General features: G+C 68.0%; 48 protein-coding genes, 6 pseudogenes and 1 riboswitch (1 of these 55 running past the window's edge). Of the genes and pseudogenes, 29 read left to right on the top strand and 25 right to left on the bottom strand.

Annotated features, from left to right (window positions below):
• On the bottom strand, window positions 1-378 hold the 5' portion of the coding sequence (locus ACFYPA_RS00270; protein WP_359080336.1) for a helix-turn-helix domain-containing protein. It extends 228 nt beyond the left edge of the window; only the first 378 of its 606 coding nucleotides appear in the window; the start codon lies at window positions 376-378; its stop codon lies off the left edge, out of view.
• Window positions 379-492: 114 nt separating this feature from the next.
• Here ACFYPA_RS00270 and ACFYPA_RS00265 point away from each other — a divergent pair, with 114 nt between their 5' ends.
• Both ACFYPA_RS00265 and ACFYPA_RS00260 read left to right on the top strand, forming a co-directional pair.
• Window positions 493-1521, top strand: a complete 1029-nt coding sequence (locus ACFYPA_RS00265; RefSeq protein ID WP_359080338.1) for an aldo/keto reductase — start codon at window positions 493-495, stop codon at window positions 1519-1521.
• A gap of 172 nt (window positions 1522-1693) precedes the next feature.
• Entirely contained in the window at window positions 1694-3235 is a 1542-nt protein-coding gene (locus ACFYPA_RS00260) for an MFS transporter (protein ID WP_359080339.1), read from the top strand.
• Window positions 3236-3368: 133 nt separating this feature from the next.
• Here the strand turns inward: ACFYPA_RS00260 and ACFYPA_RS00255 are convergent, their stop codons facing one another.
• From ACFYPA_RS00255 to ACFYPA_RS00240, 4 genes are all read right to left on the bottom strand, one after another.
• Window positions 3369-4574 (bottom strand): MFS transporter, encoded by a 1206-nt coding sequence (locus ACFYPA_RS00255; RefSeq protein WP_359080500.1) that lies wholly within the window; start codon window positions 4572-4574, stop codon window positions 3369-3371.
• Between the two features lie 138 nt (window positions 4575-4712).
• A complete protein-coding gene (locus tag ACFYPA_RS00250; protein WP_359080341.1) occupies window positions 4713-5738 on the bottom strand; it encodes an alpha/beta hydrolase family protein in 1026 nt (341 codons plus the stop codon).
• 82 nt (window positions 5739-5820) lie between these two features.
• Window positions 5821-7437 (bottom strand): phosphodiester glycosidase family protein, encoded by a 1617-nt coding sequence (locus ACFYPA_RS00245; protein ID WP_359312281.1) that lies wholly within the window; start codon window positions 7435-7437, stop codon window positions 5821-5823.
• 341 nt (window positions 7438-7778) lie between these two features.
• Window positions 7779-8321: a hypothetical protein gene (locus ACFYPA_RS00240; RefSeq protein WP_359312283.1), complete on the bottom strand. Its 543-nt coding sequence runs from the start codon at window positions 8319-8321 to the stop codon at window positions 7779-7781.
• A 683-nt stretch (window positions 8322-9004) separates the two neighbouring features.
• Here ACFYPA_RS00240 and rph point away from each other — a divergent pair.
• Window positions 9005-11623 (top strand): rifamycin-inactivating phosphotransferase, encoded by a 2619-nt coding sequence (rph, locus tag ACFYPA_RS00235; protein WP_359312286.1) that lies wholly within the window; start codon window positions 9005-9007, stop codon window positions 11621-11623.
• A gap of 10 nt (window positions 11624-11633) precedes the next feature.
• Here the strand turns inward: rph and ACFYPA_RS00230 are convergent, their stop codons facing one another.
• Window positions 11634-12638, bottom strand: a complete 1005-nt coding sequence (locus tag ACFYPA_RS00230; RefSeq protein WP_359312289.1) for a MerR family transcriptional regulator — start codon at window positions 12636-12638, stop codon at window positions 11634-11636.
• A 3-nt stretch (window positions 12639-12641) separates the two neighbouring features.
• Complete coding sequence (locus ACFYPA_RS00225; RefSeq protein ID WP_359312292.1) at window positions 12642-13313, bottom strand: HEAT repeat domain-containing protein; 672 nt, start codon at window positions 13311-13313, stop codon at window positions 12642-12644.
• Window positions 13314-13427: 114 nt separating this feature from the next.
• On the opposite strand from ACFYPA_RS00225, the gene ACFYPA_RS00220 reads away from it, so the two are divergent.
• Together ACFYPA_RS00220 and ACFYPA_RS00215 are read left to right on the top strand one after the other, a co-directional pair.
• On the top strand, window positions 13428-13982 hold the full coding sequence (locus tag ACFYPA_RS00220) for a kinase (RefSeq protein WP_359312424.1): 555 nt from the start codon (window positions 13428-13430) through the stop codon (window positions 13980-13982).
• 319 nt (window positions 13983-14301) lie between these two features.
• Window positions 14302-14550, top strand: a complete 249-nt coding sequence (locus tag ACFYPA_RS00215) for a hypothetical protein (protein WP_359080353.1) — start codon at window positions 14302-14304, stop codon at window positions 14548-14550.
• 164 nt (window positions 14551-14714) lie between these two features.
• On the opposite strand, the gene ACFYPA_RS00210 is transcribed toward ACFYPA_RS00215, so the two are convergent.
• Both ACFYPA_RS00210 and ACFYPA_RS00205 read right to left on the bottom strand, forming a co-directional pair.
• Window positions 14715-17828, bottom strand: coding sequence for a tetratricopeptide repeat protein (locus ACFYPA_RS00210; protein ID WP_359312295.1), 3114 nt, complete (start codon window positions 17826-17828; stop codon window positions 14715-14717).
• A gap of 68 nt (window positions 17829-17896) precedes the next feature.
• Entirely contained in the window at window positions 17897-18229 is a 333-nt protein-coding gene (locus ACFYPA_RS00205; protein ID WP_359080358.1) for a trypco2 family protein, read from the bottom strand.
• A gap of 338 nt (window positions 18230-18567) precedes the next feature.
• Between ACFYPA_RS00205 and ACFYPA_RS00200 the strand changes: the two genes are divergently transcribed.
• A complete protein-coding gene (locus ACFYPA_RS00200; RefSeq protein ID WP_359080360.1) occupies window positions 18568-18723 on the top strand; it encodes a DUF6131 family protein in 156 nt (51 codons plus the stop codon).
• Between the two features lie 445 nt (window positions 18724-19168).
• Here ACFYPA_RS00200 and ACFYPA_RS00195 read toward each other — a convergent pair whose 3' ends face one another.
• On the bottom strand, window positions 19169-20185 hold the full coding sequence (locus tag ACFYPA_RS00195; protein ID WP_359312297.1) for a zinc-binding dehydrogenase: 1017 nt from the start codon (window positions 20183-20185) through the stop codon (window positions 19169-19171).
• A gap of 47 nt (window positions 20186-20232) precedes the next feature.
• Complete coding sequence (locus ACFYPA_RS00190; RefSeq protein ID WP_359080363.1) at window positions 20233-20622, bottom strand: MerR family transcriptional regulator; 390 nt, start codon at window positions 20620-20622, stop codon at window positions 20233-20235.
• A gap of 585 nt (window positions 20623-21207) precedes the next feature.
• Between ACFYPA_RS00190 and ACFYPA_RS00185 the strand changes: the two genes are divergently transcribed.
• Window positions 21208-21753 (top strand): ferredoxin, encoded by a 546-nt coding sequence (locus ACFYPA_RS00185; RefSeq protein WP_359080365.1) that lies wholly within the window; start codon window positions 21208-21210, stop codon window positions 21751-21753.
• Between the two features lie 350 nt (window positions 21754-22103).
• Here the strand turns inward: ACFYPA_RS00185 and ACFYPA_RS00180 are convergent, their stop codons facing one another.
• Window positions 22104-22634 carry a hypothetical protein gene (locus ACFYPA_RS00180; protein ID WP_359080366.1) on the bottom strand — a complete coding sequence of 177 codons (531 nt, stop codon included), beginning with the start codon at window positions 22632-22634 and terminating at the stop codon, window positions 22104-22106.
• 252 nt (window positions 22635-22886) lie between these two features.
• On the opposite strand from ACFYPA_RS00180, the gene ACFYPA_RS00175 reads away from it, so the two are divergent.
• Complete coding sequence (locus ACFYPA_RS00175) at window positions 22887-23519, top strand: DUF2461 family protein (protein WP_359080367.1); 633 nt, start codon at window positions 22887-22889, stop codon at window positions 23517-23519.
• 229 nt (window positions 23520-23748) lie between these two features.
• Here ACFYPA_RS00175 and ACFYPA_RS00170 read toward each other — a convergent pair whose 3' ends face one another.
• Window positions 23749-25188 carry a beta-propeller fold lactonase family protein gene (locus ACFYPA_RS00170; protein WP_359080369.1) on the bottom strand — a complete coding sequence of 480 codons (1440 nt, stop codon included), beginning with the start codon at window positions 25186-25188 and terminating at the stop codon, window positions 23749-23751.
• Window positions 25189-25941: 753 nt separating this feature from the next.
• Between ACFYPA_RS00170 and ACFYPA_RS00165 the strand changes: the two genes are divergently transcribed.
• Window positions 25942-26457, top strand: a complete 516-nt coding sequence (locus tag ACFYPA_RS00165; RefSeq protein WP_359080371.1) for a hypothetical protein — start codon at window positions 25942-25944, stop codon at window positions 26455-26457.
• A gap of 530 nt (window positions 26458-26987) precedes the next feature.
• Here ACFYPA_RS00165 and ACFYPA_RS00160 read toward each other — a convergent pair.
• Complete coding sequence (locus ACFYPA_RS00160) at window positions 26988-27749, bottom strand: ZIP family zinc transporter (RefSeq protein WP_359080373.1); 762 nt, start codon at window positions 27747-27749, stop codon at window positions 26988-26990.
• A 308-nt stretch (window positions 27750-28057) separates the two neighbouring features.
• Between ACFYPA_RS00160 and ACFYPA_RS00155 the strand changes: the two are divergent.
• Window positions 28058-28777: pseudogene (locus ACFYPA_RS00155) on the top strand (ISL3 family transposase); the annotation flags it as partial.
• A gap of 238 nt (window positions 28778-29015) precedes the next feature.
• On the top strand, window positions 29016-29648 hold the full coding sequence (locus ACFYPA_RS00150) for a transposase (protein ID WP_389129270.1): 633 nt from the start codon (window positions 29016-29018) through the stop codon (window positions 29646-29648).
• An 8-nt stretch (window positions 29649-29656) separates the two neighbouring features.
• Here ACFYPA_RS00150 and ACFYPA_RS00145 read toward each other — a convergent pair whose 3' ends face one another.
• The gene (locus ACFYPA_RS00145) at window positions 29657-30151 is read right to left on the bottom strand and encodes a hypothetical protein (RefSeq protein ID WP_359080375.1); all 495 of its coding nucleotides are present in this window, start codon (window positions 30149-30151) and stop codon (window positions 29657-29659) included.
• A 223-nt stretch (window positions 30152-30374) separates the two neighbouring features.
• Between ACFYPA_RS00145 and ACFYPA_RS00140 the strand changes: the two are divergent.
• Window positions 30375-30674, top strand: a pseudogene (locus tag ACFYPA_RS00140) (hypothetical protein); the annotation flags it as partial.
• A gap of 161 nt (window positions 30675-30835) precedes the next feature.
• On the opposite strand, the gene ACFYPA_RS00135 reads toward ACFYPA_RS00140, so the two are convergent.
• Complete coding sequence (locus ACFYPA_RS00135; RefSeq protein WP_359080504.1) at window positions 30836-31522, bottom strand: TetR family transcriptional regulator; 687 nt, start codon at window positions 31520-31522, stop codon at window positions 30836-30838.
• A gap of 148 nt (window positions 31523-31670) precedes the next feature.
• Here ACFYPA_RS00135 and ACFYPA_RS00130 point away from each other — a divergent pair, with 148 nt between their 5' ends.
• Complete coding sequence (locus tag ACFYPA_RS00130; RefSeq protein WP_359080378.1) at window positions 31671-32522, top strand: patatin-like phospholipase family protein; 852 nt, start codon at window positions 31671-31673, stop codon at window positions 32520-32522.
• Window positions 32523-32556: 34 nt separating this feature from the next.
• Complete coding sequence (locus ACFYPA_RS00125; RefSeq protein WP_359080380.1) at window positions 32557-33738, top strand: cytochrome P450; 1182 nt, start codon at window positions 32557-32559, stop codon at window positions 33736-33738.
• A 1036-nt stretch (window positions 33739-34774) separates the two neighbouring features.
• On the opposite strand, the gene ACFYPA_RS00120 is transcribed toward ACFYPA_RS00125, so the two are convergent.
• Window positions 34775-35068: a hypothetical protein gene (locus tag ACFYPA_RS00120; protein ID WP_359080382.1), complete on the bottom strand. Its 294-nt coding sequence runs from the start codon at window positions 35066-35068 to the stop codon at window positions 34775-34777.
• 681 nt (window positions 35069-35749) lie between these two features.
• Between ACFYPA_RS00120 and ACFYPA_RS00115 the strand changes: the two genes are divergently transcribed.
• Window positions 35750-36079: a hypothetical protein gene (locus ACFYPA_RS00115; protein WP_359080384.1), complete on the top strand. Its 330-nt coding sequence runs from the start codon at window positions 35750-35752 to the stop codon at window positions 36077-36079.
• A gap of 402 nt (window positions 36080-36481) precedes the next feature.
• On the opposite strand, the gene ACFYPA_RS00110 is transcribed toward ACFYPA_RS00115, so the two are convergent.
• Window positions 36482-36736, bottom strand: a complete 255-nt coding sequence (locus ACFYPA_RS00110; RefSeq protein ID WP_359080386.1) for a hypothetical protein — start codon at window positions 36734-36736, stop codon at window positions 36482-36484.
• Window positions 36737-37062: 326 nt separating this feature from the next.
• Here ACFYPA_RS00110 and ACFYPA_RS00105 point away from each other — a divergent pair, with 326 nt between their 5' ends.
• From ACFYPA_RS00105 to ACFYPA_RS00095, 3 genes are read left to right on the top strand one after another with little or no spacing between them, the layout of a single operon-like run.
• Window positions 37063-37866 carry an alpha/beta hydrolase gene (locus tag ACFYPA_RS00105; RefSeq protein ID WP_359080388.1) on the top strand — a complete coding sequence of 268 codons (804 nt, stop codon included), beginning with the start codon at window positions 37063-37065 and terminating at the stop codon, window positions 37864-37866.
• Window positions 37863-39155 (top strand): PP2C family protein-serine/threonine phosphatase, encoded by a 1293-nt coding sequence (locus ACFYPA_RS00100; protein ID WP_389128412.1) that lies wholly within the window; start codon window positions 37863-37865, stop codon window positions 39153-39155. Before ACFYPA_RS00105 ends, ACFYPA_RS00100 begins: the two co-directional genes overlap by 4 nt.
• Before the next feature lies 1 nt (window position 39156).
• A complete protein-coding gene (locus tag ACFYPA_RS00095) occupies window positions 39157-39510 on the top strand; it encodes an STAS domain-containing protein (protein WP_359080389.1) in 354 nt (117 codons plus the stop codon).
• A gap of 198 nt (window positions 39511-39708) precedes the next feature.
• Here the strand turns inward: ACFYPA_RS00095 and ACFYPA_RS00090 are convergent, their stop codons facing one another.
• Window positions 39709-39864: a hypothetical protein gene (locus ACFYPA_RS00090; RefSeq protein ID WP_359080391.1), complete on the bottom strand. Its 156-nt coding sequence runs from the start codon at window positions 39862-39864 to the stop codon at window positions 39709-39711.
• 524 nt (window positions 39865-40388) lie between these two features.
• Here ACFYPA_RS00090 and ACFYPA_RS00085 point away from each other — a divergent pair.
• Together ACFYPA_RS00085 and ACFYPA_RS00080 are read left to right on the top strand one after the other, a co-directional pair.
• Window positions 40389-40763, top strand: coding sequence for a hypothetical protein (locus tag ACFYPA_RS00085; protein ID WP_359080393.1), 375 nt, complete (start codon window positions 40389-40391; stop codon window positions 40761-40763).
• Between the two features lie 390 nt (window positions 40764-41153).
• Window positions 41154-41348: pseudogene (locus ACFYPA_RS00080) on the top strand (IS110 family transposase); the annotation flags it as partial.
• Window positions 41349-41397: 49 nt separating this feature from the next.
• Here the strand turns inward: ACFYPA_RS00080 and ACFYPA_RS00075 are convergent.
• Window positions 41398-41931, bottom strand: a pseudogene (locus ACFYPA_RS00075) (GNAT family N-acetyltransferase); the annotation flags it as partial.
• A 243-nt stretch (window positions 41932-42174) separates the two neighbouring features.
• Between ACFYPA_RS00075 and ACFYPA_RS00070 the strand changes: the two are divergent.
• From ACFYPA_RS00070 to ACFYPA_RS00060, 3 genes are all read left to right on the top strand, one after another.
• Complete coding sequence (locus ACFYPA_RS00070; protein ID WP_389128408.1) at window positions 42175-42672, top strand: hypothetical protein; 498 nt, start codon at window positions 42175-42177, stop codon at window positions 42670-42672.
• Window positions 42673-43185: 513 nt separating this feature from the next.
• Window positions 43186-43788: a DUF4328 domain-containing protein gene (locus ACFYPA_RS00065; protein WP_389128405.1), complete on the top strand. Its 603-nt coding sequence runs from the start codon at window positions 43186-43188 to the stop codon at window positions 43786-43788.
• Window positions 43789-44182: 394 nt separating this feature from the next.
• Window positions 44183-44572 (top strand): thiol-disulfide oxidoreductase DCC family protein, encoded by a 390-nt coding sequence (locus ACFYPA_RS00060; RefSeq protein WP_389128402.1) that lies wholly within the window; start codon window positions 44183-44185, stop codon window positions 44570-44572.
• A gap of 1207 nt (window positions 44573-45779) precedes the next feature.
• Here the strand turns inward: ACFYPA_RS00060 and istB are convergent.
• On the bottom strand, window positions 45780-46553 hold the full coding sequence (gene istB, locus ACFYPA_RS00055; RefSeq protein WP_376313896.1) for an IS21-like element helper ATPase IstB: 774 nt from the start codon (window positions 46551-46553) through the stop codon (window positions 45780-45782).
• A 55-nt stretch (window positions 46554-46608) separates the two neighbouring features.
• Here istB and ACFYPA_RS00050 point away from each other — a divergent pair, with 55 nt between their 5' ends.
• Complete coding sequence (locus tag ACFYPA_RS00050) at window positions 46609-46890, top strand: hypothetical protein (RefSeq protein ID WP_334458136.1); 282 nt, start codon at window positions 46609-46611, stop codon at window positions 46888-46890.
• A 33-nt stretch (window positions 46891-46923) separates the two neighbouring features.
• Here the strand turns inward: ACFYPA_RS00050 and istA are convergent, their stop codons facing one another.
• Window positions 46924-48399: an IS21 family transposase gene (istA, locus tag ACFYPA_RS00045; RefSeq protein WP_389128399.1), complete on the bottom strand. Its 1476-nt coding sequence runs from the start codon at window positions 48397-48399 to the stop codon at window positions 46924-46926.
• 364 nt (window positions 48400-48763) lie between these two features.
• Here istA and ACFYPA_RS00040 point away from each other — a divergent pair, with 364 nt between their 5' ends.
• On the top strand, window positions 48764-48901 hold the full coding sequence (locus ACFYPA_RS00040) for a hypothetical protein (protein ID WP_389128396.1): 138 nt from the start codon (window positions 48764-48766) through the stop codon (window positions 48899-48901).
• 108 nt (window positions 48902-49009) lie between these two features.
• On the opposite strand, the gene ACFYPA_RS00035 is transcribed toward ACFYPA_RS00040, so the two are convergent.
• A complete protein-coding gene (locus tag ACFYPA_RS00035; protein WP_389128393.1) occupies window positions 49010-49285 on the bottom strand; it encodes a hypothetical protein in 276 nt (91 codons plus the stop codon).
• Between the two features lie 199 nt (window positions 49286-49484).
• Window positions 49485-49570, top strand: a riboswitch (ZMP/ZTP riboswitch).
• 21 nt (window positions 49571-49591) lie between these two features.
• Between ACFYPA_RS00035 and ACFYPA_RS00030 the strand changes: the two genes are divergently transcribed.
• Window positions 49592-50458 carry a bifunctional 5,10-methylenetetrahydrofolate dehydrogenase/5,10-methenyltetrahydrofolate cyclohydrolase gene (locus ACFYPA_RS00030; protein ID WP_389128390.1) on the top strand — a complete coding sequence of 289 codons (867 nt, stop codon included), beginning with the start codon at window positions 49592-49594 and terminating at the stop codon, window positions 50456-50458.
• Between the two features lie 611 nt (window positions 50459-51069).
• Complete coding sequence (locus ACFYPA_RS00025; protein WP_389128387.1) at window positions 51070-51495, top strand: transposase family protein; 426 nt, start codon at window positions 51070-51072, stop codon at window positions 51493-51495.
• 562 nt (window positions 51496-52057) lie between these two features.
• On the opposite strand, the gene ACFYPA_RS00020 is transcribed toward ACFYPA_RS00025, so the two are convergent.
• The gene (locus tag ACFYPA_RS00020; protein ID WP_359080407.1) at window positions 52058-52441 is read right to left on the bottom strand and encodes a helix-turn-helix domain-containing protein; all 384 of its coding nucleotides are present in this window, start codon (window positions 52439-52441) and stop codon (window positions 52058-52060) included.
• Window positions 52442-52542: 101 nt separating this feature from the next.
• On the opposite strand from ACFYPA_RS00020, the gene ACFYPA_RS00015 reads away from it, so the two are divergent.
• Window positions 52543-52944, top strand: a complete 402-nt coding sequence (locus ACFYPA_RS00015; RefSeq protein ID WP_359312321.1) for a RidA family protein — start codon at window positions 52543-52545, stop codon at window positions 52942-52944.
• Between the two features lie 993 nt (window positions 52945-53937).
• Here the strand turns inward: ACFYPA_RS00015 and ACFYPA_RS00010 are convergent.
• A pseudogene (locus tag ACFYPA_RS00010) lies at window positions 53938-55132 on the bottom strand (PP2C family protein-serine/threonine phosphatase).
• A gap of 196 nt (window positions 55133-55328) precedes the next feature.
• Between ACFYPA_RS00010 and ACFYPA_RS00005 the strand changes: the two are divergent.
• Window positions 55329-55627, top strand: a pseudogene (locus tag ACFYPA_RS00005) (transposase); the annotation flags it as partial.
• Window positions 55628-55721: the final 94 nt, after the last annotated feature.

The following is a 55721-nucleotide window of genomic DNA, read 5'->3' as shown; positions in this document are numbered from 1 at the left end:
CAGGCTCTCGTAGGCGGGGTCGCCGGAGTGCAGAGCGGTCTTGAGGCCGCGTTTGGTCGCGACGAACTGCGCGAACCGCTGAAACCACAGAGTGAGCGCCTCGACCGGCTCGTGCTCCTCCGCGAGAGCGGGGGCCGCCTCGGCGCAGGCGTCGACCTCGTGGCGGAAGACGGCGGTGATGAGGTCGGAGCGCTGCGGGAAATGGCGGTAGAGGGTGCCCGCACCCACCCCGGCCCTCGCGGTGATCCGCCGCACAGGGGCGTCCACGCCGTCCGACGCGAAGACCTCGGCGGCTGCGGTCAGCAGGGCGTCCAGGTTGCGTTGGACGTCGGCTCGCACGCGGCGCGCGACCGGCTCCCCGGTGGGGCGATCAGACATGGAATGGTTTCCCTTTGCGCTCCGGAACGATGTTCCGTATTGTCATTGCTGAACGGTGTTCCGGTTTCATTCTAGCCGGACCCGCGACCGGCAGCCCATGCAGGGAGAAGACTCATGCAGTACCGCACACTGGGCCGGACCGGCATCAAGGTCAGCCCCTACTGTCTGGGCGCCATGATGTTCGGCGCCCTCGGCAACCCGGACCACGACGACTGCACGCGGATCGTCCACACCGCGCTGGACGCGGGCATCAACTTCGTCGACACCGCCGACGTCTACGGACGCGGTGAGTCCGAGGAGATCCTGGCCAAGGCGCTGAAGGGCCGCCGCGACAGCGTCGTCCTGGCGACCAAGGGGCACCTCTCGATGGGGGACGACCCCAACCAGCAGGGGGGTTCGCGGCGTTGGGTCATCCGGGCCGTGGAGGACTCGCTGCGACGCCTGGAAACCGACTACATCGACCTTTACCAGATGCACCGTCCCGACCCCGAAACGGACGTGGAGGAGACGCTCTCCGCGCTCACCGACCTCATGCGGGCGGGCAAGATCCGGGCCATCGGCTCCTCGACCACGCCCGCCGCCGACATCGTCGAGGCCCAGTGGGTCGCCGACCGGCGCGGCCTGCAGCGTTTCCGCACCGAGCAGCCGCCCTATTCGATCCTCGACCGCGGAATCGAACGCGATGTGCTGCCGGTGTGCGAGCAGTACGGCATGGGCGTCCTGGTCTGGAGTCCGCTGGCCCAGGGGATGCTCACCGGCCGTTACCGCAAGGGCGCGGCCCCGGACAGCCACCGGTCCCGCTTCGGCTTCAAGCACCTCAGCGACGAGCATCGGCTCGACGCCGTCGAGCAGATCGTCGCCCTCGCGGACGAGGCGGGCATCAGGATGTCGCACCTGGCGGTGGCCTTCGCGATCGCCCATCCCGGCGTCACTTCCGCGATCATCGGCCCGCGCACCATGGACCACCTCCAGGACCTCCTGGAGGGCATCGGCACCACGCTCGACGACGAGATCCTCGACCGGATCGACGCCATCGTGGCCCCCGGGACGGGTGTCGGCGCCCTCGACATGGCCTACGACCCGCCCGCCCTCACCGAGACCGCCCGCCGCCGTCGGCCCACCAGCACCCGCCACGCGGCCTGACCCCGCGCAGCGCGGAGCCTGCGGAAGCCGGCTCCGGAGGCAGCGCGGTTCTCTCCTCTTCACCCCGGAGCCTCGACCCGCGACTTCGGCTCCCGACTTCAGCCCCCAACCCCAGCCTCGAACTGCAGCCCCGCATCTCGTTCCCGAATTGAGTTCCGAAGTGGGTACCCCCATGTCCGAAACACTCATCTCCGCCGGCAGAGCCGACACCGGCCCCGACCCCAAGCGCTGGAAGGCGCTGATCTTCATAGCCCTGGCGCAGCTGATGGTCGTGCTCGACGCGACCATCGTGAACATCGCGCTGCCCTCGGCCCAGCAGGACCTCGGCATCTCGGACGGCAACCGGCAGTGGGTCATCACCGCCTACGCCCTGGCCTTCGGCGGCCTGCTGCTCTTCGGCGGCCGCATCGCCGACCTGTGGGGCCGGAAGCGGGCCTTCCTCGTCGGCCTGACCGGCTTCGCCACCGCCTCCGTGCTGGGCGGTGCCGCCCAGGGCGAGGCCATGATGCTCGGCGCCCGTGCGCTGCAGGGAGCGTTCGGCGCGCTGCTCGCTCCCGCCGCGCTCTCGCTGCTCGCGGTGACGTTCACCGAGGCCAGGGAGCGCGCCAAGGCGTTCGGTATCTACGGTGCGATCGCCGGTGGCGGCGGCGCCGTGGGCTTCATCCTCGGCGGCACCCTCACCGAGTACCTGAACTGGCGCTGGACCTTCTTCGTCAACGTTCCCTTCGCGATCGTCGCGGCCCTGGGTGCGTATTTCGTGATCCGGGAGCCGGCGGGTGGACGTAACCGCTCACCGCTCGACATTCCCGGCGTCGTGCTCTCGAGCCTCGGCCTGGTCTCCCTGGTCTACGGCTTCACGCACGCCGAGTCCGCAGGCTGGTCCGACGCATGGACGATCGGCATGTTCGTCGCCTCCGCGGTGCTGCTCGGCGCGTTCCTGGTCACGGAGGCGAACGTCAAGGCTCCGCTGCTGCCGCTGCGCGTGCCGGCCGACCGCAATCGCGGCGGTGTCTACCTCTCGCTCGGTCTCGCGGTCATCGCGATGTTCGGCACCTTCCTGTTCCTCACCTACTACCTGCAGGTCGTCCAGGGCTACTCGCCGATCAGAACCGGCCTGGCCTTCCTTCCCATGGTCGCCGGCATGATCACGGGCTCCACCCAGATCGGTGCCCGTCTGATGACGCGGGTGCCCCCGCGACTGCTCATGGGCCCGGGCTTCCTGGCGGCCGCGGCCGGAATGCTGTTCCTGACCCGGATGGACATCGGCAGCTCGTACGCCGGCGTGGTGCTGCCCGGGCTGCTGCTGCTCGGCCTGGGCATGGGCACGGCGTTCATGCCCGCGATGTCGCTCGCCACGCACGGCGTCGAGCCGCGTGACGCGGGTGTCGCCTCCGCGATGGTCAACACCTCGCAGCAGGTCGGCGGCGCCATCGGCACCGCGCTCCTGAACACCGTCGCGGCCTCGGCCACGACCGCCTACCTCACCGCGCATGCGGCAGGTGCGACGACTCCGGCAGCACAGAAGCTGCTCCGGGCACAGGCCATGGTGGACGGATACTCCAGCGCCACCTGGTGGGCGGTCGGCATCCTGGTGCTTGCCGCGGGCATCGCGCTGACCATGATCAAGGCCGGTCATCAGGGCGGCCCCACGGCCGCCTCGCGCGCCCCGGAGGATGCTCCGCAGGAGACCCGGATCCCCGTCGTCGCGCACTGAACCGCCGGACGTCCCCTGCAACCGGTAGGCCGCGGTCCGCATGCTGACCGCGGCCTACCGGCGCGTCGATCGCCGCCCCCGGTTTCGTACGAAACCGGCACAGGGGCAGCAGGTTCGGCCCGCCGGAACCCGGCTACGCCTGCGCCGGCGGTCTGAGCGCGGAGTAGGTTCCGGCGCCTGCCGCCAGCAGCATGACGCAACCAGTGAAGATCAGCCCGGCCTCGCGCAGACCCAGCCACGTGGCCAGAGCGCCGACCCCGACGACCGGTACCGAGATGCCCGTGTACGCGACGACGAAGAACGCCGAAATGGTGCCGCCCCGGTGCGCGGCCGGAGCGGCGTCACTGACCAGGGTGAGCGCCGCCCGAAAGGACAGGCCCTGGCCGGTTCCCCCGCACAGGGCGCCGAGGACGAGCAGCGGCAGGGACTCCGCGATCAGCGACGATGCCACCAACAGCAGACCGACGACGAGACAGCCGCACCCGAGCGGCAGCGCGAGGCGACTGCCGATGCGCCGGGTCATCGACTGTCCGGCAGTCGATGCCAGGAAGACGGAGAATACGACGGCTCCGGTCACCGCGAGATTGTCCACGCCGAGTGTCTGCGTGGCGAAGCTCGGTGCGACAGCTGTGAACAGCCCGAGCAGCGCGAAGCCGGCGAACGCTGCCAGCGAGGCGCGTGCGAACACACCCTTCACCTCCGCGGGCACCGCCACACCCTGAGGCTCCGGCCGAGGCCATCGCCGCGGGTGCGTCACCGTCTCCGGCAGACGCCAGGTGATCCCGCACGCCACGGTCACCAGGCCCAGGTGAACCCAGAACGGCAGCATCAGCGGCCACGGGGTGTACTCGGCGAGGAAGCCGGACAGCAGCGGCCCGCAGCCCAGCCCTCCCATGTTCGCGGCCGTGGCGGCGAACCCGGCGCGCGCCTTCTGCCCCGGGCGGGCGAGTTCCAGGACCGCAGCGGTCGCCGCTCCACTCAGCAGACCGGCCGCACCACCGGACAGCAGACGGCCGGCGAAGAGCAGCGGCAGCCCGCCCTCCAGCAGGAAGCATCCCGCGCTCGCCGCCGACAGCGCCATGGCGCAGAGCAGCACGGGCCTGCGACCGACCTTGTCCGAGTAGTTGCCGGCCACCATCAACACGGTGATCACCGCCAGCGCGTACACGGCGAACACGACGGTGACCATCAGCTCGGAAAAGCCGATCTGCTGCTGATAGAGCCCGTACAGGGGAGTGGGCAGCGTGGTGCCGGCCATCCCGATGGCGAACACCACAGCCGCGGCCAGGTAGCCGGGCCGCCGGCCACCGCCTGCTTTCACCGCACCCTCGTGAACCATCACCCGCGTCACCCTACGATCGGCCGCCCTCCCGGACCGCGCATGCGCGAGGCACTGCCGGGGCGAGTCGTGGCCGGCGGCGAGGACGGGCACGGACGCGCCCGCCCGCCCCGCGTCCTCACCGGGGCGCGTCGGTGCTCAGCGGCCGGTCCGCAGGGCGTCGAGCAGCATCGGCAGCGAGGAGTGCAACTCGCGCTCCCAGTACGCCCAGCGATGAGTGCCCGGTCCGTAGAAGTGGGTGACCAGGTGTCGTGCGCCCCGGCGTTCGAGTTCGCTCGCGAGGGCGTGGTTCTGCCGGTTGAAGTCGGCCTCGAGGGCGTTGGTGCTGCCGGGCGGGTCGAAGGGGCCGGCCGTGCCGTCCCCGCAGGACAGGTAGACCGGGATCGACTTGAGACGCTTGGCCAGGTGGTACGGGTCGTGGGCCTCCCAGACATCGCGTTGCGCGACCGGGTCGCCCCAGACCCTGAGCGGGTCGTTTCCCTGACCGGCGAAGTAGCCCATGATGCGGTTCACCGACTCGTCGTTGAGCAGTGGGTGCACGGAGCCGGAGTACGAGGCGGCGGCCTTGAACATCCCGGGGTGCCGGGCGGCGTACAGCATGGCGCCCTGGCCGCCCATCGAGAGGCCCGCCACGACGCGATTGCTGCTCGCACCCCAGCCGTGTTCCAGCAGGAGACGCAACTCCTTGGTGTGGAAGGTCTCCCACGCCGGGTCAGTGCTTTGGCCGTAGTTCCACCAGTCGCTGTACCAGCCGTTCCAGCCGGCCTCCGGCATGACCACGAGGACGTCGCGCAGGCTCTCGGTCCGCGCCACATCGGTCATGCTGGTCCACGACGTGTAGTCCCCGCAGCAGCCGTGCAGCAGCCAGAGGGTCGGCCAGCGCCGACTCCGGTCACCCGGATCCCAGCCGTCCGGCGTGAGCAGACGCACGTTCACCGTCCGGCCGCCGAGAGCCGGTGAGCGGACCGACAGGTCGACCTGACGGTCGGCGACCTGGGTGACCCCGACGACCTCGGCACCCCGAGACGAGCTGGGCCCGCCTCCTGCCCCGGCAGGTGACACGGTTGAGGCGGCGGCCGGCGTCGGCGGGTTCGACACCAGCGTGAACAGCAGCGCGCCCACAATCAAGAGGAGGCGGGCTCTTCGGGTCGGGACGGCGGTCATGGCGACTCCTGGCGGTGGGCGGCGAGCAGTGGGCAGTTGGGGGAGGGCGGTCGGGGGCCGGGGCCTTCTCGGCCCGGCCGGGTCAGCTCCGGTCGGGCAGTATCAGCAGTGCGTCGCCGACGGGGCGCTCACCCGCCGCATCGGAGGGGTCGTTGATGACGGCTCCGTCGACCACCATGGTCGTCGACCCACCGCCGTCGAGATTGACCGCGTCGCGCAGGCCGAGCGCCCTGGCCACGGCGGCGCTCTCGGGGATGCTCAGGCCGAGCGCGTCGGTGCTGCGTCCGTCGGCCGTGACCAGTACGGTCCTGCCGGCCGCGTCCACCCCGGCCAACGTGCGTGGATTGCGCTTGTGCATCCAGCCGTAGTAGAAGCTCGGGTTGCCGGGCTGCACCATCCCATCGGTGGCGGGCGTGATGTGCATGCGCCCGTCGCGTACCAGTTCGGGGCCGCCGTTGAGCATGCTGGTCGTCGGTGACGCCGCGACTTTCCGGCCCTTGCCGTCCCGCAGTGTCGTCTCCACGCGCAGGGGCCGGCCGGCCTGCGCCAGGGCGGTCAGCTCGGCGACGCGGCTGCCGGTCGCCTGCACGGTGCTGCCGCCGACCGGCAGCGGCCCACCGCGTGGTGACCGTAGGTCCACAACCCGGCCGGCAGCGTTCAGTACGGCCTCGATGCCCTCACCGCGCGGGGTCTGCAGGCCGTAGTCCGGCGTGAAGGCGACGAGTTCGTCATGGTCGGAGCAGGTCACGTCGTGCAGGGGCAGCGAGGTCGGAGTGTCGTCGGCAGTACCTCCGCAGTTCCTGATCAGGCCCGGAACACGGTCGACGCCGTCCAGGACCTGCGAGGCGCCACGGCCGACGACACGCCCCTCCCAGGTGAGCCGGGCGACCGTGCTGCGGCGGCCGGAGTCGCGTATCACCAGGCCGGGGCGCCCGTTGACCGGCTCGCTCAGCAGCCGGCCGTCGTAGACACCCACACCGGCAGGATCACCCGGTGCGCCGGCCTTCGAGTCGAGTACGAAGAACCCGGCGTTGATCCCCGCGGTCGCGCCGGCCGAGGCCGCCAGCTGACTGGTCTTCTCGCGGTTCTCCAGATCGGGACCGTAGGACGCACGGAGCTCGCCGCCGAACCGGGCCGGGTCAATGGTGAGCACGTCGATACGCCACGGTCCACGGTCCGCGGGGTCGCCGTCCCAGCCGGTGTACACGGCGGACCCGGCGTACCCCGCCTTCCTCAGCAGGGTGAGCTCGGCCGTCGCGGCGGACTGCGAGTCGAACCGCCCGACCCGGACCCGCCACCCGAGCGACCCGCCGGCATAGTCGGCGACGGCCGGCGTCATGACGTGCTCGGCCCGGGCGTCGAAGCCGACCCGTTCGGCATCGGCGGTCAGCTCGTCGGCGCTCGCCCGGTCCTTGAGCGCAGTCGGTGGCGCGTCGGGGTCCGGTGAGGTGGCGCCGCCCGGAATGGCGATCTCGACCGTCCATGCCAGCGCCGGAGCGTCGGCGCCGCGAACGATCCGCGTGAGGGTGACACCGGGCTGCAGCGTCCGCGTGCTGCGCGTCTCGGTCAAGTCGACGGCGCCCAGCGGCAGGGCGCGCACCGGCACCGGACGGGGCGCGGAGGAAGCAGGCGCAGGCGACGCGCCCACCGTGGCCAGGAGGGCCAAGCCTGTAGCCGCACCGAGGAACTTGCTGTTCATGTACCCCCCTGGGAAAGATCCGCCCAGCAAAGGTGCGTGCGACAGCGGCCACCAGTCAAGACGTGTTCACGTCAAAGGCGGTGTCGTTCGCCCCCTGGTCTTCCACAGGGGCTTCGTGCAGGCTGGGCTCGCTGACGGAGGATGCCGCCTGCCGACCTGCGGGGGTGAACGACTGTCAGGCGTACGAGTACGACGGCGTGAGCGATGAATCGGCGGCCCGCCCGGTCGACAGACCGTCTCCCGCGATCCGGCGTCTCCCGGGATCCGGCGAAGGGTGCACGGCCCCTGCCTCGTAATTGCCGGAGCAGGGACCACGCATCATTCGGGGAGGACCGACTCCGTCAGGAGCCGACCCGCTCGTACCGGAGAGACGTATAGCCCTGGTCGTCGGAGTAGATCTGGCCGATGGTCGCCGCCCCGACAGCATCGATCCGCCGGGCCTGCAGCCGGATCGTCGTGGCCTTGTCCACCTTGATCAGCTCGCTGATCGGTGCGGTCTGGTTGCCGCCCGCCTCGGAGTTGCCCGCGTTCGAGTCGATGATCTGGTTGACCAGTCGCTCACTGTCCGGCACAGCGGTGCCGGAGGTGACGTTCCACAGCCGAGCGGTGATGTAGGTGTTGATCGGGGGGAGCCCTTGGAGGCGTCCGCGGACATCCGCGTCGAGTTCGTAGGTGCCGTGCCTGGGAAGGGTGACCTCCAGGGGGGTGTCGGTCCAGGCACCGGCCGGCAGGTCGACCTGGGTGCGCAGGTGCTCGATTCCGGTGGCCGCCGATGGGGTGGGTGAACCCGCACGGGTGTCGCTCTGCGCCACGCCCGCGCCGGCTGCGCCAACGAGCAGTGCGGTCGCCGCGATGGCGCTGAAGCTGGTACGCCTGGTCAGCATGCTTTCTCCTGAACGTAGGTGGGTGAGAGGTTCCTCCACAAAGTTCGGAAGGCGCATATGACAGATAAAGCCGCTGAAGGAGTGACAGCAGATCCAGGGTGCCCCTTCGCGCGGCCACCGACAGCGGTGAGGGTGCCCTCGCGCCTTGAGCATCGGACGCGGGGAAGGTAAGGCCCGGGCAAGGGGTGTGGGTCGAGGGCTGCCTTGGCTGACGTGTCGTCTCCAGCGTGGACGCCGCCGCGCGTCACCGCTTCGCGCGACATCTGTCATCCCCGCGCCCGGCACAGCTACGACGCGGGCATGGGTACGGCACAAGGCGTAGGCAAGGAGATCGCTCTCCTTGCCTCTCCTAACGTATAGCGCACTGGGGGGCTTGCGGCAAGGCCCCGGTAGTGACGCAGAATCATCGGCCGAAGCCACAACCTGCGGAAATGAGGGCACGACGTGCGTGAGGCGGCGACGTATGGGGGAGACGGTGACGCCGCGGAAGTGGTGGGTGCGGCAGGGCGCTCGCGAGCCCTCCGGGCGATGTCGTGGGGAGAGCGCGCTGCCCGGGACGGCGGAGAGGGGAAACCGGTGACGCGTACGCGGCCGGCTGGAGGATCGACACAACTGGAGCCGCCGGTGACAGACGGCCCGGCAGGTGCAGTGCGACGGAAGACGACCGCCTCGGAGGCATCACGATGAACGAGCAGTATGTGCGGAACCTCCAAGAGGTTGATGAGACACAGGTAGCAGTCGTCGGTGGCAAGGGCGCTCACCTCGGCGATTTGTCGCGGATCGAAGGCATCCGGGTTCCGGTCGGCTTCTGTGTGACCACGGACGCCTTCCGCCGGGTCATGGAGCAAGCACCGTCGGTCGGTGACCGGATCGATCAGCTTTCGGGTCTGCACCCGGACGACCGGCAGACGATCCGCACGCTCAGTGCGCAGATCCGCCGGATCATCGAAGAGGTCACCATCCCGGGCGATCTCACGACGGAGATCACGCACGCACTCACCACACTCGGCGAGCACGCCGCCTACGCGGTCCGGTCCAGCGCGACGGCGGAGGATCTGCCGACGGCCTCCTTCGCCGGCCAGCAGGACACGTACCTGAACGTCGTGGGACCGGCGGCGATCCTCCGGCACGTCAGTCGGTGCTGGGCCTCACTGTTCACCGAGCGCGCGGTGACGTACCGTCAGCGAAACGGCATCGACCACCGTACGGTGCAGATGGCGGTGGTGGTGCAGCAGATGGTCTTCCCACACGCGGCCGGCATCCTGTTCACGGCCGACCCCGTCACGGGTAACCGCAAGGTTGCCACGGTGGACGCCGGCTTCGGCCTCGGTGAAGCGCTGGTCTCAGGACTGGTGAACCCGGATGTCTTCAAGGTGCGGGACGGCGTAGTCGTCGCCAGGACGATCGCTGCCAAACAGCTTGCCGTGCACGCCCTCCCGGGCGGCGGCACACAGGAGGTGGCGATCGATGCGCAGCGGCAGGACCAGCCCGCGCTGACCGATGCGCAGATCGTGCGGCTCGTGCGGCTCGGGCGACGGATCGAAGCACATTTCGGCCGCCCGCAGGACATCGAATGGTGCCTGGTCGATGACGGCTTCCAGATCGTTCAGAGCCGGCCGATCACCACGCTGTTTCCCATCCCCGTCCCCGAGACGGATGACCTGCAGAATCGCATCTACGTCTCCGTCGGGCATCAGCAGATGATGACCGACCCCATGAAGCCCCTCGGGTTCTCCATGTGGCAGTTGACGGCCATGGTGGCGATGCACGAAGCCGGAGGCAGGCTTTTCGTCGACGTCACCCAGCGCCTGGCCTCGCCCGCGAGCCGCGCCGGCCTGCTGGACCTCATGGGGAAGGGTGATCCGCTGGTCAGGGACGCTCTGGAGACCGCCCTCGACCGCGACGACTTCGTCGCCTCGCTCCCGGACACGGACACGGGTCCAGGCAAACCGCCGGCCGGCGGCGCGTCCGCCCCGATCCGGACCGATCCCGCCGTCGTCACCGAGCTGATCGAGCGCAGCCAGGCATCCGTCGCCGCTCTGGAGCGCGGCATCCGGACGAAGACCGGACCGGAGCTGTTCGACTTCCTGCTGGACGCCTTCGAGGAACACAGGCGGGCGCTCGGCGACCCGGCGAGCATGCAGGCGATCATGGCGGGGATGGAGGCCACGTGGTGGCTCAACGACAAGCTGCTGGAGTGGCTGGGCGAGAAGAACGCGGCCGACACGCTCACGCTGTCCGCCCCCGACAACGTCACGTCGGAGATGGGACTGGATCTGCTCGCCGTCGCGGACACGATCCGCCCGTATCCGGAGCTGATCGCATTCCTCCAAGGTGTCGAGTACGCCCGGGATGAAGCCTTCCTGGACGAGCTGTCGAAACTGACGGGCGGGACCGAAGCCCGCCGCGCCATCGAGACCTACCTCCACCGGTACGGCATGCGCTGCGTGGGCGAGATCGACATCACGAGGCCGCGTTGGGGCGAGCGCCCCAGCACACTCGTTCCCGCGATTCTCGACAACATCAGGAACTTCGAGCCGGGCGCTGCCGAGCGTCGCTTCGAACAAGGCCGGCAGAAGGCGCGGAAGAAGGAACAGGAAGTGCTGTCACGTCTGCGGGCCCTGCCGGACGGGGAACGCAAGGCCGACGAGACCAAGCGGATGATCGACCGGGTGAGAACCTTCATCGGATACCGGGAGTACCCGAAGTACGCCATCGTCAGCCGCTACTTCGTCTACAAGCGGGCCCTGATGGGCGAGGCCGAGCGCCTCGTCCGGGCCGGCGTACTCCCCGAGAAGGAGGACGTCTTCTACCTCACGTTCCAGGAGTTCCACGACGCCACACGTTCCCACCAGGTGGATGACCGGCTCATCCAGGAGCGCAAGGACGCGTTCAGGTCGTACCAAGCGCTCACACCGCCCCGGGTGCTCACATCGGACGGCGAGGCCGTCACCGGCGCGTACCGGCGCGACGACGTACCGGCCGGCGCCCTGACCGGTCTTCCGGTCTCCACCGGGACCGTCGAGGGACGGGCCCGCGTGATCCTAGACATGGCGGAGGCCGACCTCGAAGCGGGCGACATCCTCGTCACGTCCTTCACGGACCCGAGCTGGTCACCGTTGTTCGTCGGGATCGCAGGCCTGGTCACAGAGGTGGGCGGCATGATGACCCATGGTGCGGTGATCGCCCGGGAGTACGGCCTGCCTACGGTAGTGGGCGTGGAGCGCGCCACCCGGCTGATCCGGGACGGGCAGCGGATTCGTGTGCACGGAACGGACGGGTACGTCGAACTCCTGTCCTGACCGACCCGCATCACCGCGCGTCGCGTAGCTGGAGAAGGTACGCCGCGGTCACTGCGACAGCGCGGTCCTCGTCCTGCGACAGCTCGACGAGGGCACGCGCCGCCGCCGCCCCGGGGACGGCGGCCAGCGCCTGCGTCAGTCGTCCCCGGGCAGGCGCTGTGGTGGCCTCGGCGGCGAGGCGGGCGACGAGCCCGGTGGCGATCCGATCCGCCCTCGCGGTGTCGCTCGCCAGCACGCTCAGCACGTCCGCGGCATCGGTGTCGTTCCGTCCTTCGACGATCATTTCGATGAGGGTCGGGACCGCGTCGGCCTCCGCGCGTGTCCCGAGGGCCAGAGCCGCGTACCCGCGGACCACGAGGTCGGGGCTCGTCAAGGCCTGACGCAGTTCCGCGGCCGCCTCGTCACCGGGCATCTCGGCGAGCGACCGAACGGCACGTTCCCGTACGGCGGCCACCGTCGAATCGAGACCTCGCGCGAGCAGCGCAGGGCCGCCGTCGCCCGATCGCGCCAAAGCCCACCGAAGGGCTCCGCCGACGTTCGGGTCGGTCTCGCTCAGTGCCGCCTCCACGAGGGCCTCCACCGGCACCGGAACGTCGTCGACCGAGGCGAGGGCCGCGCGTTGGCGGGCGTCAGCATTCTTCGAGCCCAGCGCCTGGAGGAGCGCGACGACGTGGAGGACGTCCTCCCAGCGGGCAGGCTCCGCCGCGTCGATCCGGCGCAGCCGCGTGAGCAGCTCCGTCTCGGCCGCGATGCGTTCGTGCGTCTGGCGGACGAGGTCGCCGACGAGGGTCGACGGAGTGAAGCCGGGATCGTCGAGAGCGCGTCCGATCTCACGCAGCGACAGGCCCAGCGACCGCAAACTCTCGATGTGGAAGATGCGCCGGATGTCCTGCGCGGAATACTCCCGATAGCCGGACCCCGTACGACCGCACGGCCGCACCAGACCGAGCGACTCGTAATGCCGGAGCATGCGGGCGCTGACTCCGGACCTTCTCGCCACCTCACCGATCAACACGCTCTATCGTCCCTCCTGACCGGGCCCGCCGAGGGCCACGACGCGCTTCGCCTCCTCGATCGCGCACTCGAACGCGGTGTCCGGGTCGTGCAGCAGGCGCTGCGTGGCGAGCGCGTGTACGCGCGCACGCGGATCGCGACCCGCCGCCGCAGCATGCAGGGCCGGCCCGCCGGCCTCACCCAGTGCGACCAGCGCGCGGCTGAGACTCACCTGCGTGTCCCGCTCACCGCGTCCGAGTTGCGTCGCCAGCGTCCCGGCCAGGACGGACTCCTCACCTTCCGGCACGAGCACGACCGCCGCCCGCCAGGCGGCCCGCGCCACCTCGGGGTCGGCGTCGGACAGCACGGCGCGTGTGATGGCCGGCCAAGCCCGCCGGTCCCCGATCTTGGACAGGGAGTGCAGTGCCTGACTCCGAGCCTGCGCATGCTCCGAGCGGACTTCGCGGACCAGCCGGGGGAGCGTCATGGACACCGGATGGCGGGTGAGTGCCCAGGTCAGCATGTCGCGAACGAAGAAGTCGGGCTCCACTCCGCAGCACTCGACGAGCCTGTCGACGAAGCGCGGATCGGGCGTCGAACCGACTGCCAGAGCAGCCTGCAGCCGCACGGATGAACGGCCGTCCTCCAGCCCCTGCAGCGCCCGCGTCGTATCCGCGCTCTGTCCCGTGATCGTCATCTCGACCACCTCCTTGGCAAGCAGTGAAGGGCCTGTCACTGTGTCAAGGTCAAACAGAGCCGGTTGGGGCCACTGATCACATACGCTCCCGAGCGGCGCGAAGCCCCCGGTAAAATGACGCGGATGATGGTGGGAACCGAGGGGACTCGGCTTGTTTTCCTGCGTGGGAACAGCGCTTCGGGCAAGTCGGCGATCGCTGCCGGGGTACGGGAACGGTTCGGCCGCGGCCTGGCCCTGGTCGCCCAGGACAACCTCCGTCGGATCGTCCTTCGCGAACACGACCGCCCCGGCGGCGTGAACATCGGTCTGATCGACACCGTCGCGCGCTACAGCCTCGATGCCGGGTATCACGTCGTCCTCGAAGGCATCCTGTACGCGGACCGCTATGGGCAGATGCTCCAGGAGTTGCGCGCCGACCATCGTGGTCGTACCCACTGCTACTACTTGGACGTGCCCTTCGAAGAAACCGTGGCCAGACATGCGACGAAGCCCATCGCAGGCGAGGTCGGCGAGAGCCAGTTGCGCGAGTGGTACCGGCCGCTGGACCTTCTGCAGGGCGGCATCGAGACCGTCATCGACGCGGACAGCACCCTGGCGCACACAGTCGACCGGATCATGCACGACACCGACCTCGCCACGCTTTCCGCGGCGGCACGCACACATCGGTGAGGAGCCAATCCACGTTTCCCTTTGGCCGGCACCTCATGAGCGCACCGCGAGAAGGAACCGCAGCTGCGGGCCCAACCGCCCCGCTCTACGGTGCACCGGACCCGGACAGACTGCTCATGCCGCCCTCACCGATGCCCGGCCACGACGGGTGGCCGCGGCGCCACCGACCGCCCTCCCTCGTACCGCTCCCGGGGCACGCCATCCGCCAGGAGGCGTACCGGCCCGCAGCAACTGTCCGAATTCCGGGACTTGTTCCGCGACCTCTGACATAAAATCCAGAGGTCGGGCACGAACCGCGCAGGTCTCACGAGGAGGACATGTGCAACGGATCGTCAGGTGGAACGCGGGACTGTCCGGCAACAGGTGGGAGTTGCCCGGCGATCTCTGGAACGACCTCGACTACGGGCACGTCGGCTACTTCGACCTGACCGCCGAGAATCTGGGCAAGGTCTCCCCGGAACTGCGAACAGCCCTGACGAACGACGGTCGGGTCGGGCGGATCACCGATCACAGCTTTGTCGTTGAGGGTGCCCACCGGATCTTCACCTTTGTGGTCTCGTTCGACTGACCGTGCCGCTACGGCACGGCCTGCGGGCAGGGAAACACATGGCTCAGCCGACTCCGCGACGAGCGCGGCAGCGAGGTCGGTGCACCAACTCCCGCTGCTGACAGAAGTCAGACAGGGGCGCCGCCCGAGCGGCATGCCCCCACCTCTGTGAGTGGCGGCCACGGCTACACCTCGCTGTGTGGGCCATCGCGTTTTCCTAGTGCGGCCGCCTCGGCCTCGGCCGCCGTTGCCTCGGCGTGGCGTCCGAGTGTCGCCAGGTGGCCCGCCTGCTTACGCAAGGCCTTGGCGAGGACAGGAACGTAGATACCGGGCTGGTCGGCAGCCAGGCGGCGCCTGATGGTGACGGCTTCGGTGATGGCCGACACTGCCTCCTCATAGCGACCCAGGGCGGATAACCGGGTCGAAAGGTTGCTCAGGCAGGTAGCGAGGTGAGGCTCGTGCACCGCGGGCCTGGCGGCGGTGAGGCGGCGCCGGATCGCCACCGCCTCGACGATCGCCGCGAGGGCCTCTTCGCGGCGATCCATCCTGCCCCGGCGGACGGCCAGGTTGTTGAGGCTGAAGGCCAGGGCGGGGAGAGTGGCGTCCGGCACCCTGTCGGCGAGCCGCCGGCGGATCTCCACGGCCTCCTCCGAGGCGACCAGAGCCTCCTCGTGGCAGGCCGCAGCCACCAGGCGCGTCGACAGATTGGTGAGGTTGACGGAAAGGGCGAACCAGTGCAGCTCCGGCTCGACGGCGACGAGCTCGCGGCGGATCGCGACCGCCTCGCGCATCGCGTCCAGCGCCGGCGCCGTCCGTCCAACCCCTCCGAGCCGGAGCGAGAGGTTGTTGAGGCTCTTGGCGAGATCGTTGCGGTAGAGGTCGGGCCGTTCAGCGGCCAGTTCGGCGCGGATCTCCACGGCTTCCTGAATCGCGGCCAGTGACTCCTCCTGCTGCCCCAGTGCGGCCATGCGCAGGCTCAGTCCATTGACGCTCTCCGCAAGGTGCGCCCGGTCCCCGAGCGCGGGCGGGGCCCCCCGCGCGCACAGCTCCCGCCAGATGGCCACCGCTTCCCGACTGGCCTCCAGTCCCTCCTCGTACCTGCGCAGCGCCCCGAGCCGGTACGAGGCGCGGTCCAGGGCGCGGGCGTACGAAACCGGCCGGTCGCGGCCGTCGGCGTGGTCGCGGTGGTGCTGTACCAGCCGGAGCAGCAGCTGGGCGGCGACCCCGGCGAGGTTGTGGCTGTGCGGCGGCAGACGGTCGACCAGATCCTCCAGGAGGGTGCCGGAGGTGGCAGGGTCGTCCGAAACGCGCCGCAGGGCCTCGACCAGCGGCTCTGGATTCTCGGTGCGGATGACGACCTCGACGGCCGGCACGGCGAGCAGGTCTGGGTGCGCGGTGCACAGAGCGGTCAGATCGGGACCGAGCCGGTGGCACAGGTCGGGCTGGAGGGCCGCCCGGGACAGGACGGTGAGCAGTCGTCTGATCTGGGCCGGGCCGGACCCGGGCAGCAGAACCTCCGACAGGCGCGGTTGGCCGTGCAGGTGCCGCCCGAGGAAGCGCTCGGCGAGCCGGTCGGGATGGAGCCCGTCCCACACGCGGGCGTCGTCCGGCGGATACAGGGCGCGGATCCAGGCGCGCACGGCCCCGCGGCGGTCGAGGGGCTGGTCGGACAGGTTCGGCACCCTCGCCAGGAGCGCGTCCGCCTCTGGCCCGTCGTCAGCCCCGCACAGGAAAGCGGCGGCCAGAGCGTCGACGAGGGTGCCCATGGAGAGCTGCGGATGGAGGTGACGGGCGGTCGCGGCGGCCTTCCAGTAGCGGCGCTCGTGGACCAGCAACCGGTCTTCGACGGTGCCGGCACCGTTCAGAACCGCCATGTCCGCGTAGCCGTCTGCGTCCGGCCCGCCGGGGCTCATCTTGGTGGCCGCGTCGAGAAGGTCCGCCAGCACAGTCATGTGCAGGGTGAGGGCGCTCGCCAGACCGATCCCGTCCAGCGCCGGCACGGACAAGCTCGCGGCAAGCGCGGGCCAGGGGTAGTGCTGCCAGCGCTGCACACCCCGTAACTCGGCGGCGAACCCGTTCGCCGCCTCGCGGTAGGCAGCCTCCCGGTCGCCGGATTCGGGCTCGAGCGGAGTCAGCGCAGTCACCGACGCTCCGTCGAGCAGATCCTCGGCCTCGAAGGTGTCGCCGCGCAGATCGTCCCACCAGTCCTCGGAGGTCCGGGCCAGCAGGATCAGCTTGATTCGGACCGCTCCATCGGTTCTGGCCAACAGCCTCAGCAATGCGGTCAGTTGACCGGGACGTGTCTCGGCATAGTCGACGATCACCAGAGTGGGGACCGCGGCCGACGCGAGTACGGCCAAGTCCGCGGCCGAGGCGTCGGCGCGTAGCCACAGCGTGGCCCACCGGGGCACGCCCTGATCGAGTCCGGTGGCGAGTTGATGGGCGAGACGTGTCTTGCCCTGTCCGGCCGGACCGTGCACCAGCCAGACACCGAACCCCGGCGTGTCGCACCAGGCGCGCATCCGGCTCAGCAAATCCCCCCTGCCCCGGAACGGCACCACGGCCCGCCGGGCCCGCAGCAGCACGGCCGGGGAGGTCAGGACCTCCGTTGCGGGACGGGCTCCGTTGCTGTCGGCCAGACACTGCCACTCGACCGGCCCGAGCGGTTCCCCGCCGCCCGGCACAGCTCCGTACTCGGCCAAGGCCGCTCGAAAGGCCGGGTCGTGGTGGAGGACGTAGGCGGGTACGACACCGAGGCCGGCGTGTCCGAATCCGGCGAGGTCGGCGGCGACGACTCCGGTGAGCAAGCCGCCGCTGAAGACTGCGGCGCCGGACAATCCGCCCCAGGGGGAAGTACCGTCGGCCGTCGGCGCGGGCACCTCGCGCAACGTGACGACATACCGATTGTCGGCCCGGCCGGTCAGCGGATTGAGGGTGCCGGTCGCTTGCCACACCTCGCGGGGACCGTCAGGACGCTGGATGACCCAGGGCGTCCCGGCGAGCTCGCAGGGCGTACCCGGCCGGTCGGTCACCAGCCGCCCCCAGCCGGGCGCGACGCCCTCCGGCGGCACCCAGGCCGGATCGGTGACGGACAGCAGAGCCGCATCGTCCCGGCCCCCCGAAGCGCCGCGCCAGACCACGGCTGCTCGGCAGCTTGCCCCGTCGCCCGGCCTGAACACCTCGGTCTCCGTAGCGCCCTGGACGACGTGCGCCGACGCCAGCACCAGTCGGGGCGCGATCACGTACCCCGAGCCCCGCCCGCCCGAGCCCTCCACGGCCACCACTCGCTGACGGTGCATCGGCCCCCCCTGGCTAACGCTGAGCAGGCGGTACGGAGCGACTCCCGAGCCGGCCCTCGATCTGCGGATCAGTCCGGGATGCGGTCTGCCGTGTTCCCGGGACCGGCGGGCCACTCGGTGCCACCGCTGACGAGCAGGTCACCGCCGGTGGCCTTGCGCGGTGTCAGCGTGAACGACACGCGATGCGTGCGGCCCCGGGAGACCCCCGCCTCGGCCTCCGCTCCGACCGCCCAGAGCCGGAAGCCCGCTTTCGCCTTCGCGTCCGCCCGGATCTCCACTTCGAACTCCATCTCCACGGGCCCGACCGCGAAGACGAGCCCGGGGTGGCTGCCGCCCACCCCGGCTGCCTCGATCAGTTCGTCGCGTACTGCGGCGACCGCCTCCACCAAGGGAATGTCCACCGGACCCCGTTCCTCTCGCCCCGCCCCGGACTTCGCCGACACCACGGTAGAGCCGTTCTGCGCTTGGCGCAGACGAATCGGGCACTCGCGAGCGGACGTGGTTGCCGCCGCTGCCTCGATCATCACGGGCAGCAGAGGCCACCAAGGACATGAGCTCTCGACCACAATGGGGTGGGAGGAAGACACGTCGTGCGTGCGCTAGCAATACCTCAAACACGGTGCGCTGCGGCAAGCAGTCGGTTTACGGATGATTTTCCTCCAAGGAGCGGTAAGAGCGGTGTAAGATTAATCCAGCGGGAACCGCCATCGGCACTACTCCTGCGAGATCGGAGGGCGTCATGATCGTCCTCGGAGTCATCCTCTTGGTCATCGGCCTCGTGGCTGGCATCGGCATTCTCTGGACCATTGGAATTGTTCTGCTGGTAATCGGCGTCGTCCTCTGGATCCTCGGATCTGTGGGACATGCGGTGGGTGGGCGACGGCACTACTGGTAACGCTCCCGCGATTCAGAGGCGCAGAGGCAGGGAGGCGCCCCCTCCGTGCCCATGGCGAGTGCGGATGTGGTCGATCGCGCCGAGATCAGACGGACCTCACCAGCGGAACGATGCCTCAGGTGCAGGAGCCGTGAGCGTAATTACCCGCTGGAGATCTACTTGTGGGGCCATCGATCGGTGACGCACCTTTGAACTGGGATTCATTCCAAGCGGAGTGTTAGCGCTCGCTGGTCGCCTCCTTGAGCCAACAGAAATCGCCTTGCCGTCATTCGGATTGACGGATTCTTCCGCATTGGGAGCGCACATGGAGAAGGCCATTTCTTCCGTCATGCGGGCGGTCAGTCGTCGGCCGTTGCGAGGGCGATCGGGCGGTTATGACAGCACTGTACGAGTCGCAGCCCGATAGGGAGAGCGGAGCATGGTGACGCGGCGCGGGTAGGCGCTCCTAACGCCACGGATCGAGTGCATGCTTACCGCTCGTCTGGCCGGCTTCGAGTTGCCGCAGAACCAATGCCCCGTCAGCCAGGGGGTGAACCTGAGGGGCACCGGGCGGGTACACGCCGTGGGCGATGAGCGCATCGATCTCGACGAGCAGCGCTTGATAGACAGACGGCACCGCGACCGCCAACGCCCCGATATGCAAGCCTTTGACTTGAACCTGGTGAGTGAAGATCAGGTCGCGCGTGGTGAGTGTGGCGTCGCCTGACGCAGCGCCGAAAACGACGATCCGCCCGGTAAAGGCTTTGGTGACTGACAGGCTGGCCTTGAACGTTGCCTGACCCACCGATTCCAGGGTCAGGTCGACCCCGCCGGTCAGGCGCGTGATTTCCGCGGCGAGATCAGGACGCCGACTGTCCAGCACCTCGTCGGCGCCGAGCGCTCTGACGGTGTCGTGCTTCGCCGGTGACGCCGTGGCGATCACGCGCGCTCCGTAGTGGAGGGCCAGGCGGACGGCAGCCTGCCCCACGCCCCCGGCGGCGGCATGGATGAGGACTACCTCACCCGTCTTGATTTCGCCCAGTGGCCTCAGTGCCGCCAGGGCGGTGGCCCAGTTCAACACGAGGCCGAGTGCCGCGGCGTCGCTCCAGCCGGCAGGCACGGGAAGCACGCCCGCGGCCGGCATCGTCATGTACTGCGCGAAGGCCCCCGGGCCTGCTCCGACGACGCGGGTGCCGAGGGGCAGCGGACTCTCGATGTCCGGGCCGACATCCACGAGCTCGCCGGCGGCCTCGAAGCCGGCAACATACGGGGCTTGCGGGCCTCCTCCGTACGTTCCGTGGGTCTGTGTGACGTCGGCGAAGTTGACCCCGGCAGCGCCCACGCGGATCAAGTACTCGCCGGGCCCCGGGGTCGGGCGGCGCAGATCGGTTGTGAGGGTCAGGTTCTTCGGCCCCCGGTGTGACCGCTGCACCAGGGCTCGCATCGTGGGCTCAGCGGTGCTTTGCTGCTCGTTGATCTCCATGCACCGAAGGTATGAACCTGACACTTGTGTGAAGGTCAAGGGGGCGGTCAGAGATCAGCACGGCGGGACTCCCGCAGGTAGGCATCGAGTGCTGCCTGCTGATCGTTGAGAAGCGCGATACGTGCAGCGAGCCGATCGCGGAACCCCTGCACTTCGTGCAGGAATTCCTCGCACACCGCATCTGTGCTGACATCGGATCCGTCGGTGAGACGGGGCAGGAGTTCACGGATCAGTCGCACCGGCAGCCCGGACTCCAGCAGCGAACGGATGACGAGCACCCGGTCGATCGTGGTCCGGCAGTAGTCGCGGAAGCCATTGCTCAATCGGCCAGGGACGATCAATCCCTCGTCCTCGTAGTGTCGTAACGATCTCGCACTCACACCGCTGGCCCTGGAAGCTTCGCTGATCTGCATACCGAAGACAACGCTCAGAAGCATGGCGATCTTCCGCCACTCAGCCGTGCGACGCGTTGTTGGCTCTGCCCAGTGTCTGATGTGCTCTGATGCGGCGCTGACTCTACGATCCGAGCAGCCAGCGCCAGGTGGACGCTCAACCGCTGCTGAAGCTCGGCCCTGGCGCAGATCTTGGGGAGCCGTCGCGGAGCGTGACACCTCACCACGCGGCTCGACCGCGCCTTGGAAGGGGTGGGACTCGCCCTGGCGGGGCGGGCCGGCGGCCGGCGGCCCAGCTCGGCTTCGGTGCCGGGCGGATGACCTTGTTACGCCATGCTCCGGGACCTCGACGCCGTAACAGCCGGCCTCGCCCTCGACTGGAGCTCCGGCAGCATCGAGGGCGCCGTCAACCGCATCTAGAAGAAGAGGCAGCTCTACGGCCGAGCCGGATTCGAACTACTCCGCAAAATGATCTTGCTCCAGTAGTTCCTCGCGCCAATGCAGCTCTGCTGCTGGTCGGCACCTTCGAGGTCAGAGCTCGGTCGTCCAGACCCGCCACGGTACTCACTCGGTGCCAGCCACAGCTCAGGCTGCGACTTTCAGCTCTTCGGGCAAAAGTACGCTGCCTTCATGACGCTCTACTTCGACGCGGCGGCGGCCCTGTTCCATGTGTACCCGAGCTGCAACGGTCGCTGGGAGGACCGCCTGTGGCTCAACGTCCCGGGGCCGGTGTACGGCGCCGAGACGGATAACTGCGCGACAGGTCGACTCGAAGCCCCGCGTCACATCCACTACGGCGGTCAGTACTTCACCGAGTACGTATACCGCCAGCCGCGCACACCGGGCGAGGTGAGGGACGTACTCAGTGCCATCGAGGCGGATCCCATGGACGGCTATGCCTGGGACGGAGACCAGCGGTGGACACCGGAGTTGGTCCGGGAGTGGTGGCGGGACCGGGAGCGGATCCTGGAGTACCTGAGAGACCAGGTGCAGGAGTGGGAGCGGTACGACCGGTGGATCCCGAACCAACGAGCAGTGGAGGGTGCCCTGGACTTCGCGGCATACATCGCCGGCGGCGCTGACTCCGGAAGCCTGGAGACGGACCTGCGGATCTACATCTACTGGCTGCAGGAACGCCGCTCTCCCACCCCGGCCGACCAACTGCCCGAGCTCTAGACCGATATACCCCGACTTACCTGAGACAGGACAGCAGCACGACACCCTCACATGACTCCGTAGCCACCACAGGTCGGACGACGGGACCCGAGACCACGGCAACGAGAGGTGAGGCAGAGCCGTGGTCATCCGCCCAATCGAACGCAAACACCACGCTGCATGGCTGTCCCCAGAATCTGTGCCGGAACCTGAAACTCATCGACAAACGCTGCCGTTGAAAGAGAACGAAGCCACACGGCGAACAACGTGGGCGCACCCCAACCGACGCCCACCACTCATTACGCAAACACCGGTGCGGTACTAAGGGGCAGTCGGCCGCCCGTCGCGGCTCCGCTGCCGGCGATCGGGCTTCAATCGGTGATGTACCAATTGCCCTTTTGGTACTCCAAGGTGCTGCTGCCGAGCTCGCTCTCGGAGAACGTGACGGAGGCCCTGATCGCGTCGGTCGGGATCTCGACCTGGGCGGGGGTCACCGCATCGACGCGCTTCGGGTCCACCGTGGCGGTTCGCAGGGCCTTCTTCTGCGCAGGCGAGATCATCTGGAACGTGACGACGAACGTCGACGTGCACGGGCCGAACCCCTGGTCCTCTGCCTGCTTCGCGGCCGGCCCCGCCACTTCGCATACGGTGTTGATGTCCTCACGACCCACAGCATGGAGGTACTGCTCGTACCGTTGGATCGCGCCCTCCTTCGTTCGGGGTGCGGACTTGCCGCCGGTCGGCTCAGCCGACGGCGTCTCGGTCCGAGGCGACGCCGATGGTTCTTCGGGCCGCACCGATGGGGACGCCTGCGAGGGCTTCGCGGCCGTGGACGTGTTCTCTTGCGATTTCTCCGGACCGCACCCGCACGCTCCCAGCACTACACACGTCGATACCGCCACGCTGACCAGCGTCCGAACTCGCATCCAGGCCCCTCAATAACATTCGGCGACATAGGAGCTGACGCAGGGCTTGGGGGAACAGTTCCCGAGCTCGTCCGGACGCGGCGCAAGCCGATTTCGAAGCGCCGGGCCTCAGTGGGCGAACGCCTCGGGTCAGGTGCAGTGGCACATCGCTCCCTGCACCTTCGTCGGCTTGTCACTCGCCCGACTCACGTTGGGCTCGCGGATCGTGGGGTGCGCTATTCTCCGCGCATGCGTGAACAGTTCACCGGCTGGCCGGAACAGGCCATGGACGTGCTGTGGCAACTCCAGGGCGAACCGACGCACGCGACTCGCGAGCGCTACCGCGCAGAACGTGAACGTCTGATCCGGCAGCCGATGATCGCCCTGCTCAACGAGGTCGCAGATGCGGACTCCCGGTACGAGGACTTCTCGGTCTGGCACTACCGCACCAACTCCTGGTGGTGGCAGCATCAGAGCGCGGTGATCCGGCTCGGCCGCAAGATCGAGATCAGTCTCCTGTTCTCGCTGGACGGCTTGCGGGTCCAGGGCGCCTGGTGGTACCCCGATCCCGGCCAGGTGGATATGTTCCGCAGAGCCGTGGCCTCCGAGAGGAGCGGCCACGAACTGTCCGCGATCGTCGAGGACGTGCGGAAGAAGGGCTATGACATCTCCGGGGACGTGATGAGACGCCCGCCGCGCGGCTATCCGGCGGACCACCCCCGTACGAACCTGCTGCGCCACCGTTCGCTGATCGCCGCTCGCCCCCTCGGCTGCGAGGATTGGCTGCACACCCCCGAGGCGGTCGACCGGGTTCTCTCGGCCGCCTCCGACCTGGACACTCTGCTGATGTGGCTGGTCCGCCACGTCAAGCCTGTCGCCTGATGTCATCTCGAACCGGGGCGTTCAGTCACCATTGCCGGTAAGCGGACCTGGAGAACGACGCCGATCGTGCGGCGATCCGCCGCCTGGCTGCCGAGGGGCTTGACGTCGGGTCGAGCGGCTGCTGGGTTCGGTGGAAGGCGCCTCGAAGTACATGTCCCTTCCCGCCAGGGCGCCATCCGGCCGCAATTTTCCCTCCTGAGCTTGCGCATACGTCCGTTCGGTCTCGGCGTCAGCAGATGGCCAGCAGGATGGAGATCACCGTGCAGGACGCCGACGAGGCGTCGTTGGCAGGGTTGGGGTCGAGCGGGGACGACGTCGTACGCGCGGCCTTGACCGTGACCTGGCCGAGGCTGAGCAGCTTCAGCGGGACCCTGAAACTCGCGGTGGCGGCGGCGTCGCCGGCGAGTTCCGCGAAGGTGCAGACGATGGTGTTGCCCGTCGTCGTGCAGCCGGGCGAGAGCCCGGTTGCCGTGGTGCCGGCGGGCAGGGTCGCGGTGACCTTGACCGAAGTGGCTGTAGCCGGGCCGGCGTTGCGCGCCGTCAGTGTGTAGCCGATGGAGGCCGGGAGCAGCACGTTGGCCTTGGCCTTCAGACCGACGGCGAGGTCGGCCTGCGCGGGACGTACGACCCCTGATGTGACACCGAGGAGCGTGGTACCGAGACCGATACTGGAGGTCACCGAGTTGTCGGCCATGTCGATCAACGACACGTTGCCGCTGTCGCTGTTGGTGACATAGAGGTGGTCACCGCCCGGCGGTAGCGAGATCTCCCACGGGTGGGTTCCGACGCCGACGGTGTCGGACACCGTGTTTGTCGCTGTGTCGATGACCGACACGCTGTTGCTGAAGTAGTTGGCGACGTACGCACGCGAGCCGTCGGGGGTCACCATCACCCCGTGCGGGCTGTAGCCGACGCCGATGGCTGCGGTCACCGTGTTGGTGGCCGTGGCGATCACGTACACGCTGTCGTTGCCCGCGCTGGTGACGTAGGCGTGTGAGCCGTCCGGGGTGAACGCGACCGCGAGCGCGCTGCCGCCGACGCCGATGGTGGCCGCGACGGTGTCGGTCGCGGTGTCGATCACCGACACGGTACTGCCGGAGTTGGTGACGTAGACGCGCGACCCGTCGGGTGACACGGCTAGACCGCGGGGGTTTCCGCTGACGGAGATGGTGGACGACACCGTGTCGGTGGCCGTGTCGATCACCGACACACTGGCGCTGCCGGAGTTGGCGACGTAGACGCGGGACCCGTCCGGGGTCACCCCCAACTCCTCCTGGTAGGTACCGGCGTCGACGGTTGCGGTCACCGCGTTGGTGGTGGTGTCGATCACGGAGAGCGTGTCGGTGCTGTAGTTGGTGACGTACGCGCGGGTGCCGTCCGGGGCGAGGGCGACGGAGCGGGGGTTGCCGCCGACATCGATGCTAGCGGCCGCCGTGTTGGTGGCGGTGTCGACAACGGTCACGGTGCCGTTGCCGTAACCGGCGATGAAGGCATACGTCCCCGGCGGTACCGCCACCGCCGGCCCCGATGGCACCGCGACCACCGCGACGGCCGCCAGCGCCAGTGACGACAGCACGCTGATCGCGCGCCGCTTCCACCGTCCTCCGGTCGGCACCGCTCTGATGGGTCTGCCGTCGGCGATCCGCTCGTGCTCACATCGCTGATGCATGGAAATCGTTTCCCCCTGATGCGCCGGACGCCGTCGAGACACGAACGGACCCCGGTCGATAACGAGTTGACTATCCCTGACTGAGGCGAGGTGTCGGTCGGGCGCGGTGATGCCTCACGCGAAACGGAAATCCGGCGTGGTCGCCCCTCACGTCACGTTCTCGCGGCCTTCGCGCTCGACGAGGGGCGATGTCTGTTCACTGAGCAGGCTACGTAACGCGGTGTGGCGCGTACAGACGGGTGCAGGGTGTGGTGGATGCGCGCGGGGAGCGCACGCGGGGTGTGCGCCGGAGCGCGTCAGGCCGCAGGTGAATTCGGTTAGCGGTGACGGGATGCGGTTGAGCGTGCGTTCAGCCAGCCACGGGCCCGGGCGCATGGTCAGGGCGGCGGTCCGGCCGACGATGTAGCGGCTGCGCGGCCTGCGGGCCGTTGTGGCCGTCGGCGGTCAGCCCGTACGGTGCCGGTGGCCATCAGCACCCAGCGGGTGCACATCGCTGCTCAGATGGCCCGGGGCAGGGGTACGTAGCGTGGTCGACGTGCTGGCGCGCGTCCGCTCAGCGTGCCTGAGCCGCCGAAGAACGGGAAGGGCGTCGCACGTCGGCCCTCGTCCGGCATTGCTGGGAGTGGGGGCATTGCGCGTTCCTGCGTTCCGGTGAATTGCGGGCATCGGGCGATCCGTACTGCTTCCGAAGACCGTTACCCGGGGGGTGCGAGTGCGCCCGGGCAGACGAGAAGCAAGGGTGTGAGGCAGCCGATGGCTGACATGGATCGCAGGAGCATTCTGCAGTTGACTTCCGCGGCGACTATCGCCGGGGGACTGGTGGTCGGAGCGGGTGGCGCCGCCCACGCGGCGCGCAAGGCTGCCCGCCAGATCAGCATGAAGGGGACGCGCACGGGCGCCAACATTCCGGACGTGCTCACGGTCGGCCTCCCGTACTTCGTCCGGTACGACCTGACGGACGCCGAGGGGCGCAACGTGGGGACAGAGAACGCGCACTGTCTGCCCGTCACTGTGGATCCGGACGGCGCGTTCGTCATGGCGACACTGGTTCTGAGCCTCGAGGACGGCATGATCACAGCTGCCACCGCCTTCCAGCGGCCGCTTCCTGCCGTGACTGAGCTGCTGGCCAACTCGCGTCAGTGGTCGCATGTTTTCGCGATCACTGGAGGCACCGGGAGCTATGAGGGTGCGGAGGGTTCGGTCACGATCGAGCATCTCACTCGCGACGAGGACGCGCTGACTGTCGCCGTGACCGACGCGTCCCTGTAACCGACCGACCGACTGCTGGACGCAGCTTGCGACCTCGGCTGGCCTGCGACCGTACGGGTGGGCTCCCCGGCCTACCGAGTCCATCCGTACCTCGCAGAGTCAAGCGCTGGGAACCGGAAGGACGCCCGTATCAAGAGCAGTGCCCCGCAGCTCCCTGACTGGGTACGTGCCTCGAAGTGGACCGGCGCCAACGGCCTCTGTCGGACGGCGGCATTTGTGCACCGCCGAGCTCAGATCATGCATGGTTGCCGGGTCTCGCACCGCGAAACCACGGGCCTCCAGACGGTCGGCCGTCAGCTGTGTTCGCGGGGGAGCGTGTGCATCCTGAACGTCCCGCGGGCGATGTCCGTGCTGCGCATCCTGGAGACCGAAGTCGCCGGCTCCGCTCCAGAGCCGGCCCGGGCCCCCTGGGGGATGCACCGCCTGCAGTGCCATCCTGCGTCGGCACCGAGTGGGCAAGCCTCGGACGCGACCCGTGCATCACTTACCACGCAGCTCCCCGGCACGTTCCAGGCGCTTGACCGCAGCTATCAAGCGTGGGAGAGGGCGAAGGAGACCAGGAAGCCGCTCACTGTGATGAGTCCGATAGCCAGGTGAGTGTCCTCGAACGCCTCGGGAATCATCGTGTCGGCGATCATGGCGAGGATCGCTCCCGCCGCTAGTGCGGTCACCGCGGCGATCACGGACGGAGAGAAGGAACCGACCACCGTGTATCCAAGGACGGCCGACACCGTGCTGGCTGCTGCGATCGCCGCCCAGACACCGAAGACATACCCCTTGGTGCGGCCCGCCTTCTTCATTCCCGCCGAACTGGACAGCCCCTCGGGCACGTTGCTGATGAACACCGCAGCCACCGTCACGAGGCTGACCGTACCGCCGTCGAGAAGACCGACGCCGATCACCGCGGACTCCGGCACCCCATCGAGCAGGGCACCGAGCGCGAGTGCCATCCCGGACCCGCCCTGCTCTGCCTCCGAGGGCTGCGCCTCTCCCCGCTGATGACCGGAGCGCTTGCGATGCCGGGCGCCCCGGCGGGCCAGCCACACATTGCCCCCTGTGTACGCCAGGGCGCCGATGAGGGTGCCGACGGCCGCAGGAGCAAGTCCCGCCTGCTCGTACGCTTTCCCGACCAGTTCGAAGGACACCGCTGAGATCAGCACCCCGGCCCCGAAGGCCATCACGGTCGCGATCACCTTGCGCGGCACCCGTAGCCCGTACCCCAGCGCAGCACCGAGCAGCAGTGCCGATCCCGCCGCCAGTCCCCACAGCCCAGCTTCTACCACTTCAGCCATGCCGCCCCGCCTACCCGCTATGTATGTGGATCAACGGGGTGGCCGGCGGGTGTGTGGACGGCGCTGAGCCTCGTACCGCAGGGAAGGAGAGAGCGACACAGGCACCGGGACCTGGTCATACCTGTTCTGCTTGTACTCATTGATCAGCGGGAGGCCCTGGCAAGAACCCCAGTGCCTCCCGAACTCGGGTTCTGGTCCACCTTCTGTGGTGTGCATACTCCCTGTGACTGTTGATCTTGCCGGTAGATCTCGCGAGATCGTCTGGAAACTGCCGGTGCCGACAACGTTCGGGCTGATGGTTCTGGGCTGTGCGCGAGGAACTGCTCCGGCTGGAAGAGCTGCTCTTCCTGGCGGATCCGGGGATCAGGGTGGAGTCGGTGCTGGACGATGGCGAGGTGATTCGGGTCGGTGTCAGATGCCGGACGGCTGGGGCTCGGTGCCCGGGTTGTGGGAGCTGGTCGGGGCGGGTGCACGGCTCCTACCTGCGGTTTCCAGCTGACCTCCCCGTGGCCGGACGGCGGGTGGTGCTGCGGCTTCGTGTCCGGCGCTTCACGTGCGAAGACGTCTCCTGCGGTCGGCGGACGTTCGTCGAGCAGGTTGAGGGCCTGACCCGGCGGTACAGCCAACGGACCGAACGAATGCGATCGGTGCTGGCCGAGGTCGGCCTCGCCCTAGCCGGTCGTGCCGGTGCCCGGCTGTCGGAGGTCTTCGGAGCGAGGGTCAGCCGGAATACGGTCCTGAGGTTGGTCGACGCTCTTCCCGAGCCCCAGCCACAGGTGCCGCGGGTGGTCGGCGTCGACGAGTACGCGGTGCGAAAGGGCCGCGTCTACGGGACTGTGCTGGTCGACGTCGAGACGCGCAGGCCAATTGACCTGCTGCCGGATCGTGAGGCGGGCACTGTGGCGGCCTGGCTGGCCGAACGCCCGGGGATCGAGGTCGTCTGCCGTGACCGTGCTCCATTCTTCGCCGAGGGGGCCAGGATCGGGGCGCCCACTGCGGTCCAGGTCGCCGACCGGTTCCACCTGTGGCGCAACCTCGGCGAAGCGACTGAGCGGTGTGTCTCCCGCCACCGCCCGTGCCTCCGTGCGACCTTCGTGGAGTCGGTGCCGGAGAAGGCGCCGGCCCCGGCCGAGAGCAGGTCACCATGGCCGACCGGGCACCGTTTCGCCGATCGCACCCGGGCCAAGCACGCCACCGTCCACGCGCTGCTGGTTGCCGGCTACAGCCGACGCTCGATCCAGCGCCAGCTCGGCATGACCTACCGAACTGTCCAACGGCTGGCCGACGCCGCCAGGCCGGAAGACTTGTTCCAGGGGCAGTGGCAGAACCGCCCGACCAAGCTCGACGACTTCAAGCCCTATCTGCACGAGCGATGGGCCGAAGGTTGTACGAACGCCTGGACTCTGGGAGGAGATCAAGGCTCACGGCTACACCGGCGGCTACGGAGCCGTCCGCGCCTACCTCCAGCCGTTCCGCACAACCCCGACCGCACCAGCAGCCCGCCCGCCGTCCCCACGCACGGTCACCAGCTGGATACTGACGCACCCCGATACCCTGCCGGAGAGCGAGCGCCTGAAGCTCAAAGCCGTCCTCGCCAGCTGCCCCGAACTGGATGCCCTCACAGGGCATGTCCGCGCGTTCGGGAAGATGCTCACCCAGCTCCAGGGCGACCAGCTCCCGCAATGGATCAAGGCGGTCCGCGCCGACGACCTGCCCAGCGTCCACTCCTTCGTCAACGGCCTCGAACGCGATCTCGCCGCCGTCACCGCCGGCCTCACACTGCCATGGAGCTCCGGCGTCGTCGAAGGTCACGTCAACCGGATCAAAATGATCAAGCGCCAGATGTACGGCCGGGCCGGTTTCGGCCTCTTGCGGAAGCGAGTCCTGCTGGCGTCCTGACGGGACAGTCACGAGCTCTGGAGTCGCTCCGCAGCCTGAGCAGGGGTGTCGTAGTAGCCAGGCCGTGCCAGCAGGACCGAGCTGAAGTGGTAGCCCTGTTCCTCCTGCGGCTCATCGTCGGCTGCGAACGGACGCCAGAAACTCAGCAGCAAGTCCGGGGCGGTGAATGAAGCATCGTCGTCAGGATCTTCTTCAATCGAGGTGAACTCGCCCATGCGCTGGACAACCTCGCGGGCCGGAAGCGCGAACACGTCCACACCCTGAAACAGCACTCGGTCCGTCTGGGACGACGGCATTCCCAACTCGATGGCTTCAAGCATGTCTCGCATGCAGTGGATGCTGATCATCAGCCCGCTGGGACGGAAGACGTGCTGCCCCGGCCGATCAGACTCCGAGACCGCAGAGAGATCGCGGAGCGAGTCCAGCGCCGTGTTGGCCGCGTTCCGAGTCATGCCGATCCGCAATGGGCCAACGCCGGTCGGTGGGGCGAGGTCGAAGTCCATGTGGGCATGATCCCAAACAGGTCTGTCAACGAGTCACGAAGGGCCATCCAGTCCCGGCAGGTCACAGAGCGTGAGAGCTCCACAAAAGTTGGACCAGAACCCGAACTCGTCAACATCACCCGACCGTGAGTTCTGGGCACCTCCCAAACCAACTGCTCGACCATGACGCTTTGCCGGACTCGACCAGGATTTCGGGCTTCAGGCCGGCGACGTACCATCCCAAACCGGTCGGCACTTCACTCCGCGGGTCGACCCCTACGGCCAGATTCCGGTCCGCACCAACCGCTACTCGGTCCCGATCCGGCTGATCGGCAAACGCGTGCGCGTCGACCTGCACGCTTCCCATCTGGTGATTTATGACCAGAACGCGGGGGCGGCCCGTCACGAGAGGCTGATCGCGAAGGGCGCCGTCCACTTGGATCTGGATCACTATTTGGAAGTCCCGCTCGGGATTGCGCAGTACGACCTCGGCACGATGTCCAAGCCCGGCTCCGGCAACCCCTTCGAGGGCCAACTGCTCTGACGAGCGGCTGGCCATCCCACGTTCGTGGACACGACAGTGCCGTCGCTCCTCATCGAGATCCGTGAGTCAGGTGATCACCAACTGTCTCCGGAACCGGTCGCCAAACGCTGTTCCTAGAGATCAACGAAGCCAGCCGGCAGACCCGCGCGGCGGGGCCCCCTTCACACGTCCTTCGAGCCCTGCGTGGGTTCCCGGTGCGGTCCCAGTTCCCTGAGGACGTCGCCGAGTTGGTCGGTGCTGAGGGCGGGGCCCGGCAGGGGGGCGGGGGCCGGGCGCAGGCCGTCCAGGAGCAAGGTGAGGGGGCGGTGCCAGGCGTCCGCGCTGGTCGCGGCCGTCAGGGCTGGGACAGCGCGGCCCAGAGCAGCCAGCGCGAACAGGACGTCCTCGGTGGTGACGTCAGCGCGGATCGCACCCTCGTTGCGCCCGCGCTCCAGCAGGAGTCCGATCGTTTCCCGGTTGTGCGCGTGCACGCCGTCCAGCGCCTCGATGCCCTCAATGTGTGTGGTCATGAGGTCGTTGGTGCCGCGGTCGGCGGCGAGCGCGTCGAAGACGACCCGGAGATAGCCGTTCAGGCCCGTCCAGGCGTCCGCGGCCGCCCGGGCCCGTTCGCCTGCCTCCGTAGTGCCGGTCAGCTGGTCTCGGAAAACTGCGTTGACGAGGGCGGCGCGGGTGGGGAAGTGGCGGTAGAGCGTCGCGTTTCCGACGCCGGCCCGACGGGCGATCACGTCCAGCGGCGCCTGCAGCCCCTGCTCCGTGAATACCTCGTGGGCCGCCTCCATCAGAAGCTGCCGGTTGCGGCGCGCGTCGCGTCGCTGCGGGGCCGTTGCGTCACCTGTACCGATGCTCATCATCCTCCGAAAGAAGTGGGGAGTCGCCCCCGGTACTGATGCTATCGTCAGACCGTGAAGCGGGGAGTACTCCCCACTTCACGGCGGGCATCGGGGCGGAAGCGCCACCCCCGACTACGTTCGGTTCGTTCATTTGGGAGGGCACAGCGTGAGCGGAAGCAGTGGTAAAGCCGCACTCGTACTCGGAGGTGGAGGCCCGGTCGGCGGCGCATGGCTGACGGGAGTGCTCGCCGGCCTCGTGGACGCGGGAATCGACCTCCACCGGGCCGACGTGATCATCGGCACCTCGGCGGGCGCGATCTTCGGTTCTCGTCTGGCTTGCGGCCAGCCGCCCCGCGAGCTGTACGAACGCCAGCTCAGCGGCGACGATCGCATCGATCTCGACGTGACCGCGACCCAGACGCTCCGCTTCCTCTGGGCGGCCCTCGGTTCCCGCGACCCGGAGCGCTCCGTACGACGCCTCGGCCGTGCCGCCCTGGCAGCGTCCACCGCTCCCGCGCCCGAGATGTACGACACCGTGCGGACCCTGCTGTGCGGGGCGACGGACTGGCCTGGGCGGACCCTGCGGATCGCCGCGGTCGACGCGGGGAGCGGAGAGGTGGGGACCTTCGACGCGGACACGAAGGCCGGCCTCGTCGACGCGGTAGCCGCGAGCTGTGCGGTGCCCCTGGTCTGGCCACCCGTCGCGCTCGACGGCCGGCGATGGATCGACGGCGGCAGCCGCTCCACCGCCAACCTTCAACTGGCTCGCGGATACGGCCGGGTGCTGGCCATCGCCCCCATCCCCAAGGCCGTCGGCCCACACCCCAGCGCCCAGCAGCAGGCAGTCGAACTAGCCGCCGAGGGGAGCGCCGTCTCCCTGTTGTGCCCCGAGCCCACCGATCGCCGCGCCATGGGCCGCGACATGACGGCGAACGCCCGCGTCCCCACCGCAGCCCGCGCCGGTTACGTTCGCGCCACGGCGCTGGCAGCCGGCGTAGCGGACGTATGGCACGGCTGATTCCCCGACCTATCCCTCACCGAAAGGCCACAGCGTGCAGGCGCCCACCCTGGAGGAACTGGCACCCCGCGGCCACGACCTGGCGAGAGACCCGTATCCCCTCTACGCGGCCCTGCGGGCCATGGGCCCTGTCCACCGCGTGCTCGTTCCGGGCAGCGGGGAGTGCTGGCTGGTCGTGACACGCGACACGGCCAGGGCCGCGCTCACCGACCCACGGCTGCGCAACGACATACAGCACTCCGCGTCCTGGCAGACCGACGGTGGCCACGCCCTGGGCCGCAACATGCTGCAGAGCGACCCGCCTCTCCACACCCGCCTGCGCGCCCTGGTGGCGGAGCACTTCACGTCGGGCCGGATCGCCGCCCTGCGGCCGGGGATCGAGACGGTCGCGGCGGAGCTGCTCGCCGCGCTGCCCCGGCAGGGGACCGCCGATTTGGTGAGAGGGTATGCGCTGCCCTTGCCCATCACGGTGATCTGCGACCTGCTGGGCGTTCCGGCGACGGACCGCTCCGCCTTCCACGACTGGTCGAACGAACTGGTAACGCCCACCTCGCCACAGGCGGCAGGTTCTGCGGCCGCCGACCTGGCCGGCTACCTCACAGATCTGACCGCCCGGAAGACCGCCGCCCCGGATGGCACCCTGCTCAGCGACCTTGCAGCCGACGCGGCCGGCCTCACCGCCGAGGAACTCCTCGGCATGGCCTTCCTGCTCCTGGTCGCAGGTCACGAGACGACGGTCAACCTGATCTCGGGAACAGTGCACGCCCTGCTCGCCAACCCTGAGCAACTGGCGCTGCTGCGCGCGGACGTGAGTCTGGTCCCCGCTGCCGTGGAAGAGGCCCTGCGATACAACTCCCCGGTCCACGCCTCGGCTTTCCGTTTCGCAGCCGAGCCCCTGGACCTCGCCGGCACTCGCATCCGCGCCGGTGAAGCGGTCCAGGTCTCCCTGGCCGCGGCTTCCCGCGACCCGCACCACTTCCCGGACCCCGACCGCTTCGACATCACGCGCCGCACCTCGGGCCACGCCGCCTTCGGCCACGGACTGCACCACTGCTTGGGCGCCCCACTGGCCCGCGCGGAAGCCGCGATCGCCCTTCGTCTGCTCCTGGAACGACGCCCGGCGATGACCTTCGCCACCGACCCGGCACACCTGAACTGGCGGACCGGCACCCTGCTCCGGGGGCTGACCGTACTGCCGGTCCATTTCCACTGCTGACGAGCTTGTGCACCGTAAGGGCGAGACGCCAAGCCCTGGTTCGGCGATCATGCCGCGTGGTGGGGGGCGCGACTCGCAGAGCGATCACCGGCGACCGGCGGACCGCCTGCACCAGCCCTGATGGGCGCCACCGAGCTCACCCGGCGATCCCAGCCGACCACTCTGCGCGACGCCTGACGGCCGCGGTTGCAGGGCGCGGATGTTCTTGGAGCCTGCCGTACTGTCGAGCACCGAACCAGCGCGCGGGGGAGTCACGGAGCAAACTCGACCGGCTGCTGCGTACCCGGGGGATGGCACGGCAGTTGCACGCCGCGGCTACGCCGATGCGGGCCACTGTCCCGGTGCCCTCCGCTGGTACGGCGACTGTTTCTGAGCGGCGTGGGTGCAGTAGAGCGGGGCCGGCGCCTGGCCGAGCGGGATCCTCAGCGACGTGTACCGGATAGAGGGCCGCAGCGTTCTTCGCGTCCGGAGCACCGCGGTGCTCCGTCCGGAGCACCGCGGTGCTGGGTCAGCCTCTCGAACCCGGCCGGCTCTCGCTGTGCGCGGCCCCGTGCGTGCACCATCCCCGGGGCCCATTCGCTCTGACGCATTTGTCCTCCCTGTGCGGCGGTCGCGCTTCCCGATCTGATGGCGGATGCCTGGCACGTGACGGAACACGGGAGAACTGGGAATCCTCACCCGGGCCCGGGCCCGGGTCCGGCCCGAACCCGCTGCCCGGCCGCGTACAGCAACGGCGGCGAAGAGTCTCCATGAAGGCAAGATATTGCGGGACCACGCGGGCGAGCCGTCGAGTGCCCCGCGCGCTGAATCGTTCCCTCTGTGCACGTGTCCCATAGCCGGCATGGCCTTGCGATTCAGCGACCGTCACACGGATCGTCGTCCGCAGGCACCGGCTTAGTGTCGGCCGCCAGGCAGGAGGAGTACACCGGCGGCGGCGTGGGCAGCGGCTCCGGTTCCGACGCCGTGCTCAAAGCGATGATCGCCCCGGCACCGACGACGGTTAGACCTGCCAACACGGTGCACCAGGTATTGCGGTTCACCGATTGCCGCCGAAGTGGCTGTGAAGCTCTTCAGCGCAGTCGTCCTCGGTGCCGGCCTGGACTCGCGACAAGGTCAGCACACCGTCGCCCTTGCCTTCCTGTTCGGTCTGGGCCAGCTGGATCTCGATGCCCGCGATGTACTCGGAGTACTCGGCGCTAACGGGCTTCTTGCGCTGCGGGGCCGGTGCCGAGGAGGCGCTCAGTTGGGCGGTGGCGGCGAGGCCGGCCACACACAGCACCGCCCACGCGGCAACCCATGCTCGGTTGTTCGTCCGTATCGGCTTCGGCATCCAGGCATCCTATGAGCATCGTGGCAGGCGGCGCGCCCGCCTCAGGACGCCGCCCATCCGGGGCAGCCACCACACCCTTACCCCACGCTCCTGGTGCTCCCGCTCGTTGCCGTCGGGCTACCCGAGGGCCGAAGTAGTGCGGCACCGCGATCATGCCGGAGCTGGCCGAGCTTGCCGCCATCCCTGATGCCGCGACGGACGAGTGCGACCGGGACAAGAAGCCACGCCGTGTCCTCCAGGCCGACGTGGCGGGGTCGGACATGGCCGCTATCACTTCGAGCAATTCCTACGGGAGGACACATCTGTTCCCTGGACTATCGAAGCCCCGGAGAAGACTCGTGAGCTTCACGTGATCGCGGCAGATCACGACGCCGTGACCCCTTGGGTCACGCGGGCCTTCGATTCATGCCGTAGCAAGGAGGGCCTTGGCCGAAACACATCGAACGCACCCGAGCCAAGATGAAACGCCTGGTCACAGGCCGAGCCCGACACGTAAGTAGCAGCGGCCAAGCCCGGAACGGACATCAGCTTACGAACCGCCCACTGAGGGCTGCCCAGTGTGGGGATGGGACCGGTCGGGAGGCCCTATGGGTTTCGTCTAGCCCACGTCGCAGCGCGCACCATCCAGGACCCCGACCTCGACGACGAGCGCACCCACCTCGCCCTGGTCACCGCTGCTGAATGCCGCCTGGGCGTCCTGGACCTGGGCTGTACCCCAGAGGCGACTGGGAGATCCCCCTGCCTCTGACCGCGACGCGCCTGACCAGCGAGGAGCTGGAGTACGACGAGATGCACGACGCGACCGACACGGTCACCGCCCGCACATGGGTCGACGCCTTCGACATCAGCGTCGCCAGCGGTCTGGTGCGGGACGGGTGGGAACGGGTGATCGGTCTGCTCCTGCGCAACGACTTCGCACCCGCACTGCGCAACAGCCCGCCCCACGCCGGCCGGGACTCCGTCTCCGAACCGGATGACCTCGCACACATGGAACCCTGTGCGGCTACTTGACCCCGGCCCGCGGTCACCTGCCCCGGTGCTGCGCCAGTCGTTCGTCCAGGGCTCGCTCGAAGGCGCCCTGATCGACGCGGAGCAGGACGCGCAGAAGGCGCTGGTCGGGACTCGCCGCGTGGGCGGCGTCCAGGGCGAGGGCCGGGTCCAGTCGCTCGTCCGTCGAGGGCTTGGTCAGCGTCGCCTGTGGCCAGTCTCCGTGCCGGGGTCGGGGAGAATCCAGCGCCTGGGAGTCTGCTGCCCCTGGGCGCGATCGCCTTGGCCGTACTCGCTGTGCAGGCACACGGCTGGGACCTGCAGACCAGGTCCGCCTATCTTCCGACCTCGCTGCTGAAGCCACCTACCCCTCTCGGCTGCTGACCCGGCCCGCCGAGCAGAACGACCGTTGCCAGGCCGCCGGGGTTACAGCAGGCCCACCTCCGCGTGCCCGGACCGGCGGACCATGTGCACCAGCGTCTCCCGCAGCAGGCTCTGGCGTTCTGCGCAGCCCATGGCCGGCTTCTCGGTGATGCTGACGGCCAGCTGCGACCTGCCGCCGCTGTCGTTGGCGCCGAGCTGCGCCAGGTCGGGCGAGTCCAGGGCGGGCAGGACGGCGCAGCCCGCTGTGGGCGCGCCGGTCGTCGACGGCCACGCGGTCCGGCGCGGCTGCTGTGACAACGGCGGAGGCGAGGGCGTCGCCGGTGCGGAAACGCGGTAGCGAGGCCAGGGTGCTCTGCCGACCTGTGCTGCCGAGCTCGACTGCAACACCGCGCCCCAGCTGCAGCACAGCTCGACTCCATGCAGACCGGGCTGGCTCGCCCGTGTGCCTGGACGTAGCCGACCCATCCTTTTCGTTGACCGGAACCCTCGAGCTGTTCACCTCAGCCGGGTACCGCCGGTACTGCGGCCGGCTGGGCCGGGCGCGCGCAGTGAGGGCACCCGGTTTCCTCACCAGAGCCGGGCGCCTCGTCAGGAAGTGTTGCGGACGATGCGAGACTGACCGGATGGATATTCGCCGCAGGAACAACGTCACGGTCACAGGCCGTGCAGACGGACCGGTTCTGCTGCTGGCGCACGGGTTCGGGTGTGACCAGAACATGTGGCGCCTGATCGTTCCCGCGCTGGCCCAGGAATATCGGGTCGTGCTCTTCGACTATGTGGGATCGGGCCGCTCTGTCCACAGCGCCTGGGACGAGAAGCGGTACAGCTCGCTGGCCGGCTACGCCGCGGATGTGCTGGAGATCTGCGAGGAGCTGGACCTGCGGGACATCAACTTTGTCGGGCATTCGGTCAGCGCCATGGTCGGCGTCCTCGCGGCCGCCAAGGCGCCGCAGCGGTTCTCCCGCCTGGTGATGGTGGCCCCCTCCCCCCGCTACATCGACGACGACGGCTACCGCGGCGGATTCAGCGCGGACGACATCGACGAGTTGTTGGAGTCCCTCGAGTCGAACTACCTCGGCTGGTCCGCGGCGATGGCCCCGGTGATCATGGGGAACGAAGACCGGCCCGAACTGGGCCAGGAGCTCACCGCCTCGTTCTGCGCGACCGACCCCGACATGGCGCGGGTCTTCGCCCGCACGACGTTCCTGTCCGACAGCCGCGCGGACCTGGGAACGGTCACCATGCCCACGCTGGTGCTGGAGTGCAGCCAGGACGTGATCGCCCCCCGTGAGGTCGGCGCCTACGTCCACGCCGCGATTCCCGGCAGCAACCTGGTCACGCTGGACGCGACGGGCCACTGCCCGCAGCTGAGCGCACCCGAGGCCACCACCGGGGCCATCACCGACTTCGTCGGAGCCGGCCGATGATGTGCCGCACCAACGAGGCCCACGACCCGGACGGAGAGCCAGACGTGGACGCCACGGATGCGGCGTTCACCTCGCTGCTGGAGCACAGCACCGAGGAGCTCTACGAGCAGGCCCCGTGCGGCTACCTGTCGACGATGATGGACGGCACCATCGCCAAGATCAACGCCACCCTGCTGGGGTGGCTGGGCCTGGAGCGGTCCCGGGTAGTGGGGCGTATGCGATTCACCGACCTCCTCACGGTGGGCGGCAAGCTCTACCACGAAACACACTTCGCCCCGATGCTGCAGATGAAAGGCGAGATCAACGGCATCGCCCTGGACATCAAGGCAGCCGGCGGGCAGCGGATGCCGGTGCTGGTCACCTCCAAGGTGAAGACCAGCGAGAGCGGCGAACCCATGCTCATACGCACCAGCGTCTTCGACGCCCACGACCGCCGCGCCTATGAGACCGAACTGCTCCGCAGCCGACAGGCGGCCGAGGAAGCACGACGGCAGGCCGAGTCCGACCGCGAACGCCTCCAGGAGGCCCTCGCCGTCCTCCAGCAGAACCTGCTCCCCGCCACGCTCCCCGACGTCCCCGGACTGGAAGCCGCCTCCTACTACCACACGGCCTCACCGGATCTTTTGGGCGGAGACTTCTACGACCTGTTCCCTCTGGATACTGAGCGGTGGGCGTTCTTTCTCGGCGACGTGTGCGGCAAAGGTCCCCAGGCAGCCGCGGTCACCTCCCTGACCCGCTACACCCTGCGCGCCGCGGCCCTGCACGATTCCGACCCGGTCAATGTACTGACTACGTTGAACACCGTGCTGCACGAGCGGTACACCAGCGGCGACACCCGCTACTGCACCGCAATATTCGGCGTCCTGCACCCGGGCAGCGATCATGTCGAAGTGCACCTGGCCTCCGGCGGCCATCCCTCCGCGCTGATCCAGCGCGCGGACGGCAGCGCCGACTACCTGGCCACCCCGGGCGGCATGCTCGTCGGCGTCCTGCCCAAGGCCGAGTTCGCCGATGCCCGCACCCAGCTGTACCCCGGGGACACGTTGCTCCTTTACACCGATGGTCTCACCGAGGCCCGCATCGGACCTGACCGCGCCCTCTACGGCGAGGACGCGCTGTACGCCTTCACCGCCGACCAGTCGGCCGAAGGTCCCCAGGCGCTGATCACCGCCCTGACAGGGCTCCTCGCCGGCTTCGGCGAAGGACTCGACGACGACACCGCGCTGCTTGCCCTCGGCGTCCCCGCTCCGCTGCCAACCCCCTTTCGACTCCCGCGGGTGAAGACCTGACATGAGCCCGCTGACGATCACTACCCGAGGCGCAGCCACCGGTCCCGTTCTGGAGGTGACGGGTGACCTCGACTACGCGACGGCTCCCGAGCTCCGCAAAGCGGTGGACCACCTCACCCTGGCCGACGGACAGTTGTTGGTCCTGGATCTGGCCAACCTCGGATTCTGCGACTCAAGCGGCATCACAATCCTGCTGGCCGCACGCAACCTCGCCGCCGAACAAGGCGCCACCCTCGCGCTTGCCGCGGCTCCCGACAACACCCTCCGCATCCTGCGGATCGTCGGCCTGGACCGCGTGTTCACTCTCCACCCCGACGCAAAGGCAGCCATCACCTCCAGCTCAACGGCCTGCTGAAGGGCCCGACGACTGCCTGCGTCCCTCGGCCTCACTTGGGCCATACCGGGGTAGCGCGGACCTCGCGCCGGCCAACGCGGCCTTCCGCGAGAACGCGGTGTGTTGGCTGCCCCGCCACCTTCGAGGAACCCCTCTACGTCGTGGACGACTTCGGGGCCGATCAGGGGTGGGGTTCGGTGGTGGAGCACCCCCCGCTTCCTACTGCGGATCACCGGTGAAGAAGCGGTGGACAAGGTCGGGTTCGCCCCGCAGGGCGTCGTCGTGGCGCGCGGACGTGGTGATGGCCCCTCCGAGCTCGCCAAGCTCGTGCTGAACGACTTCGGAACCGGGCGGGGCCGGACGAGCACGAAGCACCTGCGATTCCTCGCCGACGGCCCCCCGGCGTCGTCGGCCCGGGCGTGCATGCGGCCCGCGACCTCTACCGCCCCTTCAGGACTCGATGACCTGGCGTCGTCGATTGCTGGCGGCGTCCCAGCCGACGACGCGGCCCTCGATGAGGCTCTGAATATCGTCCACACTGCCGCCGCCTCTTCTGGAGATCTCCCCTTCCGTGGGGTCGGCCTACGGCGAGGTACGGGCCGCGCAGGAGGTCCCGGAAGTGGGGAGTGGAGGGCGGATGGGGCGCCGAGCCGGCGGGAGCGGTCTCCTGGGTGCGGTCGGGATAGGGAGCCGCCTCCCACAGAAACCGGCTCGCGGAAACGTCGCTCTTGCACACCAGAGTGAAGCGGTGGGGCGTCGCCCAAGACTTCCTCCGATCGATCTGCGATCGGAATGAAGGCGAGGCGCCAGCCGCATCCGGGAACCGTGGGGCCGCTGTGCCAGCCTCGTCAAGTAGCGTGGTGGCTGCTTGAACCGATACATATCGAGAGGCCGACGCCATGCCCGCCGCGAGGTTCTTCTTCGATGCAGGATCAGGCATTGTCCTTTGGGCGGCCACGCCCGAGGACAAGAAGGTGTGGGGGTACCCGGTCGAGCTGCACCGACTACCGATCAGCCACGATCTCCGCGACGTCCTGCGCAGGCTGATAGCTCGCTACGATACGTCGTTGAACTGGGATTATCCCCCGGACCCGGGGCCGTGGCGTGAAGCGGAGTGTCACAACTTCAATGAGGCGGTACGCCAAGTGCTCGGCCGCCTTCGCACCGAACTCGGTCCGGCATGGCAGATTTACGACGAGTTCGAGGCACTCCACGAAGACCCGGACCTCGACTGCTACCTGGCCGATCCAGCCGGATTCGTGCGCACCTACTGAGGTTGAACCCGTTATGTCGTGTAGGGGCGCTGCACCTGTTGGTCGACGTGCTCCCGGATGAGGAGCCAGTATGCTGCCGCGCATCGGACGCTGAGGGTCGGTCGGCGTTGGTCAGTGCCTGGGGCAGGTCAAGTGCGGCAGGGTAGGGAATCAATGCTCTGTGCTGATGAGTTGAGACTCCGAACATCTCCCTCAGCGGCACGGGTGCCTCGTGCGTTGTGTGGCGAGCGCGAGACCATGCTCCTTCATCGCGGTAAGGAACCCAGCGGCGACGTTGATCCGCGTGTGGGCCCATGAGGATGCGGTGCTTAAATTCGGCCCTGCGCCGCGCGGCCCGGCGAGCGCGAGGCACGAGCGACCAGCGGACATATGAAAGCAGGAACAGGGCAGGCCTTATCAGCCCTCACCGCCTCACCAGGAGCCAACGCCCACTACCGGCGCCTACGCGAACGCGGAGACCGGCACGACGCCGCCGAGCGTCACCTGCCCAACCGCTTCCTGGGACAGCTCCACCACTGTCTCCAGACCCGGCAGCCGTTCGACGAACAGCGCGCCTTCGCGCCACTCCTTCCAGCGCCTGCATGACCGGCAAAACGACCGCACCTTGCCAACGAGAACCACGGCGTTGCGAACTGGAGGGCGTGACCGGGGCCCGCAAGCCGAGCCACTGATCGGCGTCCCAGGCCCGGAACCGCTCTGCTTCGGTGAACCCCAGCTTTGCCGCGAGGCGCATCGAGCGAGCGTTGGCGGTCTGAGTGGCGAGCACCACCGGCTCACCCGGAAGGACGTCGTCGAGCCAGTCCAGTGCCGCCGCGCACGCTTCGGCGGCATACCCGAATCCCCACGCCTGCGGCAGGAACAGATAGCCGAGATCGGCCTTATCCGCGGCAGAGGGGCAAATGTGCTCCGCTACTTTCCGGAGCAGGATCTGGCCGATCATCACCCCGTCGAGATCCACGACGAAACTCCCGGACCGCCGCCCGGGAACCTCGGGCATCTCGCCTTCAAGCTCGTCACGCGGCCGGGGACCGCCGAGGTAGGTGTGCACCTCCGGCGAGGCGTGCAGCTCGATGAACGCCGCACGGTCCCTGGCCCCGGGCTCACGCAGCGCGAGCCTCTCAGTCTTGATCGGTGCAGGCGGCCACGCAACGGGCCCGAGATCATTCATGTCGGCCAGCCAATCAGCGGCCTCGGTGGCGATCAAGACTCGCGGCACCTCTTGCCTTCTCATCCCCCTGAGATGTCTTGTCAGAACCGGACCCGGCCGCTGGCCTCGTTCATCTTCAGTGACAGCGTTTGTCGACAAGTGTGGGTTCTGGTCCAACTCATGTGGAGCTCTCACGCTCTGTCATCTGTCGTGATTGGACGGCCTTTGTGACTCGTTGACAGATCCGTTTGGGATCATGCCCGCATGGACTTCGATCTCGTCCCACCGACCGGCGTTGGCCCGTTGCGCATCGGTATGGGTCGACACGCGGCCAATACGGTGCTGGACTCGCTCCGCGATCTCTCTGCCGCCTCGGAGTCTGATCGGCCGGGACAGCACATCTTCCGTCCGGGCGGGCTGATGATCAACATTCACTGCGTGCGCGACATGCTTGAAGCCATCGAGCTGGGAAGACCGTCGTCCCAGACGGATCGAGTGTTGTTCCAGGGTGTGGACGTGTTGGCACTTCCGGCCTGCGAGGTTGTCCGTCGTGTCGGTGAGTTCACCTCGATCGAGGAAGATCCGGACGACGATGCTTCATTCATCGCCCCGGACTCGCTGCTGAGCTTCTGGCGTCCGTTCGCAGCCGGCGAAGAGCCGGAGGAAGAGCAAGGCCACTACTTCAGTTCGGTCCTGCTGGCACGGCCTGGCTACTACGACACCCCTGCCCAGGCTGCGGAGCGACTCCAGCAGAGCCCGTGACTGCCTCGTTGGGATGCCGCCAGGACTCGTTTCCAGTGGGCAGACCGTCGGCCCGCCCCCGGCAAATGCCGGCATGGAGGCGTGGGAGGCGGCCGCGCTCCTCGTCCGGCACGGACGTGCAGAGGAAGCGATCGGCAGCATGCGTTCCTTCGCAGATCTCCGGGCAGCCAGTCGGCGGGGTAGTAGCGGTCTCTGCTCCTGTACCTGGGACATGAGGCCGTGGTGCACCGCTTCAGCCAGCGTCTCCAGGGGCGTGTTCCGAGGCCGGCACTGGCCTCGGAACACGCGCCCTCGCGGCGAGCGACGGACTTTGATTCGGAAATGCACTGTCTTGCGGTTTGTTGCTCGGCCTCAGCGGGGTGGGCATTGAGGGCTTCCGCCGCTTTGCCTTGCCGCAACGGAGAATCGAACGAAGCCTTGGAATCCGGACGCGCGTGCAGCAGGTGCAGCCTATGATCACGACGCCCCGGCGTCCGCTGCGGCCGCGCACGCCTCCGAGACAGGCCGAAGACAATGACGAGCACCGCCCGTAAAGCTCCCTCGCTTCTTGCCCTTTCGGCGCAGGCGGCGATAGGGGCGGCAGCCGTCGCAGATGCGTTCCGTGCGGCGGCCGTCCGGGATCACTACCTGCACCCTGGTGACGGGCCCCTGCACAGGTCGGGCTTCATCTCCATGATCTTTTTCTATCTGATGGCTCTTGCGATCGTTCTGTTCCTCGTGTGGCTCGCCCGGGTGCGGGGCAACGCCCAGGAGCTGTCCCCCCGCGCCTCGGTGCCGAGTCGGGGCTGGACTATCGGTGCGTGGTTTATACCTGCGGTCAACTTCTATGCCCCGCGCCAGTTGGTCCTTGACATCGGGCGCGCGAGCTCCGCGTCATGGGAGCAGAAGCGGGGCGCCGCGTTGGTGAAACTGTGGTGGGCCGCCTGGATCATGCACGTGGTGGTGCTCGTGGTGGGAGCCGTCGTGGCCCCGGGGTCGATGGCCGTCCTCGTGGTGGGGGAGGCGCTCATGATCGCGGCGGCTGTGCTGCTGGGCCTTGTCATCCATCGCGTCATGGCGTTGCAGGACACCGCGCGCGGCGCCACCCTTCCGGTCACACCTCTTGCCCAGGCGTGAGACAGTCTCCGCCGGTGCGTTCACCAGGCTCGGGCAATCAGAGTGAATCCCATGGGATCAAGGTCCGCCGGCTCGCCCCGTGAGCCTTCCCCGCGGGAGCGTAGTGCAGTTGCTCTTGGCTGACCTGTGAGCCGGGCCGCCCCACGGAACCCGCTGGGGGCGGTAGCCGGCGTGCTGCACCGGCAGGCTTACCCTTACCTCCTTCGGCTTCCCAGATGCCGAGTGAGGTGCTGGCTGTCCTCGTGAACCTCGGACGTAGGCCCGATCGGGTGGCTCCTGACGAGTTGTGTGATTGTTGGCGGCGTCTCTCGGGTTATGGCTCAGCTTCCGTGCCCTGTGGCCTGCGTCCGTCGGTGAAGCGGCCATCCTGTGGCAGTCGCGGCATGATGCAGTCATGCGGAATCAGCCTGTGCTCGTATTTGATGGTGATTGCGGCTTTTGCTCTACTTCGGTGAGGTTCGCTGAGCGACATCTGCGGCCTCGTTGCGAGACCGTCCCTTGGCAGCTCGCGGACTTGGAAGCTCTTGGTGTCTCCTCGACGCGAGCCGAGCGTGACGTTTTGTGGGTGACTCCCAGCGGCGTTGTGTATGGAGGCGCCCAGGCTGTTGCGAAGGCGCTGTTGAGCGCAGGTGGAGGGTGGGCGCCGGCGGGTGGGTTGCTCATGCTGCCTCCCGTGTGGTGGGCTGCCCATGGTGTGTACCGACTTGTCGCGAAGAACCGTCACCGCATGCCAGGAGGTACCGCGGCATGCGCTCTGCCCAGACGTCGAGCGGCTGGGCTGTAGCTGAACTTCCCGGCCCCGTCAGGACACCAGGATGAAGTCTGCGGAGCAGGGCGAAACCTGCACGGCCGAACATCTGGCGTCACCGGGGAGCTGCTCGGCACCAGCTATGACGGCAGAGGAGCTGTACCTCTGCGTCGTTGTCGATGCTCCGGAATCGTTTCCCGCGTTGGGGCAGTGCGAGCTCGGCCTGGATGCGGGGGAGTGACGCGGTCGAGGCAGGCCAGGACGTGGTTGCCTGTCGCGTCGTTCTGCTCCCAGGCGGCCAGCGGGGTCTGCGTGACGATGTCGGCTTTGGCCTCGCCTCTTTTGGTACCGGCTGCCATGTGCGGCGGGGGAGGATCGCTGTGCCGTCACCTGGGGGAGTGGGAAGTCGTACCGGATGTGCGAAGAGGTGCCGCCGCCCCGGACGATGCCGGGATGCTGCCCTGGCCGACTCCATCAGCATGGGCTTCGAGGTCAGCGTCGCCGTCACCAGAGATGTTCGTTGAGAAGGGTGGCTCTGCGCAGGTCAACCGCTGGAGGAGGGCTTCGAGGGTGGCGGATGCCGGTGCGAAGGTTGGGTGGAGGGAGAAGCCAATTCCGTAACTGTCTGACGCACTCTTGATTACGCTACCTCCCCCTGAGCCCCGCCCAATCTACGAGGCCGGACAGGATGAGTCGACCATGCACCATCCACCTACGGCTCGGGGTGTTCCTGCTCGGGCCCGGCACTCAGAGGATCCACCTGTGTTTCATCGCCGGACAGCGCCCCTGACTCTGGGGCTCTTGGGGCTGATGCTCTCCGCGTGCTCCTCGAGCCAGCCCGCACCACCGAAAAGCGGTCCGCAGGTAGTCCGCGATCGCCTGGCCGCAGCCGGCGACGCCCCGTACTCGGCCGAGCTCAGAGCCCTCACGCAGTCGGGCACTAGACAGCTCCAGCTCATGGAGGGGCGGGTCAACCTCAACGCGCCATTCACAGGGCGCACGACAGACACAACCGAGCAGTACACCGAAGACGTCGTGATCACCAGGCAGAAGGTGTACCGGCGCGCGACCGGAACTCACGGGCCATGGCAACAGTTCCCTGCGTCGGTGGCAAAGGGGGGTATCCCCACGGACCGGCTTGTCAACGGTCATTGAGATGCCCAGGTGGGTGGCCGTTGGAGGCCCAGGCTGGTGGTCATTAGAAAGCCAGGCGTGTGGCCAGTGGTGTTCCCGGGGTGGGGGGTTAGTTCAAGGGGACCACTCCCTTCCCGGCGAGTGCCTCGGCGAGGCGATGCGAGTCACCGGTGGTGGTCACGAGGTGAGCGTGATGCATGAGGCGATCGGTGCTCGCGCCCGCGAGAGTCTTCGGCATGATCGTGTCGAAGCCCGAAGGGTGAATGTTGCTGGTCACAGCGATGGACCGGCGTTCATAGGCTGCGTCGATGATCCGGTAGAACGCCTCGGCGGCGTCTTCCCCGACGGGCAGCAGGCCGATGTCGTCGATGACGATGAGGTCCGCGCGGCAGATCCGGGCGACGGTCCGTGCGGTGGACCCGTCGACCTTCGATTTGCCGATCGCGGCGCTCAGCGTCTCCAGGGTGAACCAGGACACCCGCAGATCCTTCTCGATCGCGGCCTGGGCAAGGCCCTCGGTGAAGTGGCTCTTGCCCGTCCCTGATGGGCCGGCGATCACCAGATTCTCGGCGCGGCCGATCCATTCCAGGGTGATCAGGGAGTTCTGGGTGGGTTCGGGGATGGTGGAGTCCTCGGCCCGCCAGGAGCCCAGGGTCTTGCCGGTGGGGAAGTTCGCCGAGTGGCGGCGAAGACGCCGGGTGGCGGCGTCGCGGCCGGTGACCTCCTCGGCTATCAGCAGCCGCAGGACCTCGGCGGGGTCCCAGCGTTGGGCTCGGGCGGTGGCCAGGACGTCCGGGGCCGCTTTGCGCATATAGGGCAGGCGCATGCGGCGCATGAGCTTGTCGAGCTCCTCCGGCAGAGCCGGGGCCTGGGGAAACGTCATTGTAAATTCCTTCGTCGGTCTGATTCGGCGCCGATAGGCTCGCCGGGTGATCGATATGCAGGTGCGCGGTGACAGCGGCGACGTCATAGCCCGGGCCGAGGGCGGGTTGCGGTGGACTTCCGCTTTCGGTGATCTGAATCCGGGGCTGTTCCCGATGCTCTGGGGCCTGATTCCCTATGGGGATGCGGTCTTCAACCATCGGCAGGTATCGCTGCTGCTGGCGGAACTCGACCGGCTCCCGGCCGCTTGCGGCGGCGACTGGGTCGGGCAGGCCCGCGAGTTGTGCCAGGTAGTCGAGCAGGGATCACACCGATATCTGTGGTTTGTCGGCGACTGACCGCAGAGTCGTGCGTTAACTTCCTTGAAGCGCCTACTGGCCCAGGGCTTGCCAGCCGCTGGTTCCGTTCTGGACGGAGTGGGCTTCGTCCGCGCGGACGACCTCGCCGGCGGGTTTGCTGTCGGCGAGGTGGCCGAGGATCGAGAGCAGGTCCTCGTCAGCGAAGCGCCCGGCCGTGGCCGCCAGACCGAGGGCCTGGTCGACTCTGTCGTTGCCCAGAACGGTGGCCAGCTCGACCGCGCGGGCCATCTTGGCGCGGATACGGGTGGCGCCGGCGGGTCCGGCCTCCTTGAGCCAGCGCCCGGCCCCGGGGCCGATGCCCACGAACGCGATCTCCGCTTCCGAGCGGGGCTGCAGCCTCGGTTGATGAATGCTGCGGCCGTCGGGATGGTCGGGGTAGTGCGCGTCGATGATCTGCGGAACACCCGGGGTGGACAGCTGGTGGCGCCAAATCTCCGACAAGTCACCGGAGTTGGTGCGGGCGGTGATGGACAGTTCCTCGCCGACCACCCGGCACCACACCTTGGCGCCGGTGTAGCCCGGCGGAGTCGAGTAGCGCACCGAGTTGAAGCTGATGGTGCGGTCCGAACCGACCAGTCTCTCCTCGCCCAGTGCGAGCGCGAGCGGCTCGATGGGCAGGACATGTAGCGTGGTGCGTTCGATGTCGAGGCGGTCGGCGGGTATCTGCCCGGTCGCCCGGTGACGGCGGGAGTTCACCGCATCGCACCAGGTCAGGCAGGCATGGGCGAGCTCGGCGAAGGTGTCGTAGGCGGCCAACAGGTTCGCGCTGGTGGGCACCAGGTCGGCCTTCGCGATCCGGACTGTGGCCTCCGCACCGCCCTTCGATTCGGGATCGTAGGGCACACAACTGACCACCTGGCAGCCGTAATGCCGGCCCGCGGCGACCATCTGTGGATGACGTACCGGGATCCCGGCGATGTGCTCGACGGTGACCGTCTTCGCGTTGTCGGTCAGTACATAAGTCGGTGCCCCGCCGATCCGCCTGAGCGTGGTGTCCAGGCAGGCCACCAAAGTGCCCAGCGTGCAGTCCCAGACCGGGATCACCACCCGGAACCGCGACCAGGACAGCCACGCGCAGAACAGCCAGGTCCGACGCCCCGCGATGCGCGGCCCCTCGCCCCAGTCGAACTGCAGCCACCGGCCCGGCTCGGGAATCCACGGGCGGTACGTTCGTCGCTTGCCCGCCTTCCAAGCGGTCTTCGCCGTGTTCACCGCCCGTCTCGTCGAGCGTTCACTGCCCCGGTAGCCCATCTTCACGAGCTTGTCGTGGACCACATCGGCGCGGATTGTCGCTTTCGACTGCTCGACCCACTCCTCGACCTTCTCCAGGAACGCGTCGATCATCTTCGGCCGCGGCTCTCGCTCATAGGGATTGCGCCCGCCGTTGCGGGCGTCGACATACCTCTTGACCGTCTTCGGGTCGTGCCCCGTCAAGGTCGCCGCGGACCAGACCGTGCCGGTCAGGTCGTACGCCTCAAGGATTTCCATAATCTCCGTGTCAGACTTCGTCACAGGACCTCTCCGGCCGGTAGCTGATGCGTGGAAACACCAGCAAACGGGCGGAGGGGTCTCCTCCAGTTAAGGAAGTGATCAGGAACACCACTGGTCAGACGACCATCCACCTGGAATTTCGGTGGCCATCAGCCTGGAGTCGGCTGGCCGCGCATCTGGACTTTGCCACGGCCGCCGTCACGGCTCCCGCAGTACGTGCGGCTCATGCTCGGTCACAGCGCCTCCGTGCACCAGGACAGCGAACCTCTACGCGTATCGGCCCGCCTCACCCCGAAAGACGTCGAATCAGTCGACAGGGCCGTCGGGCGCAACCTACGACCCGCCACCACAATCGACGCAGATGCATGGATCGACAACGAGGGCCGAGTCGTACGTACGCCAGAAGATCCACTTCGCGTCCCACCCCGACATCGAAGCGACGATCACCTTCACCGACTTCAAGAACCCCACGCCGGTCAACGCGCCCGCTGCACACTGAACCCCAGTCAGACCACTGCGAGACCCGCTGCGCCACGCGGCAGATGTTTGGCGGGGCCGGCTTCCACCTCCTGCGCAAGCGCGTCCTGCTCCACTCGTGCAGCACAAGTCAGACCGCATCACCAAGGAGACCAAAGCCTTCCGGGAACCCTTCCAGAAACTCCCGCCGCGCGGGGTCGGTCTCGGCTGTGGCCATCGTTCTGAGCAGGCCGATCAGTTCGCTTTGTTGGTCGCTCGACAACTTGATGACCAGGTGGCCGACACCCTCCAGAACCTTGACGGCATCGTCCGGATCCATCTGCTCGTCTTCACTGCCCTCGATGAACCACAAAACATCGACCAAGGCCGCGGCCAGGGCGTGAGTCAGAGACGAGTACACGGGCATGAAAGCGGTCTCCCAGCAGGTCAGGGCAGCAGAGTGCGGCCATCTCACCACAACCCCTGACATCACACCCCGTCAGCCCTCCACGGAAGGTGAGCCAGAACCCGAGAACTGCCGTCAACGGCGGGGAGGCGGGCCGCCGTAAGCCGCTTCCCGGCCGAGGATGCTGAGCGGTGTGAGTATGGAGCGTCTACTACAGTGGCGAGCGGGCCGTGACTGGCGCTGAGGTGGAGCACCACCGGGGAGCGGTCTGACGAGAAGTCGATGCCGTGCGCCTGGGCGAGTGGTCAGCAACGCCTGGAGGCGACGATGTCCCCGACGCAGACGGCTCAGCTCATGGACGGCACCAGCCTCGCCAAACGCATGGTCGAAGAGACCGCTGCCGAGGCGGCGGAGATCTCACGGCGCACGGGGAACAGCCCCTGTCTGGCGACGGTGTTGGTCGGAGAGGACCCCGCTTCGGTCACGTATGTCCGTATGAAACGGGCGCGCTGCGCAAAGGCTGGCATCCAGTCCCGGCACATCGCTCTGCCCGCAGCCACCACGACTGCCGAACTGATCGACACCCTCGATGGCTTGTCCAACGATCCGGAAGTGCACGGCATCCTGCTCCAGCATCCTTGCGGTCCGCACATCGACGAGCGAGCCGCGTTCGAAGCCATCGCCCCGGAGAAGGATGTCGACGGGGTCACGATGCATTCCTTCGCCGCGATGAGCTTCGCGCTGCCGGGCTTCGTCTCCTGCACTCCGGGCGGGATCATGCGACTGCTGGAGGAGCACGACGTCGGCCTCGCTGGCAAGCACGCCGTCGTGGTGGGTCGCAGCGCGATTCTCGGCAAACCGGTGGGGATGCTCCTGCTCGCTCAGGATGCGACGGTGACCTACTGCCACTCCCTCACGGCTGACCTGTCAGCAATTGTCCGGGAAGCGGACATTGTCGTAGCGGCCGTGGGGCGGCCTCGGTTGATCCGGGGTGAGGACATCAAGCCTGGCGCGGTGGTGATCGACGCCGGCTACAACTCGGGCAACGTCGGCGACGTCGACTTCGACGCCGCCCTCACCCGCGCCCGTCTGATCACTCCGGTGCCCGGCGGAGTTGGGCCGATGACCATCGCCGTCCTGCTCGCACAGACCGTGGAAGCCGCCGCGAACCAGCTCGGAATTCAGGAGCTCTGACCTCCTCATCAGCAACCCATCGATGCCCTGACGGCAAGGTTGTCGCTCAGAACCGGGTTCTGGCACAAATCTTGGGGAGTCATCGCGGAGCGTTACCTCGCTATTCGATTGTGAGGGAACTGTTCGCGTGAGACCGCGTATGCCTTGTCGGGGCAAGAAACCGCCTATTGCGCGGAAAGCCATGTCCCGACCCCTACTGGAGTCAGCCCGGCGACGAGGCCGACAGTCAGGCACACGTACGCCAGGGCCTTGAACGCTCTGTGCTGTTGAGCACGGCAAGCAGCAAAGCATGTGAAACTTACGATGGCCAAGCACGGCAGAAGGATGAAGCAGAAGCCCAACCCAAACACGGCGCCCCCACACAGATTCACGTCACGGCCGGGCCGCGTAGGCGGGCATCATCGCAGATTGCGCCCCTTGCGTGCCCGACGCAGAGGGAGGCAAGGGGGAGTACCGGAGAATTGCGGGGCGCGGCGCGTTCACCGCCAGGTCAGAGACCCGCAGGTTAGGCCGCATCCGCATACCGGGTCCTGCCACAGCCGTAAGTGACGCTCCCTCAGATGTCTCCCGGTCGCTGCTGTCGTTGGCGGTGGACGGTCATGGTACTGGTCATGCAGACCCATGCGCCGTTCCGGGACTCGCTGGTGTTCGAGGGGATCGACAATGTGGAGGTCGAGGCGGCAAGGGCCGCGTTCGGCACGGTCGAGGTGGTGGCGAGAGGCCGCGCGGCTGGCTCCGCATGTCCGGACTGCGGATGCTTCTCGGGCTGGGTCCACGACCGTTACCAGCGCAGGCTGAAGGATCTTTCGCTCGCTGAACAGGGCTTTGTGATCCGGCTGACGGTCCGGCGCTTCATCTGCGGATCGGTGGACTGCCCACTCCGGACGTTCGTCGAGCCGTTTTCCCCGGCGGACTGCCCCGCACGCACGGTTCACCACGCGGCTCAACCACGCCCCTGGAGCAAGTGGGGCTCGCGCTGGCCCGGCGGGCTGGCTCCAGGCTGGCCGCCCAGTTGGGCTTCGGCGCGGGACGGCTGACCTTGTTACGCAGGGTCATGGCACTACTCGATCCGCAGTTCAGAACGCCGCGAGTGCTGGGTGTGGACGACTTCGCGATCCGCCGCGGCCAGACCTGTTCAACCGTCTTGCCCAGCGTCGAAGACCACCGCGTGGTCGACTTCGTCCCGGTCTCCGTAGTCATGGCAGAGGACACCACGGCACTTGAACGGATCATCAATCATGTGCGGAGGGTACGAGATGAGCTCCTATGCCGAGCCACCGGGGCTTGGACCCTTCTCAATCGAACAGCGCCCTCACCCTCTGCGATGGCTCGCCAAGTTCTGTGCCAGAACCTGCAAACAGCAGCGTTTGTCTGCCGGTTTGGGCAGCAGTTGGTGATCTTGCGGCTCGTGGATGTTCACGAGAAATAGCAGCAAGTCCGTGGGACGGGTCCGCCGCCTGTGAGATGTCTGTTTCTGCACCTGTGGCACAGGATGGGCTCGGTAACCCGATCAGGCGAAGCGCGGGCACGTTGGTGGCCACCGACGTGAGATCGATCAAGGAATCACGCAACTCGCGCGAGGGTGTCGCCGCGCGCCCGTCAGGCGTCGAAACGGCCGCGTGCACTCTCGATGTGACCGAGGTGCTGATGCGTCCAGCCGCATATGGCGTCGACGGCGGTGCGCAGGGCCCGGCCCGGCTCGGTGAGGGTGTACTCGACTCGCGGCGGGACGGTGGGGTGCACCTTCCGATCGACCAGACCATTGCGCTCCAGCATGCGCAGGTTCTGGGTGAGCATCTTGTGACTGACGCCCTCGACCTCGTTCCGCAGCTCGCTGAAACGCAAGGTGCGCTCGCCGAGCGCCTCGATGATCAGGAACGCCCATTTGTTGGCGACGTCCGAGAAGATCTCCCGCGCCAGGGAGTCTGCGCGCCGTAGGTCAGCGTCCTCAGGTAGGCCCTTGAGTAGTTGCTTGGTCACCATCAGGTTCCTCAGTCACCGAAAAGTGCGTTCTTCCAGGTCAACCGTCACTCTCCTACAGTTTCCGAGTAACTACAAGAGAGCACACCGGAAGGGCGAGTACCGTGGCCATCATTGAGGTCTTCAACTACAACGTGCCGGCCGAGAGCGACTTCGGCTACTCACAGGCGATCAAGTCCGGCGAGCTGATCCACGTCTCTGGACAGCTCTCGTTCGATGAGGCAGGCGAGTTCCTCTACGCGGGCGACTTCGCCGCCCAGCTCAAGCAGACCTACGCCAACATGGACAAGGTCCTGGACCACTACGGCGCCACCCGGAACCAGGTCGTCTCGCAGACCTTGTACGTGGTGAACCTGCGGCAGAATGCCGCGGCGACGGCGCAGGGCAACCTGGGGTACTTCGGCGACCACCGCCCGGCCAGCACGGTCTTGGGCATCACTGAACTGACCTTGCCCGGCCAGGTCATCGAAATCAGCTTCGTCATCGACACGAAACTGCCCGCTTGAGGTCTCCTCCTCGTACGTCCCAGCCCTCTGGGGGCTCTGTTCGTGGAAACAGTCACAGTGACCGTTCCACGAACGCTCCCGTAACCCTCGATTTTCCGGCCGGCACGGTGGTCCCGCCGGATCGCCGCGTACAGCTCTACCTTCGACATCTACATCTATCTCCGCTTACTGGTCTACCGGCATGATGCGCTGGTGACGTGAGAGCTGGCTGCACCCTGAACCCGCCGCATCTGGAGCCGGGTGGGCGCACCTGCCCGGGCTATATGACCATGTCGCCCCGTGTGTGCTCACGCCGGATATCGAGGACGACGTCGCCACCTCGTCGCTGCGGAGCTGGACGGTGGCATGGTCCGCTACTGGCACCGAGGTCGTATTCCCCGTGTCGATACGTGCACCATGACGATCCAACCAGGAGAGGCCCAGTCCCGCTCCCACCGACGGGGCCGCCGCAGCGCAGCGAGCCGGGGCTCCGCCGGCTCGCAGCCGATCAGCTCCATCGGAACGGGGGTTGGGGCCACTCGCGCCTAGAACAGGCCGTCCACGGCGGAGCACCGGCCTGCACTTGCCGTAATGACCGTCGTCCCCGCGAAGAGCTCGAAGCGCGGCGCCACAGGCAGTTCGAAGAAGCTCTCCTCCTGACGCCGGCGCCGAGCACGATGTCGTACCGCGCCGGATTAGCCGAGTGGGGCTGATGGGCTACCACGACCGCATCGACGAGAGTCCACCACTGCACGGGCTTCTCGTCGTCCCAGACCTCGACGCACACGTCGCCCAGACCTCGTAGCGAGACGTCGGGCTCGGCCAGGACTTCGCTCAGGAGACCGTCGGGGCGGCATCCGCGAGAGGGGTGAGAACCTCCCCTGGCGGCGGGATCGAGGCACCGAACAACCCTTCGACGCCCGCGCACCTCGCCCAGAGCGGGTTCCACGCCATCTGCCAGCGAACCTTGAGCGTGTGCCATCAGAGGTTGAGTAACTGAGCTACGCGGACAGTTCAGGCGTCTGAGTTGACGAATGCACCTTCGAGGCAGGGGCCGTGCCAGTCCAGGCACAGGACGGTGGCGTCGTCTCTCACATCGCCTTTGCAAGCTTCGGTGACTGCGTCGACCATGGCACGTACGACCTCGCGGGGGTGCTCGGTGGCTGTGTCACGGAGGAGGCCGGGCAGGTCGACTGCTTCTGCCTGGCGTTCCTGCATGCCGTCTGTGTACAACACGAGGCGGTCACCAGGACGCAGGTCGAGGTCTTGTACCTGGTAAACGCTTTGTACGGGGACGCCGAAGGGGAGGTTGACGTGCAGTTCGATCTCCTCGAGGGTGCCGTCGCGCAGCCGTAGCGGCCAGGGGTGGCCGGCGTTGACGAGCTGGGCGCCGGAACCGTCCAGGGCGATGCGTAGGAGCTGGCCGGTGGCGAAAGTGCGGCGACCATGATCGATCATGGCCTGGTGGGTCTGGCGAGCCTGCTCGGCGAGGTCCACACCGGCACGGCGGGCGCCGCGGGAGGCGTTGATCAGGAGGGTGGCAATGAGAGAGGCGCCGACGTCATGGCCCATGGCATCGGTGATCGACAGATGCAGGGTGTCCCCGTCGAGGCTGTAGTCGTAAGTGTCACCGGCGATGTCGGAGGCCGGGACGAGGGCGCTGGCCAGGGTGAACTCGGCGGCATCGCAGGAAGGAGCCGAGGGCAGAAGCTGGCGCTGGATCTCCGCGGCCAGGCTTACCGTTGTGGTGCGGTTGCCCCAGTGATAGAGGTCGGTGAAGCGCCGGTCGGTGACGATGATGTACGCCAGCGCGTGCGCCGCCTCCTCGATCTGCTCCAGCACATCCTGCGTCACATGGGCGAAATGAAGCTCCAGAACCCCGATAGCGTCGCCGCGGTTGGTGACCGGAGCGAACACCCCATACCCCTGTGCCCCCTCCGTCACCTGCACCAGCTTCTGGGTGCGCAAAACCTCGTCGTAGACACTGCCCGGCAAGGAGACCTGATCGGCACCGCGCTCCTGCGACGTCGCCCTCTCCTCATGGACCCGCAGCAGAACGCCGGCCGACGACGTCCACGAACAGGAACGACACGTACCGCGCCCCGAACCGCTCGCGCAGATTGTCCGCCACGACGTCGAGGGAACGCACCGGCGCGGCATCCTCCGCCAGTGCCAGCACCTCAGCCAGCCCGAACCGATCACGCTCCACCACAGTCTCCTTCGGTTACGACCCTTCTTCCCCGCCGACACCCAGCCATCACAGCCGCCACCTGCACGTCAGCCTTTCAGTGCCGCGCAGAAGCTGCACCACCCGCAATGCTGCTGCCTCTGTGCCCGCGGCTACGGAGCTGGGCCGATCAGGACTAGAGCCGTGTCTCTTTGATGGGTTGGTCAGTTGATCGGATGTGTCTGTCCGGTTGGTGATCACTGATTTGATGTGGGACCGGATCGAGCGTTGATGCCGGCCGATCCGGTTCGTGGGCGACGGTGGGCCGACCACCGTCGAACCCTTGAGGCCATCGCGTGGAAGTATCGAACCTGCTCGCCCTGGCGGGACCTGCCTGCCGAACTCGGCTCATTCCAGACTGCACACAAACGCCTGATCAGGTGAACCGTTGACGGCACCTGGGAACGGATCCTCACGGCCGTCCTGACCGCTGCGGACGCTGGCGACGAGTTGGGCTGGACGGTGTCCGTGGACTCAGTGGGCGGTTCGTGACTCTATGAGTGATTTTGGCGTCACCTGATGGTGTGGGTGAAACACAAACGATCCGGTCCGGTGCCGGTGGCCTGCTGGA

Origin of the sequence: Streptomyces sp. NPDC005775 (assembly GCF_042871565.1) — a bacterium.
Classification (GTDB): Bacteria; Actinomycetota; Actinomycetes; order Streptomycetales; family Streptomycetaceae; genus Streptomyces.
The sequence above is the reverse complement of the archived record's forward strand: the minus strand, read 5'-3'. Positions and strand labels throughout refer to the sequence as shown.

Bases quoted from the DNA above. Each gene is read 5' to 3' on its own strand.
- ACFYPA_RS00265 (WP_359080338.1), top strand. From the start codon at position 493: ATGCAGTACCGCACACTGGGCCGGACCGGCATCAAGGTCAGCCCCTAC.
- ACFYPA_RS00260 (WP_359080339.1), top strand. From the start codon at position 1,694: ATGTCCGAAACACTCATCTCCGCCGGCAGAGCCGACACCGGCCCCGAC.
- ACFYPA_RS00255 (WP_359080500.1), bottom strand. From the start codon at position 4,574: ATGGTTCACGAGGGTGCGGTGAAAGCAGGCGGTGGCCGGCGGCCCGGC.
- ACFYPA_RS00250 (WP_359080341.1), bottom strand. From the start codon at position 5,738: ATGACCGCCGTCCCGACCCGAAGAGCCCGCCTCCTCTTGATTGTGGGC.
- ACFYPA_RS00245 (WP_359312281.1), bottom strand. From the start codon at position 7,437: ATGAACAGCAAGTTCCTCGGTGCGGCTACAGGCTTGGCCCTCCTGGCC.
- ACFYPA_RS00240 (WP_359312283.1), bottom strand. From the start codon at position 8,321: ATGCTGACCAGGCGTACCAGCTTCAGCGCCATCGCGGCGACCGCACTG.
- rph (WP_359312286.1), top strand. From the start codon at position 9,005: ATGAACGAGCAGTATGTGCGGAACCTCCAAGAGGTTGATGAGACACAG.
- ACFYPA_RS00225 (WP_359312292.1), bottom strand. From the start codon at position 13,313: ATGACGATCACGGGACAGAGCGCGGATACGACGCGGGCGCTGCAGGGG.
- ACFYPA_RS00220 (WP_359312424.1), top strand. From the start codon at position 13,428: ATGACGCGGATGATGGTGGGAACCGAGGGGACTCGGCTTGTTTTCCTG.
- ACFYPA_RS00210 (WP_359312295.1), bottom strand. From the start codon at position 17,828: ATGCACCGTCAGCGAGTGGTGGCCGTGGAGGGCTCGGGCGGGCGGGGC.
- ACFYPA_RS00200 (WP_359080360.1), top strand. From the start codon at position 18,568: ATGATCGTCCTCGGAGTCATCCTCTTGGTCATCGGCCTCGTGGCTGGC.
- ACFYPA_RS00195 (WP_359312297.1), bottom strand. From the start codon at position 20,185: ATGGAGATCAACGAGCAGCAAAGCACCGCTGAGCCCACGATGCGAGCC.
- ACFYPA_RS00190 (WP_359080363.1), bottom strand. From the start codon at position 20,622: ATGCTTCTGAGCGTTGTCTTCGGTATGCAGATCAGCGAAGCTTCCAGG.
- ACFYPA_RS00185 (WP_359080365.1), top strand. From the start codon at position 21,208: ATGACGCTCTACTTCGACGCGGCGGCGGCCCTGTTCCATGTGTACCCG.
- ACFYPA_RS00175 (WP_359080367.1), top strand. From the start codon at position 22,887: ATGCGTGAACAGTTCACCGGCTGGCCGGAACAGGCCATGGACGTGCTG.
- ACFYPA_RS00170 (WP_359080369.1), bottom strand. From the start codon at position 25,188: ATGCATCAGCGATGTGAGCACGAGCGGATCGCCGACGGCAGACCCATC.
- ACFYPA_RS00165 (WP_359080371.1), top strand. From the start codon at position 25,942: ATGGCTGACATGGATCGCAGGAGCATTCTGCAGTTGACTTCCGCGGCG.
- ACFYPA_RS00160 (WP_359080373.1), bottom strand. From the start codon at position 27,749: ATGGCTGAAGTGGTAGAAGCTGGGCTGTGGGGACTGGCGGCGGGATCG.
- ACFYPA_RS00145 (WP_359080375.1), bottom strand. From the start codon at position 30,151: ATGGACTTCGACCTCGCCCCACCGACCGGCGTTGGCCCATTGCGGATC.
- ACFYPA_RS00135 (WP_359080504.1), bottom strand. From the start codon at position 31,522: ATGAGCATCGGTACAGGTGACGCAACGGCCCCGCAGCGACGCGACGCG.
- ACFYPA_RS00120 (WP_359080382.1), bottom strand. From the start codon at position 35,068: ATGCCGAAGCCGATACGGACGAACAACCGAGCATGGGTTGCCGCGTGG.
- ACFYPA_RS00115 (WP_359080384.1), top strand. From the start codon at position 35,750: ATGCCGCCTGGGCGTCCTGGACCTGGGCTGTACCCCAGAGGCGACTGG.
- ACFYPA_RS00105 (WP_359080388.1), top strand. From the start codon at position 37,063: ATGGATATTCGCCGCAGGAACAACGTCACGGTCACAGGCCGTGCAGAC.
- ACFYPA_RS00100 (WP_389128412.1), top strand. From the start codon at position 37,863: ATGATGTGCCGCACCAACGAGGCCCACGACCCGGACGGAGAGCCAGAC.
- ACFYPA_RS00095 (WP_359080389.1), top strand. From the start codon at position 39,157: ATGAGCCCGCTGACGATCACTACCCGAGGCGCAGCCACCGGTCCCGTT.
- ACFYPA_RS00085 (WP_359080393.1), top strand. From the start codon at position 40,389: ATGCCCGCCGCGAGGTTCTTCTTCGATGCAGGATCAGGCATTGTCCTT.
- ACFYPA_RS00070 (WP_389128408.1), top strand. From the start codon at position 42,175: ATGGACTTCGATCTCGTCCCACCGACCGGCGTTGGCCCGTTGCGCATC.
- ACFYPA_RS00065 (WP_389128405.1), top strand. From the start codon at position 43,186: ATGACGAGCACCGCCCGTAAAGCTCCCTCGCTTCTTGCCCTTTCGGCG.
- ACFYPA_RS00060 (WP_389128402.1), top strand. From the start codon at position 44,183: ATGCGGAATCAGCCTGTGCTCGTATTTGATGGTGATTGCGGCTTTTGC.
- istB (WP_376313896.1), bottom strand. From the start codon at position 46,553: ATGACGTTTCCCCAGGCCCCGGCTCTGCCGGAGGAGCTCGACAAGCTC.
- ACFYPA_RS00050 (WP_334458136.1), top strand. From the start codon at position 46,609: ATGCAGGTGCGCGGTGACAGCGGCGACGTCATAGCCCGGGCCGAGGGC.
- istA (WP_389128399.1), bottom strand. From the start codon at position 48,399: ATGGAAATCCTTGAGGCGTACGACCTGACCGGCACGGTCTGGTCCGCG.
- ACFYPA_RS00040 (WP_389128396.1), top strand. From the start codon at position 48,764: ATGCATGGATCGACAACGAGGGCCGAGTCGTACGTACGCCAGAAGATC.
- ACFYPA_RS00035 (WP_389128393.1), bottom strand. From the start codon at position 49,285: ATGCCCGTGTACTCGTCTCTGACTCACGCCCTGGCCGCGGCCTTGGTC.
- ACFYPA_RS00030 (WP_389128390.1), top strand. From the start codon at position 49,592: ATGTCCCCGACGCAGACGGCTCAGCTCATGGACGGCACCAGCCTCGCC.
- ACFYPA_RS00025 (WP_389128387.1), top strand. From the start codon at position 51,070: ATGCAGACCCATGCGCCGTTCCGGGACTCGCTGGTGTTCGAGGGGATC.
- ACFYPA_RS00020 (WP_359080407.1), bottom strand. From the start codon at position 52,441: ATGGTGACCAAGCAACTACTCAAGGGCCTACCTGAGGACGCTGACCTA.